Here is a 55,282-nt window from a genome sequence, read left to right on the forward strand (position 1 = left end):
GCTGATGGCAAGGGAGTTGCAAGAGCCGACCCAGGCCCTTGACCAGGTGGCCGAACGCTACATTCGCCCGCTGACCGAACAATTGCGAGGCATTGTGGCCGAGCTGCTTGGCGAGGGTGCGCGGGCCGACGACCAGCGCACCAAGCTGTGCGCCATGAGCGTGGCCGGGCAATGCCAATACGCCTTTCGCTCGCGCACGGTGATGGGCAGGCTCATGCCCAATGTGCGCTACGACGAGGCGGGCATTGCGGAACTGGCCCGGCATGTGGCGGATTTTTCCATCTCCGCCCTGAGGAACCTGGCCCAACAGGCCGAATAGTATGCAGAACAGGCCATCAGGCCCCAGTCCGGAAAAGGATCACAACGGATGAACGCCAGGCCCCGCCTCACCATGCCCCTTTTCGCCATGCTTGCGCTGGCCGCGCTGGTGTGCGCCTGCGGCCGCGCCAACGGCAAGGCCCCCAAGGCCCGCAAGGCCGTACCCGTCCTGGTGGCGGAGGCCAAGGTCATGAGCGTGCCCGTCCTGGTCCAGGCCGTGGGCAACGTGGAAGCCTTCGCCTCGGTGTCCATCAAGCCCCAGGTGAGCGGCGTCATCGCCAAGCAACTGGTGCGCGATGGCCAGGACGTGGTCAAGGACCAGACGCTTTTCGTCATCGACCCGCGCACCTACCACGCGGGTCTGCTGGAGGCGCAAGCCCGCCTGCAAAAGGACGAGGCCCAGGCACGCAAGGCCGAGGACGACCTGAAGCGCTACCAGACGCTTTTCGAGCAGGGCGCGGTAAGCCGCGACCAACTGGAGCAGATGCGCACCAACGCCATGACCCTGCGGGCCTCGCTGGACCTGGACCGCGCCCAGGTGGAGCAGGCCCGCGTGCAGCTGGGCCACGCCACCATCAAGGCCCCCATCTCCGGCCGGGCGGGGCATGTGCTGGTGCAGGAGGGCAACGTGGTGGGCAAGAGCGGCGATGACCGCGTGCTCTTGGTCATCAACCAGCTTACGCCCATCTCCGTCACCTTTTCCGTGCCGGAAAGCCATCTTCCGGAGATCCAGCGCCAGTGGGCGCAAGGCCCCCTGCGCGTGGAGGCCCGGAGCAGCGAAGGCGTCCTGCTGGAAACAGGCGAACTGGCCAGCATCGACAACGCCGTGGACAAGGCCACGGGCACCATCCGCCTGAAGGCCACATTCCCCAATGCGCAGAAGCAGCTCTGGCCGGGGCAGTTCGTGCGGGCCAGCCTGCGCCTCTCCGAGCGGGAGAACGCCGTGCTCATCCCCGCCCATGCCGTACAGAACGGCCTGCACGGCCCCTTCGTCTTCGTGGTCAAGGACGATCTGGTCGTGGAACTGCGCGAGGTGTCCACCAGTCCGGGCGGCGACGGGACGCTCGTGGCGGAAAAGGGCGTCGCCCCAGGCGAAAGGGTGGTCACGGACGGCCAGGTGATGCTGGTGCCGGGTTCGCTGGTGGAGATCCGTCCGCAACCCGACGAAGGCAGCGGACGGCGGCCCGTCAATGCGCCGACGCTTCAAGGCGGCTCTTCGGCCGCGCAGCCCGGCCAGGAAAACGCCACGCTTCCGCAATCCGACGCCACCGCCACCCAGGGTCAGAAGCAGTGAACCCCTCGCGCGTCTTCGTGGAACGGCCGGTCATGACCACGCTGGTCATGGCCGCCATCCTCATCTTCGGGATCATGGCCTACTTCAAACTCCCGGTAAGCGACCTGCCCAATGTCGACTTTCCCACGGTGCAGGTCTCGGCCTCCATGCCCGGGGCCAGCCCGGAGAACATGGCCGCCTCGGTGGCAACCCCGCTGGAAAAGGAGTTCTCCAACATCGCGGGCATCGATTCCATGACCTCCACCAACGCCCTGGGGACCACGCGCATCACCCTGCAGTTCGACCTGAGCCGCGATATCGACGCCGCCGCCCAGGACGTGCAGGCGGCCATCGCCACGGCCCAGCGCAGCCTGCCCTCGGAAATGCCCAGCCCCCCCACCCTGCGCAAGGTCAATCCCGCCGACCAGCCCATCCTTTACCTGGCTGTGTCCTCGCCCACCCTGCCCCTGCACCAGGTCAGCGAGTACGCCGAAACCCTGCTCGCCCAGCGCATCTCCATGATCAGCGGCGTGGCCCAGGTGATGATCTACGGCCAGCAGAAATACGCCGTGCGCGTGCAGCTCGACCCCGAACAGCTTGCGGCGCGCGGCATCGGCGTGGACGAAGTGGCCGAGGCCGTGCGCAAGGGCAATTCCAACATCGCCACGGGAACCCTCTCGGGCCCCATGCGCGAATACACCGTGGAGGCCAGCGGCCAGCTCAAGGACGCGCAGGCCTACCTGCCGCTCATCGTGGCCTGGCGCGATGGCGCGCCCGTGCGCCTGGCCGATGTGGGCACGGCCATCGATTCCGCCGAAAACAACAAGCGCTTCAACACCTTCAACAATGTTCCGGCCATCACCCTGGCCATTCAGCGCCAGCCCGGCACCAACACCGTGGGCGTGGTGGACGCCATCAAGGCCGCCCTGCCCGCCTACGTGAGCCAGATGCCCGCATCGGTGAAGGTGGAGACGCTCATCGACCGCTCCCAGTCCATCCGCGAAAGCGTGGACGACGTGAAGTTCACCCTGCTGCTCACTGTGGCGCTGGTGGTGCTGGTGATCTTCCTGTTCTTGCGCAACCTCTCGGCCACGCTGATCCCCAGCCTGGCCCTGCCCATGAGCGTCATCGGCACCTTCGCCGTGATGCTGCACATGGGCTTCAACCTCGACAATATCTCGCTCATGGCCCTTACCCTGGCCGTGGGCTTCGTGGTGGACGACGCCATAGTTGTGCTGGAGAACATCGTCCGCCACCGCGAATCCGGAGCCTCCGCGCGCGAGGCCGCCCTCAAGGGCGCGGGCGAGATCGGCTTCACCATCGTCTCCATGACCGTGTCGCTGGCCGCGGTGTTCATCCCGGTGCTGTTCATGGGCGGGGTGGTGGGCAGGCTCTTCAACGAGTTCGCCGTCACCATCATGGCGGCCATTCTCATTTCGGGCTTTGTGTCCCTGTCACTCACGCCCATGATGGCCAGCCTGATGCTCAAGCAGGGCGCGCACGCGGCTGACCAAGCCCGCGGCAGGCTGTTCAACGCCACGGAGCGCGCCTTTGACGCCATGCTGGCTGCCTACACCGCGAGCCTCGCCTGGACCATGCGCCACAGGCGGATCACCTTGGGCTTCTCCCTGGCGCTTCTGGCGCTTACGGCCTTTCTCTTCACCCACATCCCCAAGGGCTTCATCCCCAGCGAGGACATCGGCCAGCTCACCGGCGTCACCGAGGCCGAACAGGGCATCTCCATCGAATCCATGCGCGACCACCAGGGCCGCGTGACCGAAATCATCGCCGCCGACCCCAACGTGGAGAGCTTCATGTCCCTGGTGGGATCGGGCGGGCCCAACCCGGCGGGCAACTCCGGGCGGCTCATCATCCGCTTGAAGCCACGGCATGAGCGCGACATGAGCGCGGACGAGGTGCTGCAGTCCCTGCGCAAGAAGCTTGCGGGCGTTGTGGGGGTCACGACCTTTCTGCAGAATCCGCCGCCCATCAATCTGGGGGCGAAATACACCAAGGCCGAGTACCAGTTCAGCCTGCAAAGCCCGGACACCGAGGAGCTGTTTCAACGCTCCCAGGCCCTGGAAGCCCGCCTGCGCGAACTGCCGGAACTGCAGGACGTGAACAGCGACCTGCAGCTCAAAAATCCGCAGCTCAACCTGGCCATCGACCGCGACAAGGCCTCGGCCCTTGGGCTTACGGCCATGCAGATAGAGGACGCGCTGGGCATCGCCTATGGCCCGCGCGAGGTGTCCACCATCTTCGCGCCCAACAACTCTTACAAGGTGCTCATGGAGCTTGCGCCGCGCTTCCAGCGTTCGCCCCAGGCGGTGGAAATGCTGTACCTGCGCACCGGGGCGGGGCAACTGGCACCCCTGGCCACCCTGGTCTCGCGGGAACTCGGCGTCGGCCCCATGTCCGTAAACCATGCGGGGCAGTTGCCCTCGGTCACCCTGTCCTTCAACCTCAAGCCCGGCGTTTCCCTCAGCCAGGCCGTGGACGCCGTGCAGGCCACCGCGCGCGAGGTGCTCCCCGCCACCATCAGCACCACCTTCCAAGGCACGGCCCAGGCCTTCCAGGCCTCGTTCAAGGGCCTGTGGGTACTGCTCGCCGTGTCCATCCTGGTCATCTACATCGTGCTGGGCATCCTCTACGAAAGCTTCATCCACCCGCTGACGATCCTTTCCGGCCTGCCCTCGGCCGGGGCGGGCGCACTGCTCACTCTCATGCTCTTCGGCCTGGACCTGAATCTCTACGGCTTCGTGGGCATCATCATGCTCATCGGCATCGTCAAGAAGAACGCCATCATGATGATCGACTTCGCGCTGGAGGCCCAGCGCAAGGAGGGCAAGGACGGCCCGGCCGCCATCTTCGAGGGCGCGCTGGTGCGCTTCCGGCCCATCATGATGACCACCATGGCCGCGCTCATGGGCACGCTGCCCATCGCGCTCGGCTTCGGCGCCGGGGCCGAGGCCCGCAGGCCCCTGGGTCTGGCCGTGGTGGGTGGGCTGCTGGTGTCGCAGCTGCTCACGCTGTATTTCACGCCGGTGTACTACGTGTACCTGGACGCGGCGCGAGAAAAGTTCGCCAAGGCGTTCCGCCGGAAAAGCATACGCGACGATGCAAAAGAAGCACAATAGACGTGGCCCGGCAAAGGCCGTCCAGGGTGAACGCGCGGAGAAATGGCGGGAGGGACGGGCTTGGGAATTCAGCCGTCGATGAAGTCGGACACGAGCTTCAGAAGCCGCTCGTACTGGCCTTCGATATCGCCGGACTTGACGGCCTGCTCGCTGCAGCACAGCAGATAGCGGCGCATGATCTGCGTGGTGGCCGAGCGCAGGGCCGAGCGCACCGCGCGCACCTGCACCAGGATGTCCTCGCACTCCTTGCCTTCATCTATCATGCGCTGCACGCCACGCACTTGGCCCTCGATGCGCTTCATGCGGGCCATGATGTCCTTCTTGAGGGCTTCCTGATCCTTTTGGACTTTGACCATGTCCGCCTCCGGGCAGTGGAATTCCGCTGCTGCGCCGCGGATTGCGTTCTGCGCCCAACGCATAATATTATAATCATGGAATTGCAAGATTTACGCTCTGCCCACACGAATGTGTCGCCAGCATCCAGGGCAAAAGCGGCATGACGGGCTCCTCTGCGTACGCGATGCCATCGACGCCGCCCCCTTGACGCAATGGCCGCACGAGGCCATTGAATCCATAAAATACCCTGAATACGCTACAGGATAGGGCGTTCAGGGAGGCAGCGCGGTCCGGGCTTGCGCCGCATCGAAACGAAACGCCGCCCCCTCCCCCTGCTGCTGGGCGTCGAGTCACGCGTATTCCAAAAATCGTTGACCAGATTCCTCCCGCGAGGTAGGAGACCTCACTTATGCTTATTTCAGCATAACGAATCACTCCATCCGCAGGGGGATGCATGAACATCGGACAGTACACCTTCGAGGAATTCAAGGCAAAAGCCAGGGCCTTTCACGGATACCCGGCCCCTGGCCTGCTCATCGGCGGGTACATGGTGGAGATGGCCCGCCGCCCATTGCCCGAAGGCACGCTCTTCGACGCGGTTGTGGAAACGGCAAAATGCCTGCCCGACGCGGTGCAGATCCTCACCCCCTGCACCGTGGGCAACGGCTGGATGCGCATACTGAACCTGGGCCGCTACGCCGTGACCCTATATGACAAGTTCACGGGCGAGGGCGTGCGCGTCTGGGTGGACCTGAACAAGATGCGGGCCTACGACGAGGTGGTCTGCTGGTTCATGAAGCTCAAGACCAAGGCGGACCAGGACAGCGAGCGCCTGTTCCGGCAGATAGAAGAGGCCGGGGAAAACCTGTGCTCCATGGCCCACGTGCGCGTGGAAGAGCGCTACCGCAAGCACAAGGGCATGGGTCGGGTGGGCGTGTGCCCCATCTGCGGCGAGGCATACCCGCCACACGATGGCGCAATCTGCCGCGGCTGCCAGGGCGAGGCGCCCTATGGTGAATCCTTCCGGCCCAGGGCGGGCGTCGGCTTCGCGGACACGAACCAGGAGCCCCAGGGACAGAGCGGCCCCCGCCTGACCGCGGTGCCCGTGGCCAAGGCCGTAGGCCAGAAAACCCTGCACGACATGACGCGCATCGTGCCCGGCGAAAGCAAAGGGGCTGAATTCCGGGCCGGACAGGTCATCACCGGCGGCGACGTATGCCGCCTGCAGGCCATGGGCCGGGCCCACGTGTACCTGGAGCAGGACGCACCCGAGGGCTTCGTGCACGAGGACGACGCCGCCCGGACCTTCGCCGGGCTTATGGCCGGGGACAACGTGCTGCCGGACGAGGCCCCGCGCGAAGGCAAAATCAACTTCCGCGCAGGGGTGACCGGCGTGCTGGTGCTGGACCGCCAGCGGCTGGAGGCCTTCAACATGATGCCCGAAGTTATGTGCGCGGCGCGCCACCACGGGGTGCTGGTGGAGGGAGGCAAGCAGTTCGCGGGAACGCGCGCCATTCCGCTCTACATCTCCCAGGCCAATCTTCAGCGCGCCCTTTCCGTGCTGGAGGGCGGTCCGCTGTTCTCCATAGCGCCCATCAAGCCGGCCAAGGTCGGCGTGCTCGTCACCGGAACCGAGGTCTTCAAGGGGCTTGTCGAGGACCGCTTCGCCCCGGTCATCCGCGAAAAGGTCGAGCGCTTGGGGTCGCAAGTGGTGGCTGTGGACATGGTGCCCGACGATGCGGACATGATCGCCCGCAGCGTGGGCAAACTGCTCACCGCCGGAGCCGAACTCATCGTCACCACGGCCGGGCTTTCCGTGGACCCGGACGATGTGACCCGCAAGGGGCTTATCGCCGCCGGACTTACCGACATGCTCTACGGAGCGCCCATTCTGCCCGGCGCAATGACCCTGCTGGGCCGCCTGGCCTGTCCGGCGGGCAGCGCGCAGGTGATGGGCGTGCCCGCCTGCGCCCTGTTCCACAAGGCCACGAGCTTCGACATCCTGCTGCCGCGCGTGCTCGCCGGGCTGGAAATCAAGCGCGCCGATTTGGCCGAGATGTGCGAGGGAGGCTTCTGCCTGAACTGCCGCACCTGCGTGTATCCCAAGTGCCAGTTCGGCAAGTAGCGCCGGAAGAATAGCTCCACCACTCCGGGTCGCCTTTCCTGCGAGGATGGGCGGCCCGTTTCTTTTGCGCCACGCGCCCAACCGCTTGACCCTGCGCACAAAAATACTTACATTGGCGGTAGGCTGAACCTGGAGGCGCGTCATGCCCGATCCCGCCGCACAGCCATCCCCACCTACCGTCCGCGCCCTTGTGGAGCGCTTCAAGCCTCCTGTGGGCATCAGCACCTACGGAACCGTATTCACGGACACCACAGAGTTCATGAACATCACCTATGGGGATGTCATCAAGGTGGGAGGGCGGCACTACCTTGTGCTGGGAGACGAGCGCGAGCGGCGCTTCGGCATGGAGGACCCCAAGTTCTGGGTCAAGCGCTGCATCGAATTGGAATGCGGCGAATACCGCATCCTTAAGCTGGAATTCCAGGAGACCTTCGACCAGCACATCGGGCCGCTCACCATCACCTGCCACCGCAGCGCCGTCAAAGAGGCGCGCATCCTGCGCCTTGTGGCGGGCGATTCCCGCTTCATGCAGGGCGAGGCCCACCGCGACGAACGCGGCAACATGGTGCGCGTGCTCAGGCGCGTGGCCGGGCGCAGGCTCGACCTGAACATCGAGGATCTCCACGAGGACCACCACACTTACTTTCACAACATCTTTCCCGACATCCTCCGGCGCTTCATCGCGGCGTGCGGGGCCATAGGATTCCTGCACGATAACGGCGAGATCCACGGCGACATCCGCCGCGACCATCTTTACGTGGACCACGCAAGCGGCGACTACTGCTGGATCGACTTCGACTACGGCTACGACACGACAGAAAACCCCTTCGGACTCGACCTCTTCGGCCTGGGCAACATCCTTGCGTTCATCACCGGCAAGGGCGTGCACACCATCCAGGACCATCCCGAGCGCGCGGACATCCGCGAGGAGGACTGCGCCCTGTTCTTCCGCCACCGCATCGTGAACCTGAGAAAGCTCTTCCCCTACGTGCCCGAAGAGCTGAACCGCGTGCTCATGCACTACTCGGCCGCATCCGAGGTGTACTACGAAACCGTGTCCGAGCTGCTGCACGACTTGAAACCCTGCCTGGACAGGCTGCCCGGAGCCTGAAACCCGCGCACGGACAAGGAGGCCCCATGGACTTCAAAAACATCCTCATCGCCGTGGACGCGTCCGACAACGCCCGGCGCGCAGTGGAGCATGTGGCCGCCATCGTCGGCGCGGGCCAGGGCGCAAAGGTGACCCTGCTGCATGTGGAGCGCGCCCCCGGCCGCGACCGCTTCGACACCGAGGAGGCATGGCTTTCCCAGTGCAAGCTGGACAAGGACCGCGTGTTCGATTTCCTCAAGGACGCCCGCGCCACCCTTGTGTCCGCCGGGCTGTCCGATGCGGCGGTGGTCGAACGCACCATCCTGTGCAGCGCCGAACCCAGCATCGCCCAGACCATTCTGGACGTGCAGCAGGAAGGCGGCTACGGCACCCTGGTTGTCGGCCGCCGGGGCCTCACCAAGGGCGAGGAATTCCTGTTCGGCAGCGTGTCCAGCAAGCTCATCCGCAACGCGCGCAACTGCGCGGTATGGGTGGTGCAGTAGCAGGCATAGGCCGGGTCGGCGTTCCCCCCGCGCGACCAACGGCGAGACATTCCGGAGTTTGTTTCGGATTCTGGACTGGCCACGACAACGCAAGGAGCTGTTTTCATGCGTAGGGGGACCGCGACGCTTCTCTGCCTGCTCTTGGGGCTGCTTCTCGTGACGCTGGCGCTGCCCCAGCGGCCTCTCCCGGCACAGGCCGCCGAACCCGAAAACCGCATCGCGCTGATCATCGGCAACGGGGCCTACAAGACGGCCCCCCTGCGCAACCCCGCGAGGGACGCCCAGGACATGGCCGCCCTGCTCAAAAGTCTCGGCTTTTCCGTCACCCTCAAAACCGATGTGGACCAGAAGGACATGGAAGAGGCCGTGCGCCAGTTCGGCCTGAACCTGCGACAGGGCGGGGTGGGCCTGTTCTACTTCGCCGGGCACGGCCTGCAGGTGCAGGGGAACAACTACCTTGTGCCGGTGGACGCCAGAATCCAGACCGAGAGCGACGTGCGCTTCGAGTGCCTGGACGCGGGCCGGGTGCTCGGCAAGATGGAGGACGCGGGCAACGCGCTGAACATCGTCATCCTGGACGCCTGCCGCAACAACCCCTTCAGCCGCGGATTCCGTTCTGCCGACCGGGGCCTGGCAGAAATGCGCGCGCCCACGGGCTCCATCATCGCCTACGCCACCGCGCCGGGTTCGGTGGCCAGCGACGGCACGGGGGCCAACGGCATCTACACCAAGCACCTGCTCTCGGCCATGCGCACGCCGGGTCTGCCCATCACCGACGTATTCATGCGCGTGCGCATGGGCGTGGTGTCTGAAACAGGAAAAAAGCAGGTGCCCTGGGAGTCCAGTTCCCTCACGGGGTATTTCTATCTTTCCGGGGATGGGAAAAACGGCGCGGCGGCCACGGTTTCTCCGCCTCCCGCTGCTCCCGGCGTGGATCTGAAGGCCGAAAAGCGGCGCATTGCCGAGGAGGCCGAGCGCCTGCGGCGGGAAAAGGAGGAGCTGGCGCAATTCCAGGCCCTGCAGGCCGAAAAGCAGCGCCTGGAGGCCGAACGCCAGAAGCTCCTGCAGGCCAAGCAGCTGGCCATGGCCACGCGCCCCAAGCAGCCGCCGCCAGCGGCCGCGCCCTCGTCAGGCGCGCCATCCGCCCAGAACGCCCAGTACTTCTCCATGCTCGCCCGCCACGGCGTGGGCGAGGCCCAGCGCTACTTCGAGGGCGCGGTGCAGGCCCGGCCCGACGACGCCGATGCGCGCTCCGGGCTGGCCGTGGCCTACCTGATGACCAAGCGCGATGCCGACGCCAAGTACCATGTGCGCCGCGTGGAGGAATCGGGCCGCAACACCGCCGCAACACGCGTTGCCAAGGGCTTCATGCTTGGGGTGGAGGGTCAGCTGACCGACAGCTCCTACCAGCTGAACCGCGCTCTTGAGGAAGGGGCTGACCGCGCGCTGGTGCAATTGGCCATGGCGGCGGCGGCGGCCAAGAAGAACGAAATGGACCAGGCCAAGAAGGCCATGGAGGAATACCGCTCCCTGGTGCCGCCGGTGGAGGAGAACGAATACGCCAAGGAGCTGGCCCGCAAGGTGGACCTGCAAGGCAGGCTGGTGGGCACCTTCTTCTGGACCATGGAAAACAAGTCCATCAGCGCATACACCAGCACCCTAACCTTCATGCTGAACAACGAACAGCTCACGGCCACGGCCGGCGGCTACGGCACCGGCGCGGTAAGCAACCTCAAGCTCACCGGAAAGACGCTGACCCTACGCGTCTCGTACAGCATGGGCATCTTCGGCAGCTCCCACTACGACCTCACCTGCGACCTCTCCGGCGACCTGGACACCATCCCCACCATGGCGCGGGAATCCACCTTCGGCCAGACCTGGAACGGTTTTTTGCTGCGTCAGGGCAGCATGGCCCAAAGCATGGCCTACCACGCCAATCCGGCGGAATGCTTCATCGCCACAGCGGCCTATGGCGGGGCCTGGGACGAACATGTGGCCACCCTGCGCCGTTTTCGCGATGGCGTGCTGGTGAAATCGCGCCTGGGCCGGGAGCTGGCGGCCGCCTACTATCGCCTAAGCCCGCCCCTTGCCGACGCCATACGCGAGCGGCCCGTCGCGCGCGCCGCCGTGCGCGCCGCCCTGGCCCCGGTGGTGCTGCTGGCCGGGGCGGCCAACGGCCAGGCGGAAAGCATCGCCTGGCTGCTTTTGAGCACGGCGGCCATTTGTGCGGGAATGGCGTATCTGGCGCGGCGCAGGCGCAGGACGCGCAGCGCCGGGCAGACATGACCGCGCGGCCCGTACCGCCGCAAAAACCCAAGGCCGCCAGCGGAAGCCCATCTTCCGTCAGCGGCCTTGGCCGATAGTGATCCTGTCGCGCAATCGAGGATTCGCGGTCGCCCCCTGCTGGCGGGGGTGCGACGGAGTGATTTCCCGGCCTCTTCGCCCCTGGCGCGGGGACGGCAAGGCAAGCCGCCCCCGCTCCTGCCTCTCAGCTCAGGCGTGCGACACCACGCCTAGCCTCCCTGCTTCATCTTCTCGATGAGCGAACGCAGGCTCTGGGTCTGGACGGCCAGTTCGCCCACGGCCTGCGCAGACTGGCGCATGGCGTCGGACGTTTCCCTGGAGATGCGGTTGATGTCCTCGATGCTCCGGTTGATCTCCTCGCTGGTGGAGGACTGCTCCTCGCTTGCCGTGGCTATGGAGCGCACTTGGTCGGTGGCGGTCTCCACCATGCGCACAATCTGGGTCAGCGCTTCACCGCTTCTGTTGGCCAACTGGGTGGCCTGTTCCACAGTCTTGGCGGAACGATCGACATTTTCGAGGTTTTTGCGGGTTCCGTGCTGGATGCCGCTTATCGCCTCGCCCACCTCCTTGGTGGCGTCCATGGTCTTTTCCGCCAGCTTGCGCACCTCGTCGGCCACAACGGCGAAGCCGCGGCCGGCGTCGCCCGCGCGGGCCGCTTCGATGGCGGCGTTCAAGGCGAGCAGATTAGTCTGGTCCGCAATATCGGAGATGACGTTCATGATCTGGCCGATACCCTCGGCCTGCTTGCCCAAGGCCTCCATATCCTGCTTCATGGCCTGGGACACGCGCTGCATTTCGCCGATTCCCGACACCACCTGGCTCACGATCGCCGCGCCGTCCGTGGCCTGCTTGCGGGCACTTTCGGTGGATTCCGCGGCCTGGGAAGCGTTTCTGGCCACCTCAAGCACTGTGGAGTTCATCTCCTCCATGGCCGTGGCGGTTTCCGCAACGCGGGAGGACTGCACCTCCGTGCCGCGGCTGGACTGCTCCACCTGCGCGGAGAGCTCCTCGCTGGCGCTGCTGACGACCTCGACCACCTTCTCCAACTGGGCGGCGGCCTGCATCATGCCCTCGGCCTTGGCCCGCTCGGCCTGGGCCTTGGCCTCGTTGGCCTGGGCCATGGCCTGCCGGGCGTTCTCGGTCTCGCGGCGGGCGTCCTCACCCTTGGCCTCGGCCTCGGCGATCTTGGCCTTGAGGTTCTCCACCATGGTCCTAAGGGCCGTGGCGAGAATGCCGATCTCGTCGTTCTGCCTGATGTCGAGCTGCTGGCTGAAGTCGCCTTCCGCCACCTTGCCGGCGTATCCGGCGGCCATGCGCAGAGGCTTGGTGAGCGTTTCGGCGAAGAACCACAACACGGCTATTCCAGCCAGGGCGACGATGAGGCCGAAGCCGATCTGCCAGGCCGCGCCCTGCCGGGCGCGTGAGGTGAGATCGGCGTCCAGGGCGTGCGCATCGGCCAGCACGACAGCGGAAGGCAGGCGAATGAGCACGGACCAGGGCTTTCCTGTGCGGCCCAGCTTGATGGGCGCGTAGGTGAGCATGAGGCTCTTGTCTTCGCTCATGTCCACTGCGCTTTTCCCGTTCTGCACGTTCTCAAGAACATGCTGGCTGTCCTTGAACAGCGTGCTAATGGGCTGGCCGATGGTCTTGGAATCGCTGCTGTTGGCCACCACCATGCCATCGTAGCTGATGATGAGCACCTCTCCCTTGCCGCCGTACAGATTCTTGTTCACGTTGCCTGCAAGTTCCTGCAAAAAGCCGAGCCGCAGGTCGGTGCCGGATACGCCGAGAAACTTCCCATCCCGCTTCACCGGCACGGAAAGGGTCGTCAACCAGTCCTGCTGGCCCTGCACAATGTAGGGGAAGGGATCGAGCACGCTCTCCTTTCCGGTTTCGCGCGGGCCAAGGTACCAGCCGCCCTTGCGCACGCCGTTCGGGTGCTTGTCATTGCTCTCGTACTCCACCAGCGGCTGGCGGGCGATGTTGCCCTTCGGGTCGCGGTTCCAATATGGGATGAACCGGCCTGTGGCGTCGTGACCAGGCGTGTTGGCGTATTTGGCGTCGTTGCCGTCCAAGGCGTTCGGTTCCCAGGCCGAATACGACCCCAGGTACTCCGGATTGTTTTCCAAATTCGCCAACAGAATGGCGTTGTAGGTGTCGCGCAGGGCGGCGTTGGGCACACGCGTCCGCAGGACCTCGAACACCTTGGCCGTTGTGCGCGCGACATCAAGATTGTCCTGCAGGGCGCTTTGCACAATGGCGGCCTGGCTGGCCGCCAGAGCTTCGAGGTTGCGTGTGGCGCCCTGGTTCAGAATGGCGCCCACCCGCTCGGAGACGAAACTCTGCGTCCTGCTGGCCGCGATCACCCCGTACACAACGAGGACGCCCGCCGCGCATAAGAGGCAACACCCAGCCATAACGGCAATTTTCTGTTTAATGGAACGCAGTTGCATAGTCTCCTCCCGCTTCAGTCTGTCCGGTTCAGCACGTCAAGGCCACGTACGGCCATAACAATACGTACACGTACTCAGCTCTTCTGTCTACACGGAGGTTGCTACAGGCGGAGAGGGGATGCCTGCACGGCGCGCACGGTAAGGCGTCAAACGCAACGAAGGCTGTCGTCCGGTTTCAGAACATGCCACCACGCCCACGCAAACGACCAAGGCCGCCAGCGGAAGCCCATCTTCCGTCAGCGGCCTTGGCCAAAGGGTATGTTCGTCGCGAGAATTTCCGTCGCCAGTCTCTTCGGACGGCCGCGGCGGATGCTTTAAGGGGCGGGCGCGGCGTTCTGCGCCGGAGTGGAAGCACCCTTCGCGGGAAAGCCTTTGGCGGCCTGATCCTTGCGGAGGAAGCTCACCCGGGTCACGATGCCCGTTGTGGCCCGGTAGTGCACAATGACGTTGTACTCCTTGGCCGGGGCGTAGATCACGGCCTCGGCTATGGCGTCATAGGCCTTCACGAACAGGCCGAATATCTCCGAGATGATGCTCCGGCCCGGCTCGGGCTCGGCCTGGATGTCCACCGTGCCGCCGAACTTCTCCACCTTGGAGAACCAACGGTCCAGGCGCTCGGGGATGGAGTTCAGGGTGATGGCGGCAGGGAAGCTCACCACCACCTCGGGCTGCTTGGCGGCCAGCGCCGCGGAAAGCTTGCGGTCGAACCCGCTGGTGTCCAGGAACTGGACCTCGCTCTGCGGGGCCGCTGCCGGGCCGCTCGGCTTCGGCCCGGCGCAGGCGCACAGGGCGACACAAAGCATCACGAACGACAGCGCGAAGGCGATGGATCGGTTCATGACGTTCCCCCGCGAAACGGATTTCCCGACAGTCCCACCAGTTACGCAAAACCACGCGGGCTGTCAACGCAGCGACGCCCCGAGGGCGGGTCCATGGCCTTGCCACTTGCCTGCCGGGTGCTTATCGCGTACATCTCTCCCGTTTCAAGGCACGGCGGAAACCTCTCACCCAAGCGGCGGAAAAATGCCCAAGCGCACAGACATCAAGAAGATCATGCTCATCGGCTCCGGCCCCATCGTCATCGGCCAGGCCTGCGAATTCGACTACTCCGGCACCCAGGCCCTGAAGGCCCTCAAAGAGGAAGGCTACGAGGTCATCCTGGTCAACTCCAATCCGGCCACCATCATGACCGACCCGGAGCTTGCCGACCGCACATACATCGAGCCCATCGAGCCCGGCACAGTGGCCAAGATCATCGAAAAAGAGCGCCCGGACGCGCTGTTGCCCACGCTTGGCGGCCAGACCGCGCTCAACACCGCGCTGGCCGTGGCCAAGATGGGCGTGCTGGACACATTCGGGGTGGAGCTCATAGGCGCGTCCGTGCCGGTCATCGAAAAGGCCGAAAGCCGCGAACTTTTCCGCGCCGCCATGGACAAGATCGGCCTCAAGGTGCCCAAGAGCGGCATCGCCCGCAGCATGGACGACGTGCGCGAGATCGGCCGCACCTTGCCTTTCCCGCTCATCATCCGCCCGGCCTTCACCATGGGCGGCACCGGCGGCGGCGTGGCCTACAACATGGAGGATCTGGAGGCCATCGCCTCCCAGGGCCTGGCCGCCAGCATGAAAAGCGAGATCATGATCGAGCAGAGCGTGCTCGGTTGGAAGGAATTCGAGCTTGAGGTGATGCGCGACAAGAAGGACAACTGCGTCATCATCTGCTCCATCGAGAACCTGGACGCCATGGGCGTGCATACGGGCGACTCCATCACCGTGGCCCCCAGCCAGACCCTGACCGACGACGAATACCAGAAGATGCGCGACGCGGCGCTGGCCATCATGCGCGAAATCGGCGTGGAGACCGGCGGCTCGAACGTCCAGTTCGCCATCAACCCCAAGAACGGCGACATGATCATCGTGGAGATGAACCCGCGCGTGTCGCGGTCCTCCGCCCTGGCTTCCAAGGCTACGGGCTTTCCCATCGCGAAAATCGCCGCCAAGCTCGCCGTGGGCTACACGCTCGACGAAATCCCCAACGACATCACGCGGGAGACCATGGCCAGCTTCGAGCCGTCCATCGACTACTGCGTCATCAAGATTCCGCGCTTCACCTTCGAGAAGTTCCCCGGCAGCGAGGACTACCTCACCACCAGCATGAAAAGCGTGGGCGAGACCATGGCCATCGGCCGCACCTTCAAGGAGGCCCTGCAGAAGGGACTCAGGTCGCTTGAGGTGGGAATGCCCGGCCTGGGCAAGAAGTTCGAGACCTGCGCCCAGGACAAGGACGAGCTGCTGCGCCTCATGCGCAAGCCCAATTCCGCCCGGCTCTTCGCCGTGCGCAACGCCATGCGCTGCGGCTTCAGCCTGGAGGACATCCACGAGGCCTCCTTCATCGACCCCTGGTTCCTGCGCCAGATTCGCGACATTCTGCTCATGGAGAACGAGCTGGCCGAATTCGGCCGCACCGAGGACATCTCCGCAAAGAACCCGGGCCTGCCGCCGCTCTTAAAAAAGGCCAAGGAATACGGCTACTCGGACAAGCAGCTTTCCGTGCTGTGGCGCACCAGCGAGGACGCCCTGCGCACCCTGCGCAAAAGCCTGGACATCCTGCCCACCTATTACTTGGTGGACACCTGCGCGGCGGAGTTCGAGGCCTACACCCCCTACTACTACTCCACCTACGAGACCGGCCGCGAGATTGAGAGCAAGGACGTGCGCAAGGTGGTGATTCTGGGCGGCGGTCCCAACCGCATCGGCCAGGGCATAGAGTTCGACTACTGCTGCTGCCACTCCTCCTTCGCGCTGAGGGAAATGGGCGTGCAGTCCATCATGGTCAACTCCAACCCGGAGACCGTGAGCACCGACTACGACACCAGCGACCGCCTGTACTTCGAGCCGGTGACCTACGAGGACGTGCTGAACATCGTGGAGTTCGAGAAGCCGCTCGGGGTCATCGTGCAGTTCGGCGGGCAGACCCCGCTGAACCTCGCCGTGGCCCTCAAGAAGGCCGGGGTGCCCCTCCTGGGCACGCCGCCGGAAAGCATCGACCGCGCCGAGGACCGCGAGCTCTTCAGCGCCCTCATCCGCAAGCTGCACTTGAAGCAGCCCATGAGCGGCACGGCCATGACCCTCACCCAGGCCACGGAGATCAAGGACAGCCTGGGCTATCCCCTGGTGCTGCGCCCCTCCTACGTGCTGGGCGGCCGCGGCATGGAGATCGTCTACGACGACGAGGAGTTCAACGCCTACTTCCGCAAGGCCGTGGTCATCTCCCCCGAGCACCCCATCCTCATCGACAAATTCCTGGAAAACGCCATCGAGGTGGACGCCGACGCCCTTTCCGACGGCGAGGACACCTACATCGGCGGCATCATGGAGCACATCGAGGAGGCGGGCATCCATTCCGGCGACTCGGCCTGCGTGTTGCCCCCGCACACCATCGCCCCGGAGCTGGTGGCCGAAATCGAGCGCCAAACGCGCGAACTGGCCAAAGAGCTGGGCGTCATCGGCCTCATGAACATCCAGTTCGCCATCAAGGACGGCGAGGTGTTCATCCTTGAGGTGAACCCCCGCGCCAGCCGCACCGTGCCCTTTGTCAGCAAGGCCACTGGCGTGCCCCTGGCCAAGCTGGCCACCCGCGTCATGCTGGGCGAAAAGATCAGGGACCTCAAGCCCTGGGCCATGCGCAAAAGCGGGCACGTCTCCGTGAAGGAGAGCGTGTTCCCCTTCAACCGCTTCCCCGGCGTGGACATCCTCCTCGGACCAGAGATGCGCTCCACCGGCGAGGTCATGGGCATCGACACCTCCTTCGGCCTGGCCTTCATGAAGGGCCAGTTGGCCGCAGGCCAGCGCCTGCCCGAGGAAGGAACCGTGTTCCTCTCGGTAAACGACCGCGACAAGGCGGCCATAGTCCCCGTGGCCAAGGCCTTCGAGGAACTGGGCTTCAAGATCATCGCCACCGGCGGCACGGCCTCGCTTCTGGACAAGAAGGGCGTGGCCGTGGAGCGCGTGCTCAAGGTGAACGAGGGCCGCCCCAACGTGGTGGATCTCATCAAGAACAAGCAGATAGACCTTGTGGTGAACACCCCCTCCGGCAAGCGGACGGTGAACGACTCCAAGGAGATCCGGCAGACCACCCTTCTGTACGGCGTGCCCTACACCACCACGGTGTCCGGCGCGGCCGCCATGGCCCAGGCCATCCGCGAGGAGCGGGGACACGGGCTTGGCGTGCGCTGCCTGCAGGACTACTACGGCGTTTAAGCTCCCGGCGCGCCTGCGCCAGGGCCGGGCGGCCGGGGCGTCTGCTGAAGACGGCCCCGGTGCGCAAGGCGTTGTTCCCCGGCCCGGACCAACAATCAAGGACAGACAATGAAACGCGAGTATTGCGGCCTCTTCGGCATCTACGGACACCAGGAGGCCGCGCGCATGGCCTATTTCGGACTCTACGCCCTGCAGCACCGCGGGCAGGAGTCTGCCGGCATCGTCACCTGGGACGGCGCCGCCATCCGCGAGCACCGGGGCATGGGCCTGGTGCACGACGTGTTCAACGAACGGCACCTGGGCAAGGAGCTCAAGGGCCAGATCGCCATGGGGCACATCCGCTACTCCACCACCGGCGTCTCCCTCATCCGCAACGCCCAGCCCTTTCTGGTGCGCTTCAAGGACTGGCACATCGCCGTGGGCCACAACGGCAATCTGGTGAACACCCTGGAGCTTCGGCACGAACTGGAGAACGAAGGGTCCATCTTCCAGACCACCATGGACACGGAAGTCTTCGTGCACCTGATCGCCAAGTACCTGAACGGCGGCACCATCGAAGAGGCCATCCAGAAGGCCTGCGCCAAGGTTCGGGGCGCTTACTCGCTGCTCATTCTCGCCAACAACAAGCTCATCGCCGTGCGCGACCCCCACGGCGTTCGCCCCCTGGTCATCGGGCGGCTGAACGACAACTACGTCTTCGCCTCCGAGACCTGCGCCTTCGACCTCATCGAGGCCGAATACATCCGCCAGGTGGAGCCCGGCGAGATGATCGTGGTTGAAGGCGGACGGCTTTCCAGCCTGCGCCTGCTGGAAAAGGCCCCCAAACGCCAGTGCATCTTCGAGCTCATTTATTTCGCGCGGCCCGACTCCATGGTCTTCGACGAAGGCGTGTACGAGCGCAGAAAGACCATGGGCGCGACCCTGGCCAAGGAAGCGCCCGTCGACGCGGACTTCGTCATGCCCTTCCCGGATTCCGGCAACTACGCGGCCGTTGGCTACTCCCAGGCCTCTGGCCTGCCTCTGGAGCTGGCCATGATCCGCAACCACTATGTGGGCCGCACCTTCATCCAGCCCAGCCAGGACATGCGCAACTTCAGCGTGCGCGTGAAGCTGAACCCCGTGCGCAGCATGATCGAGGGCAAGCGCATCCTCATCGTCGAGGATTCCATCGTGCGCGGCACCACCATCCGCACGCGCGTCAAGAAGCTGCGCGAACTGGGCGCGCGCGAGATCCACATGCGCGTGTCCTGCCCGGCCATCCGCTTCCCCTGCTTCTACGGCATCGACTTCTCCAGCAAGGGCGAGCTCATCGCGGCCACGACCCCCGTGCCGGACATCGCCCGCTTCATCGGCCTGGACAGCCTGCACTACCTGTCCGTCCCCGGCCTGCTCGACTCCGTGAACGAGAAGGACGCCCACTGCCTGGCCTGTTTCGACGGCAACTATCCCATCGCCACAGGCTGCCACCAGGGCAAGATGTGTCTGGAGAACGAGAGCAAGGTCACCGGCTAGGCCGGGGCCGCAGCAGACAAGGGAGGCCGGAGATGAATCCCCGCCACACGAACGGCGCCCCCCCGCCGGGGGGCTGGCTGGCATTGGCCCGCGAGGTGCTGGACATCGAGATCGAGGGCTTGGCTGCGGTGCGCGGCCAGTTGAACGGTGGCTTCGAGGAAGCGCTGGCGCTTCTGGCTGGTTGCTCGGGCCGTGTGGTGGTCACGGGCATAGGCAAAAGCGGGCTTGTGGGCCGCAAGATCGCGGCCACCCTGTCCAGCACGGGCACCCCGGCCTTCTTCCTCCACCCTGTGGAGGGCGCGCACGGCGACCTGGGCATGATCCGCCGGGGCGACGTGGTGCTGGCGCTCTCCAACAGCGGCGAAACCGACGAGCTGAACACGCTTCTGCCCGCCCTCAAGAGCCTGGGGGCGGCCATAGTGGGCATGACCGGCGGGGCCGCTTCGACCCTGGCCCGCGTCAGCGACGTGGTCGTCGAGGTGCGCGTGCCGCGCGAGGCCTGCCCCATGGGCCTGGCTCCAACCGCAAGCACCACCGCCGCGCTGGCCGTGGGCGACGCCCTGGCCGTGTGCCTCATGCGCATCAAGGACTTCGGCAGCAAGGACTTCAAGCGCGTGCACCCCGGCGGGGCGCTGGGGGCGCGGCTTTCGCAGCACATCGCCAGCCTCATGCACACGGAACAGCTCCCCATCGCCAGCCACACGGCCCCCCTTTCCGAGGCCTTGGCCGCGCTGAACGCGGGCGGATTCGGCCTTGCGGCCCTGACCGAGGAGGACGGCCGCCTTGTGGGCGTGCTCACCGATGGCGACGTGCGCCGGATGCTCTGCAAAAGCGGCTTCGACCCCGCCCGGCCCGTGGCCGAAGTGATGACGCAAAACCCGCGCAGCGTTTCAGCCGATGCCAGCGCCGCCCAGGTGCTGGACCTCATGGAGGCCAGACAGATAACCGTGCTGCCCGTGCTCGACGAGCGCGGCGGCCTGGCCGGACTGGTGCACCTGCACGATCTGCTGGGCAAGGGGCGCGTGCGCTTCGCCGCAGAGGAGCCATGACCGACACCCAAAACCATGTGTGCGCGCGCTGCGCCGCCGAAAGCGGCACCTGCTGCACGCTGGAGCCCGGGCTGGAGGAATACTGCTTCCCGCTCTCGGCCGAGGAGCGCGCCGCAATGGAAGAAGCCGGGGCCAGGGAGCGGCACTTCTGCCGCCAGGCGAACACCTCGGCCTTTGTGGACAACCTCTGCCGCCTGTTCGGGGCCGAGGCGGGGCGCATCCGGGCGCTGTTCCCGGCCAGCGGCTTCCATGACCGGCTGGCCGTGACCAAGGCCGGGGCCTGCGCCCTGCTGGGGCGCCAGGGCTGCCGCCTGCCACGTTCCGCCCGGCCCTACTACTGCCGCCTGTACCCCTTTTGGATCCGCGACGGACGGCAGCTGTATTTCCAATTTTCCCAGTGCATGGCCCAGAAGGAAGCCGCAGGAACGGCCGCGCTGCTTTCCAGCCTGGGCCTGTCCAACGCAGACATACTCGACCTCTATCAGCGGCTGCGCAGGGCCTGGGCCTTGCCGGAGAACGCGTAAATGCCAAAAAAGACCACGAAGAAGACCGCAACGCCGAGAAAAAGGACATCATCCATGAGGTGGAGCCGCAGCTTCAAGCGAAAACTGTTCCTGGCCATATTGGCGCTGCCCGTGGCAGCGGCCCTGTGCGCGGCTTTGGCCTTCTGGTACTATTCCCACGACCTGCCCGGCTTCCGCAACATCACGGACTACAAGCCGCCTCTGGTGACCACGGTGCTCTCCCGCGAAGGTCGCGTGCTCGGCTACTTCTACAAGGAAAAGCGTTTCCTGGTGCGCCTGCAGGACATGCCCGAACACCTGCCCCTGGCCTTTCTGGCGGCGGAGGACTCCAGCTTCTACAAGCATGACGGCATCGACCCCTGGGCCATCTTCCGCGCCTCGCTCATGAACCTCAAGGCCGGCGGCATCCGCCAGGGGGGAAGCACCATCACCCAGCAGGTGGTCAAGCGCCTGCTGCTTTCCCCGGAAAAAAGCTTCGAACGCAAGATCAAGGAAGCCATCCTGGCGTATCGCCTGGAAAACTACCTCACCAAGGACGAAATCCTCACCATCTACCTGAACCAGATCTACCTTGGCTCCAAAGCCTACGGGGTGGAGGCCGCCAGCCGGGAATACTTCGGCAAGCACGTGAAGGACCTGACCCTGGCCGAGGCGGCCGTGCTGGCCGGGTTGCCCCAGGCCCCCAGCCGCTACAACCCGTACTCCGACCCCGAGGCGGCCAAGGTCCGGCAGAAGTACGTGCTTGACCAGATGCTCTCCCAGGGCTGGATCACCCGTGAACAGCACACCGACGCCCTGGCGCAGAAGCTGGCCTACAAGAGCATGGAGGACAACTCCTGGAAGCTCGGGGCCTACTACCTGGAAGAAGTCCGCCGCTTCCTCATCGAAAAGTACGGTGAGGAGGAAGTGTACACCGGCGGCCTCACGGTGGAGACCGCCTGCGTCATTGCGCACCAGCAGGCCGCGGACAACGCCATGCGCCGAGGCCTGGGCGACGTGGCCAAGCGCAAGGGCTGGGAAGGCCCGGCTGGCAGGCTCAAGCCGCAAGAGGTGCAGGGCTTCCTGGACGAGGGGCGCACGGACGAAAGCATCAAGCCCGGAACCTGGGTGCGCGCGGTGGTGACCGAGAGCGCCAAGGACAAGGCAGTGGTGCGCTTCGGCCAGAACACGGGCGAAATTCCCGCCAGCACCACCATGTGGTGCCGTAACGGCGTCAAGGGGCTCAAGGGCGAAGCCGCGCCGATTCCAGGCGATCCGTCGCGCATCGTCCACAAGGGCGACGTGGTCTGGGCCACCGTGCGCGAGGCCAAGGGCGGACGACACTACGTGCTGAATCTGGAGCGGGCTCCTGGCCCCGAGGGCGCGCTGGTGTCCATGCTGCCCGAAACCGGCGAAGTGGTGGCCCTGGTGGGCGGCTTCAGCTTCGAGAAAAGCCAGTTCAACCGCGCCACACAGGCCAAGCGCCAGCCCGGCTCGTCCTTCAAGCCCATCGTGTACTCCGCGGCGCTGGACAACGGCCTCACCCCGGCCAGCGTCATCATGGACGCGCCCATCGTCTTCGCCAACGCGGAAGCAGGCACCGTCTGGCGTCCGGAAAACTACGAGAACATCTTCTACGGCCCCACGCTGCTCTCCACCGCGCTGGCCAAGTCGCGCAACCTGGTCACCATCCGGGTGGCGCAAAAAATCGGCGTGCGCACGGTCATCGAGCGCGCCCGCGCCCTGGGCATAGAATCCGAATTGCCCGAAAACCTGTCCATCGCGCTCGGCTCCTCGGCCCTCACCCTGACGAACCTCTGCCAGGCCTACACGGCCTTCGCCCGCGACGGCTCCTACGTGAAGCCGCGGCTGGTGCTCTCCGTCACGAGCGCCTGGGGTGAAACCCTGTACAAGAGCGAGCCCGAATATGTGGAGGCGGTGAGCCCGCAAAACGCCTTCCTCATGGCCTCCATGCTCAAGGAGGTCATCAACGTGGGCACCGGCGGCGCGGCCAAGGTGCTGGGCCGACCGCTGGCAGGAAAGACCGGCACCACCAACAACGAGCAGGACGCCTGGTTCATCGGCTTCACCCCGCATCTTTTGACCGGGGTGTACGTGGGCTACGACCAGCTCCAAAGCATGGGCCGCGAGGGGTCCGGCGGCCGCACGGCCCTGCCCATCTGGCTTGAGTACCGCCGCGCCGTGGAGGACCGCTACCCGCCCGACGACTTCCTGCCGCCTGAAGGCATCGTGTGGGCGCGGGTGGAAAACAGCCAAGCCATCGGCTCCAAGGGCCAGCCTGCGCCGGAGAGCTACTTCCTGCCCTTTGTGGAGGGAACCCAGCCCGAGCAGACCGATGTCGGCGCCGCCGAAACCGGAGACTCCACAGCCAGCGATGCGGACCTTATGAAGCTTGGCTTCTAATATTGATTGGGGAGCATCACCATGGACATACGGTGTATTCTAGACTTCTTAACACAATACGCTGTCGCACTAACAGCGCTCACTGGCATTCTGGGTATTCTTAGTACGGTTGTTATCGGATTATTGTCAGGCAGGTTTGCTCTCAAATCCGTTTACAAAGCAGCGGAGCTTAACGCAAGGGCGGCAAGGCTAAAGGAAATCCAACAGGTCAAGGATACGCGTGAAGCTCTTAACATGGAGCTCACTAATCTTTTAGAAATCTACAACGGTGGTGAGGGGCTAAAAATTCTTAACTCCTCTTTCAATTCGCCGCACCACCCGCAAAGGGGTTACATCCCTGAATTTGGCCCACCGCTTATGCTTTACACTCTCGGACCAGCGATTGGGAAGCTCGACAAATCTGACTGTGGTTTCTTTCTCTTGGCCTACCGGACGGCGATGCAACTCCAAAGCATGTTCAAGAGGTACCAAGAACTATTGGAAGAACAAGAGCGCCCTCGCACCTACCTTAAAGAATGTCGCAATTTCGAGAGCGTTATCAAAACGCAGATTCATCAAAGTGCCCAAGACATCCGAGGAACGGACGAGAATATGCGACAGCTCATCCGATACGCACAGGAATTGCTCTCACGCCCACTCGATGAAGAGGGAAAACCAATTGGCTCTGTTGAAGAAACATTGGCTAATTTGAAAAAGACAAAAACTTCTTAGCCCACCTCAAAGCAGTTACACTTCGTCACTCTTCTACATACAAAGAACATACTGAAACTGCTTCATTATTCTGAAATATTTTTCCCAAATTCGCTGGGGTAAAGGAAAGCAATATGCCTAGGTACCCCCTCTACCAGGTGGACGCCTTCGCCGAAGGCCCGTTCACGGGAAACCCGGCAGCAGTGGTGCCGCTTGCGGCCTGGCTGCCGGACGAGACCCTGCTCGCCATCGCCGAGGAGAACAACCTCTCCGAGACGGCTTTTTTCGTGCCCCTGCCGCCGGAAAGCGGGGCCGACTACCACCTGCGCTGGTTCACCCCCACCTTCGAGATCGACCTGTGCGGCCACGCCACGTTGGCCTCGGCCTGGGTGGCGTTCAACGAACTCGGCTTCACTGGCCCGTGCGTGCGGTTCCGCTCGCAAAGCGGACCGCTCGCGGTCACCAACGAAAACGGCGTCCTGACCCTCGACTTCCCCTCCTGGCCGCCCAGCCCAACGCCCGTCACGGAAGAGATGGTCCGCGCCTTCGGGGCCACCCCGCTTGAGGCCCACGCAGGGCGCGACCTGCTCTGCGTCTTTGCGGACGAGGACGTGGTGCGCGGGCTCACCCCGGACCACGCGGCCTTCCACAAGCTGCCCTACGTGTGCAACATCGCCAGCGCGCCGGGCAAAACAGGCGGAGCATACGACTTCGTGTCCCGCGTGTTCTGCCCGGAGGTGGGCGTGCCCGAGGACCCGGTGACCGGCTCGGCGCACAGCCTGCTCACCCCCTTCTGGGCCGCCAGGCTGGGCAAGACGCGCCTGCGCGCGTGGCAGGCGTCCAAACGCGGGGGACGGCTGGAGTGCGAATTGGCTGGCGACAGGGTGCGCATTGCGGGTCGCGCGGCCCTCTACCTGCGTGGCGAAATCGTGGCGCTGGGGCGGTAAGGCTCGATGGACAGCTTTTTCGTCGCCGTGTGCTGCCTGACCCTGGGCGTTGTGCTGCGCCGCCTGGGCCGCCTGCCCCAGGGGGCGGACCGCTGCGTCGCCGGGGTGGTCATCCAGCTTTCAGCCCCGGCGGTGTGCTTCAGCGCCGCCCGCACCATGCCCATTTCCGCCGAAATGCTGCTCCCGGCCAGCATGGCCTGGGTGGTCTTCGCCGGTGCTGGGGTCTTCTTCGGACTCCTGCGGCGTCCTCTGGGCCTCTCGCGGGAGACCTTCGGCTGTCTCATGCTCACCGCGGGCATCAGCAACGCCATTTTCATCGGCCTGCCTATGATCGAAGCGTGCTACGGCCACGAACTCACCTATGTCGCCTTCCTGTGCGACAGCCCCGGCACCTCGCTGGTGCTGGCCCTTCCAGGCGTGCTGCTCGCCGCGCACCTTTCGCCCCTGGGGCGCAAAAACATGGGCAAGGGCGAACGTGTGCGCCAGGCCCTCATGCGGGTGGCGGCCTTTCCGCCCTTTCAGGCCCTGCTGCTGGGGCTGGCGCTGCGCGGCGTGGCGTTGCCGGACTGGCTGCTTGCCGGTGTTCGGCACATCGGCATGACGCTGGTGCCGCTGTCCCTGCTGGCCGTGGGCCTCGGCCTCTGCATCAAGCCCCCGCGCGGGACAGCCGCGCCCCTGGCCCTGGCCCTGGTCTACAAGCTCCTGCTCGCCCCGCTTCTCATGCTGGGAGTGGCCGTATTCGGCTTCGCCAACACCGGTCTGGTGGCGCAGGTCACCATATTCGAAGCCGCCATGCCGCCCATGGTCCTGGGGGGCATATTGGCCACCGAGAACGGCCTGGACCCGGAGTTGGCGGCGATTGTCGTCAGCCTGGGCACGGCCCTGTCCTTCGTCACCCTGCCCCTGTGGCGGCTGGCCCTTTCTGCCTTGTAAAGCCGAACGAACACAGTGTTACGAATTTAATTTTCTTGCTACGGCAAGAAAGCTATGGCATGGAAGAGGGAGCAGCAGCGAGACCCCCTCGCCAGTTTGCAGGAAGCCAGCGGCCAACGCTCCGACACTCCCCCGGCAACAGGGAGTGCCCCCGGAGCTTGGCCGCTGGCCCAGTCCCCCACCGCGCCCCGGCTACCCAAGGGCCGCAAGCACGAAGAACCAGCCCACGCCGCAGGCCAGCAACAGCGCGCAAGGAGCCAAAAGCCGCCTCCAGGCCTGGCCCAGATCCGTGCCGAAAAACTGGCAGGAGAGCACGAAGCACACGTGCAGTGGCGAAACCATGACCCCGGTGAAGCCCGAAAACAGCGCCAGGGTCAAATGCGGCATGAGCTGGGCGCCAGCCGGATCGACGGTGTGCAACACACCCAGAATGATGGGCACTGTGGCCCCTACGAAGGCCACGGTGATGCCGGAAATGAACCCGACAAGAAACGGCAGCGCGAGCGTGAGCGCGAAGAGCGCTCCCGGCCCTGCGCCCTGGCGGGCCAATTGGCCCACCGCGCCGGAGGCTTGCAACACATCCTTGAACACCAGCACGGACACCACCAGCGCCACAAGGCGGTACAGCTCGCGATCGGCCAGCACCCCGGCCACAAAGCCCGGCCCGACCTTGTTCTGGAACAAGGAGCAGACAATGGCCAGCACCAGCGCGGCCATGATGCCCAATTCAAAGGGGAGATCAGGCGCAAAAAGCGTCATGCCCACCTCGAAGCCCAGGCCGCAGCCGATGGCGATGAGCATGGGCAAGCCCTCGCGCAGAGCGGCGCGCCAGTCTCGCGGGGGGCGCTGGCCTTGCGGCGCTCCGGCCAGGTGCGCCACGGCAGGGCGCATGATGAACGCCCAGCCCAATAGCGCACAGAGCAGGATGCACGGGCTTGTGGCGGCGATGACCCGCGCCAGCGGGACTCCGGCCAGGGACGACGCCAGGATGATGCCCGGGTACAGGGGCCAGCACAGCTCCCACAGGTGACGGAACCAGTAGTTCACCAGCGCGGTGTCGCGCCGCGCAAGGCCGAGTTCGTCGGCCATGTCGCGCACCAGCGGCGCGGAGAACACCGCCCCGCCCGGCATGGGCAAAAAGCCCACCAAAGCCGGAAAGAAGGCCAGCCGAAACCGGGGGTCGCCCAAAAATCCCGTGGCCGCCTGCATCAGCCGCCGCGTCTGGCCGCTCTTCTCCAGCACTTCGGAAAAGAACAGGATGAGCGCCATGATGAGGATGAGGAACACGGTTTCGGGCTCCACCAGCGACACCGCCGCCACGCCCGCCCACTGCAGGGGCGACATGCCGAAGCTCATGGCGAGGACAAAGCCGCCCGCCAGCACCGAAAGCCACAGGGGGCGGCGCAGGCGAAGGCCCGCCAGCATCACGCCGAAGGCGAACAGCACCTTGCCCAATGGCAGCACAGGCTCCAGAGAATGCGCGAGTTCCGTCACGATACAGGCTCCTTGCGCCGGGCGCATTGCCAGCGGCGAGAGGCGGTGATACTCCCTTTGCGCATCGGCCGAAAGCCCCCCGGACAGGGGCGCGCCCGGCCGCCGGATACCTTCAAGGAGACGCCCATGTCCACCGCCATAGCCCCGCACATTCCTCCTGCCGCTCCGCAAACCCTGGTGCGGGATCCGGCCCTCAGACAGGCCATGCGCGCGCACATCCAGGCCGTGATCCAGGCGCGCGTAGCGCAGGACGAGGACCGCCGCGCCGAGGCCCTGCGCGACTACCTCGCCGTGACCCAGGCCGCAGCCGACCTGGACGCGGCCAGCACCCTCTCCACCATGATCCCCCCGCTGCTGCCGTCGCTCTATCGGCGCTGGGCGGGCATGTTCGCGGACCGCCTCTTCGAGACGGCCAGCGAGGAGCAGCTGCGCGTGCTCTGCGACGGAAGCGAAGAGAACGGCGCGGCGCTTGCCCTGGCCTATGTCATGTTTCTGGAGTCGGAGCGCATGGAACGGCGCATGAGCGAGGATCTTTGCGCCCTGGGTCGCGGCGCAGAGGGGGGACAGGAGGTCCAGGAAAAGATGGCGGACATGGCCGCCGGCTACATCCGCGCGCGCGTGGCCAAGCTGGCGGAAAAGCAAGCGATCAAAAAGAAGTAGGCTAGACCGTCCTGGGCGTGTCCAGCACCCGCTCAACCGCCAAAGCAGCGGCCGGACCGTCCAGGGGATCATCGTCCCCGGCCAGTTCCACCAGGCCCACTTGCAGGTTCAACTCTCGCGACAGCGCCACCCGCTCCGGGTCGAAAAAGAGCTTCCAGACCACGGCGGCCTTGCGCAGGCGGTCCAGCCGGGCCAGCACCAGCCCCAAAAACAGGATGGCCCGGTTGTCCTTGCGGTTCTTCTGCAACAGCCGCTCGAACTCCACCTTGGCCTGGATGAACTGCCCCTGGCGGTACAGGCACTCGCCATAGCGCTGCCGCGCCTCGCCATTGGCCGATTCCTCGGCCAGGAATTCCTTGTACAGGGTGGCGGCGGCGGCGAAATCCCTCACGCCAAAGGCCGCGTTGGCCTGGGCGAGCAGGGGCGCGGTATTCGACGCCACGGCCACCGGGGCGGGCTCGGCCCCGCGCGCCCGGTCCAGAAAACCGAACAGCAGCCTGCGCCGCGAAACGTCGATCTCTTCCTTTGCGTCCTTTGCCACGCTTTCCCTCCAAAACAGCTCCCGATACGCGCGAACTGCACGCGGGGCCTTGCGATTCCTGGGCGCAGAGCATACTTCTTTCGGCTACGGGGTCAAGCCGCAATCGCCTTGGGAGGGACTGAAAGCCGATGCGCCACACGCTGCATGGATGGACGGGACGTGTGCTTCACGTGGACCTGTCCGGCGGGACGTTTCAGACCCAGCCCCTGCCGGAGGAGACCCGCCGCGACTTCCTGGGGGGCAGGGGGCTGGCCATGCGTCTGCTGCGGAACGGCTTTGGCCTGGCCTGGGACGCGCCGGACATGCCGCTCATCTTCGCGGCCGGGCCCCTTACCGGCACAGAGGCCCCGGCCTCCAGCCGCTGCCACGCGGCCAGCCGCTCGCCCCTCACCGGGGCTGTCGGCGACGAAAGCCTGGGCGGCGAGTTGGGCATGGAGCTCAAGCGCGCAGGCTTCGACGCACTGATCGTCACCGGGCGCGCGACCGGCCCGCGCGGCATCGAGATCGACGGCGGCGAGGCGCGGTTGACGGACGCCTCGGCCCTCGTCGGCCTGCCAACGCCGGATCTGTTTTTGAAACTGCGGGAGCAACGCCCTTCCGGGGCCCTGCTGGCCACAGGCCCGGCTGCGGATAACGGCTGCCCGCTGGCCGCGCTCATGACCGACGCCCGCACCGCGTCCGGGCGCTGCGGGCTTGGCCTCGCGGCGGGAGCCAAGGGCCTCAAGTACATCGCGGTGCGTGGCTCCGGCGTGGTGCGCGTCGCCGATCCGGCCGGACTTTCGGGCGCTGTGGAGGACATTCTGCGCCTGGTCCACGCCTCCCCGGCACTCATGGGGCAGTACGGCTTCCATCGCCACGGAACCATGAGCCTCTTCGACCTCATGGACGCCCGGCGGATGATGCCCACGGACAATTTCGCGCGCACGCGCCTTGCCCACGCCGGGGGGCTCAACGCCCACGCCTTCGAGTCCAGATACCACCCCCTGCGCAGGGGCTGCCCTGGCTGCCCGGTGCAGTGCATGGCCCTTTCCGGAGACGGCCGCCCCATGCCGGAATACGAGGCCCAATGCGGTTTCTCGGCCCTCATCGGCAACAGCGCCCCGGAACTGGTCATGCGGGCCAACGACTTCTGCGCCTGCCTGGGGCTCGATCCCGTGGGCGCGGCCTCGGCCCTGGCCTGCCACCGCGAGCTTACGGGCTGCCAGTACGGCCCGGATCAGGTGCTGGCGCTGCTGCTCGGCATGGCCGCGGGCCAGGGGCCGGAGGCGGCCCTTGGGCGCGAGCTGGGCCTGGGCGTCGCCGCCTACGCCGCCAAGCAGGGTCGCCCGGAACTGGCCATGGCCGTGAAAGGCCTGGCCCTGCCGCCCTTTGACCCGCGCGGAGGCTATGGCCTGGCCCTGGCTTACGCCGTAAGCACCCAGGGCGGCAGCCACCTGCGCGCCAATCCGCTGAGCCACGAGGTGCTGCGCAAGCCCGTGGCCACGGACCGTTTCAGCTTCTCCGGCAAGGCGCGCAGCATCAAGCTCGCCGAGGACGCCTTTGCGGCCGCGGAATCCCTTACCCTGTGCCGTCACCTGCTGCTGGCCGCCGGGCTTGAGGAATACGCCCGCGCCCTGGCCGCCGTCACGGGCGAACCGACAACCGGGGCCGAACTCATGGCCGTGGGCGAACGCATCTGCGTGCTGGAGCGCCAGCTCAACGCGGCCTGGGGCTTTGGCTCGGTCCACGACGACCTGCCGGAGCGGTTCTTCACAGAGCCCGGCAGCGGCGCCGCGGACCTGCCCGTGCCGCCCATCCCGCGCCAGGACTTCCTGCGCGCCCGCGAGGCCTATTGCACCATCCGGGGGCTGGACGCCCAGGGGCGGCCCCTGCCGGAGACCGCCGCGCGCCTGGGCCTGCAAGTGGAACCCGCGCACCATGCGGAGGAGCGCGCATGAGGGAGCAGCTGCTCAAATATTCGACCAAACTGGCCCAGGCGGGCCTGTGCGCGCCGGGCGAGCCCCTGCTGGCCGCCCTGGATGCGGACGTCAGCTTCAGCCGGGCGGACGACCCGCGCCAGCCAGTGGCCCAACAGGTGCTGCACGAGCTTGGGGCCAGCGCCCTGCTTCTTGCGGAACCGGTCGGTCCCTGCCAGGAAGCCATGCGCATCCTGGCGCAGGCGGCCTTGGACACAGGCCAGGACGCCGTGACCCCCGGCGACTGCGAGACGCGCACCTTCCTGCACGACCTGCCCGTGGTGGACGGCCTTGACCCCACGGCGCTTGCCCGCGCCCTGGCCCGGCGAAAGGGCTGCATCGTGCTGCATCACGGCCGCGCCCTCATGGCCGCCGCTGGGGCCGTCAGCCCGGAACAGACCTTCGTCACGGCCAGCTCCGTGGCTTTCGCCTGCTTCGTCGCCTACTTCTCCCGGCGGCTGCGCCAGGCCAGGCAGGGCGACCTTACCCCGTACCTGCACCGGGAACTGGCCCACATGCGCGACTTGGTGGAAGCCGACCAGAAGCGTCTGCCGCACGCGCCGCCGGAACTCATGGCCGGTCCCTTCTCCCACGCGGACCAGGCCCGCGCCGCAATGGCCCAGGCAGGGCGGGCAGTGGTGGACTACGGGCTCGTGGACTCGTCCTTCGGCAACGTGTCCTGCAGGCAGGCGTCTCCGGAAGGCGAGCTGTTGCTCATCAGCCAGACCGGGAGCGCCCTGGACGAATTGGAAGGCCTCATCGACCCCTGCCGCATGGACGGGACCTCCTGCGTGGGGCTCACCGCATCCAGCGAATACAGTGCGCACAAGGCCGTGTACGATGTCTGCGGCGCGCGGGTCATTCTGCACGGGCACCCGCGCTTCGCCGTGATCCTGTCCATGGATTGCGAGCATCTGGACTGCCCGGGCCAGGGCGGCTGCCACCGCGCCTGTTCGCGACCCCGCGCCGTGGAAGACGCCGCGTCCGGGCTTGTCGCGCCCATCGTTCCGGGCGAGGTGGGCGCCGGGCCGTACGGGCTGTGCAACACCCTGCCTCCGGCCCTGGCCTCGGCCCCTGCGGGCGCTGGCGGCGGTCGGGCGGCCATCGTGTACGGCCACGGGCTGTTCGCCGCGGCGGACGACGATTTTCGACCCGCCTTCGCCATGCTTCTGGAAACCGAGCGTTTCTGCCGCCGGGAGTACTTCCGGCGGGTGGACGCCCTGTGCGGCGCGGGCACATAAGCCGGCACGCCGGGAATCCCCGCAACATTTGATTTCCCTTGGCGCGGCAAGGGTGGTACGCCAGCCTTCCCGATGCAAGGCCCCATGGCCGCGCGGCGGAACAACAGCAAAGAGACGGACCATGACCGACGAACGGCGCGCCGCGCTGCTGCCCATGCTGGCGCTCACTGCGGCGAGCATCCTCTGGGCCAGCGCCTTCATCGCCTTCAAGCTGGCCTTCCAGGCCTACGACACCATGTTCGTGGTCTTTGCGCGCATGGTGGTGGCGGTGCTGTGCTTCATGCCGCTGTACCCGCGCTTCCGCTCCCAGCCCTACCGCAAGGGCGACTGGAAGCCCATCGCGCTCATGGGCCTGTGCGAGCCGGGCCTCTACTTCCTCTTTGAGACCGCGGCCATCAAGAACACCGAGGCCGCCCAGGCGGGCATGATCACCGCCATGCTGCCCCTGCTGGTGGCTGTGGGCGCGCACTTCATCCTGAAGGAGCGCGTCAGCGCCCGCACCTGGGCCGGGTTCGGTCTGGCCGTTTGCGGCGCGGTGCTGCTCTCGCTCTTGTCCTCGGCCACGGAAAACGCGCCCAACCCAACCATGGGCAACTTCCTGGAATTCCTCGCCATGTGCTGCGCCATGGGCTACACCATCCTGCTCAAGAAGCTCTCGGCGCGCTATTCGCCCATGTTCCTCACCTTCACCCAGGCCGCCTTCGGCTGCCTGTTCTTCCTGCCCCTCATGTTCCTGCCGGGGCAAAGCCTGCCGCGCGAATTCGTGCTGGTTCCGGCCCTGTCCATCGCGTATCTGGGCGCGGCCAGCACCATGGGGGCCTACGGTCTGTACAGCTACGGGGTGAGCAAAATCCCCGCCAGCCAGGCTTCGGCCTTCATCAACCTCATCCCCGTGGCCACAGTGCTCATGGCCTGGGCCGTGCTGGGCGAGACCTTCGGCCTGGGGCAGTACCTGGCCTCGGCTTTGGTGCTGGGCGGCGTGTTCCTGAGCCAGGACCGCTCAAGCCGGGCCGCGCCAGGGCAGAACCCGGCAAGCCGCAACGGGAAAGCCAGGGGCTAGGCCATGTTCGGCCGCACGCGCAAACCCGCCCGGCCCGAGCCTCCCGCGCGCTTCGAGCTGCTTCTGGACGGCGAACCCGCGCCCGTGGAGCTCTCCTTCGACGGCTTCCGCAGTCTGCGCATCTCCATCCGGCCCGAGGGGCTGCTGCGGGTGCGCGCGCCCAAGGGCACTTCCAAGGCCTTCATCCTGGAGCGGCTGGAGGCCAAGGCGGCCTGGATACACAGACATCTCGAATCCTTCCGCCAGCGCAAACAGGCCGCGCCCCCGCCGCTGTTCGAGGACGGCGCCAGACTGTTGCACCTGGGCGCCCAGCTGACCTTGAGCCTTGCGCGGGAACCGCGCAACAGCGTGCGTCTGGAGGGTGAACGCCTTATCGTGGCCACCCGCCGGGAGCCCACGCCCGAGGCCGTGCGCAGGCTGGTGGAAGGCTGGCGGACCGTGCAGGCGCGCGAACTGTTCGCCCACGTCATCCGCGAACTGCTGCCGCGCCTGGACGCACTGGGCGCGCCCAGGCCCAAGGCCCTCACCATTCGCGCCATGAAAAGCCGCTGGGGCAGTTGCTCCCGCCAGCGGCGCATCACTCTGAACCTGCACCTCGTCAAGGCCCCGCTCGTCTGCATCGAGTACGTGGCCGCCCACGAACTCTGCCATCTGCTGCGCCACGCCCACGACGCCCGCTTTTACGCCCTGCTCGCGGCCGTCATGCCGGACTGGAAACAGCGCCGCGCCCTGCTGGCCGCACAGCCCATGGACTAACCCAGAGAGTGGAACTCGCAGCCGATGATGGGCTTGACCGTTTCTGCGCTTTCGGTATTGTGCTGACAATACCGGCTCTGCCGCACGCGGGCCCGGGTGGAACGCATACGGCGCGGCCCCGCACAATCCAAGGGAGGAAGCATGGGCGGAAGCAGTGGGACAGTCAGGGGAAAATTTGCGGCCTGGCTCTGTGCGGCCGGGCTGTGCCTGGGCCTCGCGGGGGCGGCCCTGGCGGCCGGAGGCGCAAGCCATGCTCCAGTCTGGCCGGGCGGCAAGGCCCTCAAGCAGCGGCTGGCCCTTGGCAAGAAGCTCTATGCCGAGCAATGCCTGCCCTGTCACAGCATCGGCGGGGACGAGAACGACATCAAGCCCCTGACGCGCCATGTGGCCACCGTGGGCATGGAGGCGTACATCACCGGCCAAGGTCGGCTCTTCGACCACATGCCGCTCTTCGAGGGCACGGCCAAGGACAAGCGCGCCCTGGCGGAATACATCACCATCGTCATCAACAAGCGCAAGCCCGATGATGTGCAAATGGTTCCGGTGAAGCCCCTCAGGCACGAGGTCCCGCCCTTTGATCCTGCCAAGGACGCGTACGTACTGCTGGCCTGGAACACGCTGGGCATGAAGTGCATCACCGACGCCGACGCCTTTTTCTCCTTCCTGCCGCCGGGCAACGCTTTCAACGCCGTGCTCGTCAAGCGCGGGCCGAAGCCGGTGCTGGTAAGCCAGGGGGTGGAGCTCTCCTACGAGGTCCAGGACGGCTTCAAGAATCCCTCGGCCCACGTGGATTTGTGGAAATTCGCGCCGTCCCTCCTGGGCAAGGAGCTGCCGCTCAACGTCTCGGCCTCGGGCAAAGGCATGGCCGGAACCCTGGCCTACAACGAAAAGACGAAGCTCTTCGAGGCCGCAGGCATTCCGGTGACGCCATTCTCGGACGACGGGAGCATCAACCCCTACCCGCTGTTCACCATGCGGGCCAAGGACTCGTCCGGCGCGCTGCTGGCGCAGACCAGATTCGTGGCCCCGGTGGGCTCGGAGATGGGCTGCCGCAGCTGCCATGGCGGTCCCTGGCGCAAGAACGGAGTGTCCGGCGTCTCCGCCGAGACGGCCAAGAACATCCTGGCCGTGCATGACAAGCGCTCCGGCACGCAGCTGCTGGCTCAGGCCGAAAAGGGCAAGCCCGTGCTCTGCCAAAGCTGCCACCCGGACCCGCTGCTGAACGCGCCCGGCGACCCCAAGCGCCTGAACCTTCCTGCGGCCATCCACGGCTTTCACGCCAACTACCTCACCGGCCAAGGCGAGGTGACCTGCTCGCGCTGCCACCCGGACAGCCCCACCGGGGTCACCCGCTGTCTGCGCGACAACCATCAAGCCTACACGATCGGATGCTCGCGCTGCCATGGCCTGCTTGAGGACCACACCATCTCGCTGCTCAAGGGCGAGCTGAACCAGGGCAAGGCCCGGGCCGCCAGCTTCATGGAGCACCTCAAGCCGCAGATGGTCAAAAACGCGGACGCGGTGAAGGCGCGCTCTCCCTGGCTGCAGGAGCCGGACTGCTCCACGTGCCACACGGACGGCAAGCGGCCCGACCGCAAGACCTCCATGGCCTTCAACGTCTGGGTGGAAGGTCCGGGCAAGCTCTTCCGCGCCCAGAAGGACGCCATGGGCTCCATGCCCTGCATCGGCTGCCACGGCGCGCCGCACGCCACCTACGTGGCCCAAAGCGACTACGGCAAGGACCGGGACAACATCCAGCCCGTGCAGTACATGGGCTTCGCCGGAGTGCTGGGCGCGCGCGGGCAGTGCGTGGTGTGCCACACCCAGGGCATGAAGGCCGATCGGCACCATCCGGTCCCGGTCATGAAGATCCCCGCCAGATAGCCGACAAAAGCGGAACCATCGCCAAAAGGCCTGGGTCGCGGATGCGCCCAGGCCTTTTCATCTTTGTGCGCGCCTCGGCGTTGGTTTCGTTTGCGTTCCAAAATATATTTCGTTATTTTTTTCACATGGCGCAATCCCGCGCTGTTCCCCCCAACCCAGGAGGCCAGGAATGACCCCTCGCGCCCTGCTTCAGGCCCTCTGTTCACTCGTGCTTTGCCTCGGATTCACAGCCATGGCTTTGGCCGCCGATCCGCCGCAGGACCAGCGCAAACACACGCCGCTCGGCAAGTACCTCACCTCTCCCGAAGCGCATGAGCTTTGGAAAGCGGGAGGGGTGGCCATCGTGGATGTACGCACGCCGGAAGAGTACGATTTCGTCGGGCACCCGACAATGGCCCCCAATGTCCCCGTGCAGTTGTGGGTGGGCAAATTCGACGCCGGGAAGAAGGCCATGCCCCTGGCGGACAATCCGGCCTTTGTGGACCAGATGAAGCTGCGCTTCAAGCCCGGCGACGCCATCGCGATGCTCTGCCGCTCCGGTCACCGCAGCGCCCTTGCGGCCAAGAAGCTCATTGCGGCGGGCTTCACCAACGTCTTCAACATCATTGACGGCTTCGAGGGCGACAAGAACACAGACAAGGCCAGCCCCGGATTCGGGAAGCGGACGGTCAACGGCTGGCGCAACGCGAACCTGCCCTGGACCAACGATCTGGACGAAAAACTGGTGTTCCAGGCCGACAAGTAGTCTTCGGCTTCCCCGGCTCAAGCATTCCAAGGGCCTCGGGCGACAACGCCCGCGGCCCTTTTCCATGCAAAACGCTCGCTACCGTGTCTGCGCACCTGCGCCCAAGCGCAGACGCCGCAAGTGTTCCGTGAGCAAGCGTTCGGACACCCCAGAACGGTCAAGCTCGCGCAGCCTGCGGCTGATGTAGCGGGACAGAGCCGCGCAGGGCGAACGCCGGGAAAACCCGAAATGGATATCCTGTTCGGAAATCGGCGCGCCCAAGGGCACGATGTCGGCCATTTCCGGGTGCCGCGCCGCATATGCCTCGCCCACGTAGCGGCTGGTCACAAAGTAGTCGATCCTGCCCGCGTGGAGCTTCTTGAAGTTGCCCTCCATGTCCTTGGCCTCCTCCAGGGACAACTCGGCCCGCCAGTACTCGTCGAACCCCGCGCCAAAGGTGTCGCCCATGCTGAGCCCCCCGCGCCGCCCCTTGAGGTCCGCCCAGGACGTGAACGGGAAGGCCCGGTTCTTTCGGACAAACACCACTATGGGATTGGGGAAGGCGCGCGCCGGGACGAAGGTCAAATACCGGGAACGCTCCGGGGTGATGCGCAGACTCAGAATCAGGTCGATCTCGCCGCGCTCGGCCAAAAGCAGCGCCCGTTTCCACGGAAGCGCCACGGGCTTGAGCCTCACGCCCGGCGGCGCGGCAAGCTTGAGCAGATCGACGCTTGCGCCCACAAGTCGCCCCTTGCTGTCAACCCAATGGTATGGCGGATAGTTGGGATTGGCGGTGTAGACAAGCTCCGGGCATTGCGCCGCCAATTCCGAAGCCTCGCGTTCCTGCGACGCCGCCGCGGCAGGGGCATCCGCGCTGGCGGGCGAAGCCAGACAAAGACATGACAGCAGAAGCAGGAGCACGATTGCGCGCATGGCGATTCACCCCACTCTCTGCTTCCTGACGCATTTATGGGGTTGGGGCAAGAGGAGGACCGTCAACAAGGCCAATCAAACAGCTTCGACGGGCAAAAAAAGGCCACGGGGGAACGCGCCAAGGCCCAACCCACGGCGTGCCTCGCCCATGAGGGCCACGGCGGCCGCTTCGCCCTCCGGGCCAAGGTCCAGGCTGGCCTCGGTGACAAAGGTCTCGATATGCCTTGCGATAACCTCCGGGTCCATCTCCTGCGCGTGTTCCCGAATGTACAGCGCGCTGGCTTCGGGATGCGCGCGGGCGTGGCGCAAGCTTTGGCGGATCCCCTCGTCCACCGCCCGGCACAGATCCAGGCCAAGACTGCGGCGCATGACGATGCAGCCCAGCGGAATGGGCAGACCGCGCGCGTCCTCCCACCAGGCCCCAAGGTCGAGCAGGCGCGAAAGCCCTCGCTCGGCATAGGTGAACCGTCCTTCGTGGATCACGACCCCGGCGGCGCACGCGCCGGATTCCACCGCGGGCATGACCTCGTCGTAGACCAGCTCCACCAACCTGGGCGCGATGCCCCGCTCCCTGCACAGCAGGCCAAAGATGAGCGCCGCCGTTGTGCGGCTGCCGGGAATGGCCACGGGGCGACCATCCAGGTCCTCCAGCCGAACGCCCGCCCTGGCCACCAGAATCGGCCCCACGCCGCGGCCAAGGGCACCGCCCGCGCGCAGCACCAGATATTCGTCCAGCACCGCCGCTGCCGCAGCCACGGAAACCTTGCACACGTCCGGCTCGTGCCCGGCCGCAGCCTGGTTCAGGCGCTCCACATCGGCCAGGCGCACGGCGAACTCCACGCCCGGCACGCGCACCAGCCCGGCCGAAAGGGCGTGGAAGATGAAGGTGTCGTTGGGGCAAGGCGAATAGTGCAGGCTCAGTCGCACGGCATGTCTCCGAATTGTATTGACTTGTGCTTGAAACGCGGCGGAGCGGTTGACAGGGATGCCCGCCCGGCATACCAATGACCACCCGGTCATTTCTCCGGGCACTGTACCCCGCAGCCCAGCCGGAGGCAAGCCCAAGCCCATGGACGCCCCACGCCCAGCGCCGCTTCCCGTCTTTGACAAGCTGGCCCCGCTCAAACAGGGCCGCGTGTTGGAGGAATCCCTGGCCGAATTCGCGGAACACGGCTACCATCAGGCCAGCGTCAACCGCATCGTGGCCCGGCTGGGCATCGCCAAGGGTTCGCTGTTCCAATACTTCGGCAACAAGGAGGGGCTGTTCCGGCACCTGTTCGCCAGGGCGCTGGAGGAAATCAAGGCCCCGCTGAAAGCCATACGCGATGCGGACGCCGGAGAGCCTTTCCCGCTGCGACTGCGGCGGGTGTTCGTGGAAGGCGCGGCCTTTGCCCGGGCGCATCCGCGCATCTGGCGCATCTACCGGCGCATGGCGGCGCAGGAGGACTTCCCCCTGCGCGAGGCCCTGCTGTCCCAACTGCGCGGCGAAGCGCTGACCTATTTCCGCGAACTGGTGGAGGGCGGCCAGGCGCGCGGGGAAATCCGCGCGGATCTGGACCCGCGTACCGCCGCCTTCCTTATCGAGGCCGCGCTGGACCGGGCGCTCAGCGCCCAGGATTCGCCCCTGCTCGACGCGGGGCATGGCCTCTCAAGCGCCGACCAGCCCCTGCGGGCCGCGCGTCTGGCCGCCCTGGCCGACACCCTGAGCCGGGGCTTTTGCCCGCCCGCACTCCAGAATGCAGACACAACACAGGCAGGAGATTCCCATGCGTGACGAACACCGCTTCGCCGACCTCGGCATCCTGGACATCGCCCACAAGGTCCATGCCGGAGAACGCCTGAGCATTGATGATGGCCACAGGCTGTACGCCTGCCCTGACGTGACCGCCGTGGGCGCCCTGGCGCATATGGTGCGCACACGGATGCACGGGAACGCCGCCTATTACGTGGTGAACCGCCACATCAACTACACCAACGTCTGCGTCAACGGCTGCGCTTTTTGCGCCTACCAGCGCGAGAAAGGCCATGAAGGCGGCTTCGAGCTCACCGTGGACCAGGCCCTGGAGCGCCTGCGCAACGCCCCACTGCCCCCGCGCGAGGTCCACATCGTGGGCGGCTGCCACCCAGACCTGACCCTTGCGTATTTCGAGGAACTCCTCACAAGCGTCAAACGCGAGTTCCCGGACGCGGCCCTCAAGTGCTTCACGGCCGTGGAGATCGCGCACTTCGCCGCCCTTGAGGGGCTGTCCACGCGCGGGGTGCTGGAGCGTCTCAAGGCTGCCGGGCTGGAAATGCTTCCCGGCGGCGGGGCGGAGATATTCGAGCCTTCCGTGCGCACGCGCATCTGCCCAAAGAAGTCCACTGCCGAAGAATGGCTGCGCATCCACGGCGAGGCGCACGAGTTGGGGCTCGCCACCAATTGCACCATGCTCTTCGGCCACCTGGAAGGCATCGGCGACCGGCTGGACCACCTGGACAGGCTGCGCCGCCTGCAAGACCAGTCCCTGGCCAAGGGCGAAGAAGGCTTCACCTGCTTCATCCCCCTGCCCTTCCAGACAGAGAACAGCGCCATCAAGGTGCGGCAGCCCCTTACGGGAACCGACGAGCTGCGCACCATCGCCATTTGTCGGCTTATGCTGGACAACATCCCGCACATCAAGGCCTACTGGGTCATGCTTACCGTAAAACAGGCGCAAGCCGCGCTCTTCTTCGGAGCCGACGACCTGGACGGCACGGTGGTGGAGGAGAAGATCGGGCACATGGCGGGCGCGCAAAGCCAGCAAGGCCTGTCCAAGAGCGCATTGGAGGCCATGATTCGGGGCATGGGCCTGGAGCCAGTGGAACGCGATGCGCGCTTCCGCCCCATCAGCCAGCCTCATGCCGCCAAATGCTGGACCGACGCGCCTTCCCCCGCCACCCTGGACGGCCTGCTGGACGCAGCGGCAAAAGGCGCGCGCCTGGACTTCGACACCGCGCAGGCGCTCTACCGGCACGCGGACCTGCACGGCCTGGCCCATGCGGCGCACCGCGTGCGGCTGCGCAAGCACCCGGAACCCATCGTAACCTACGTGGTGGACCGGAACATCAACTACAGCAACGTGTGCGTCTGCGCCTGCCGCTTCTGCGCCTACTTCCGCCCGCCGGGAAATCCGGACTGCTTCGTGCTCTCCCATGAGCAAATCGGCAAAAAGATCGAGGAGACCCTGGAACTCGGCGGCACGCAGATCCTCATGCAGGGCGGCCACCATCCTGATCTGCCGCTTTCCTGGTACGAGGACATGCTGGCCTTCATCAAGGGCACCTACCCCATCCACATACACGCCTTCTCTCCGCCGGAGGTGGCGCATTTCGCCAAGATTTCCGGGCTGTCCACCGCGCAGGTCATCGCCCGGCTCAAGGCGGCGGGACTCGACTCCATCCCCGGCGGCGGAGCGGAGATACTGGTGGACGCCGTGCGCTCCAAGGTTTCGCCCAACAAGTGTTCGGCCAGGCAATGGCTCCGCATCATGGAGGAGGCGCACGCCCAGGGGCTGCGCACCACCGCCACCATGATGTTCGGGCATGAGGAGGAGCCGGACGATCGCCTGCGGCACCTGTTCGCCGTGCGGGAGAGCCAGGACCGCTCCCTGCGGGGCGCCCGGGGGGGCTACACAGCCTTCATCCCCTGGACCTTCCAGCCGGAAAACACCAACATCGCCGCACGCAAACTGACCAGCGTGGAGTATCTGCGCGTTCTGGCCCTCTCGCGCCTGGTGCTGGACAACATCGACAACGTGCAGGTGTCCTGGGTCACCATGGGACCAAAAATCGCGCAGTTGGCGCTCTTCTTCGGCGGCAACGATTTCGGCTCCACTATGATCGAGGAGAACGTGGTTCGCGCCGCCGGGGTGAGCTTCCGCCTTTCGCGCCAGGAGATCGACCGGCTTGTGCTCACCGCGGGGTTCACGCCCAGGCAGCGCCGCATGGACTACTCGCAGGTTCCCCAAGCGCAAACGGCCGCCGCGCAGGAGGCGCTGGCCTGATGCTGCCCTTGTCCCCCGCCCCCATACGCCTGGGCCGCATCGGCTACCTCAACGTGCTGCCCCTGCACTACCCCCTGGAGCAAGGCATCCTCAAGCCGGATACGCCCTTCGAGCTGGTCTCCGGCCCGCCAGCCGAACTGAACGTCCTCATGGACCAGGGGCGGCTGGACCTTTCGGGATGCTCCTGCATCGAGTACGCGCGGCATCCGGAGAAGTACCTCATCGTTCCAGACCTGGCCATCGGCAGCCGGGGGCCGGTGCAGAGCGTGCTGCTCATCAGCCGCACCAGACCAGAAGAACTGGATGGGGCCAGCGTTCTGGTAAGCGCCCAGTCGCACACCTCGGCCGCGCTGGTGGACCTGCTGCTCCGGCAGCATGTCGGCGTGTCTCCGCGCTACCGCACCGGCGACGCCACCGCCCTGCTCGCGACCGGGGAACGGCCCCAGGCCATTCTCTGCATAGGGGACGAGGCGCTGAACCTGCGCCGACACCCGGACTACCCGCACCGCATGGATCTGGGCGAAGCTTGGCGCCAGTGGACAGGGCTGCCCTTCATCTTCGGACTGTGGATTGCGCGGCGAGAGCCGGCCTGCGCCCGACGCGAGGAAATCAAGGCCGGGGCGCGGCTGCTCATTCACGCCAAGAAATGGGGCCAGGCGAACCTGGACCGCATCTCCGCCGTGGCCGCCAGGGGCAGCATCCTCAGCGAGACGGAGATGCGTTCCTACTTCGACGGGCTGGTGTACGATCTGGGATTGGAGGAACTGGACGGGCTGCGGCTCTTCTATGAACGCCTGGCCGAGGCCGGGGTGATCCCGGCCCCGCCTGAGCTGGCGTTTCTGCCGTTGTAACGGCGCTTACGCCTTGGTGGCGTTGCGCACGTGCTCGATGAACAGGCTGGCAGCGGGCAAAAGCTCGCGTCCCTGCCGCTGGATGAGGTAGAAGGAGCGCTCCAGCTTCTGGGCAAGGACATCCAGGCAGACCAGCTCTCCCCTGTCCAGATGCGGCTGGGCGGCCAGGCGTGACACGACGCTGACGCCAAGGCCCGCCAAGGCGCACTGGATGGCGGCCTCCGTGCTCTCCACCCAGAGGCTGACTTTCAGGTCGCCAATGGTGATGGCCGCAGCCTTGAGCATGGTTTCCAGATACCGCCGCGTCCCAGAGCCCCGCTGTCGAAAAATCCAAGGCCAGGAGCGCAGATCGCGCAGGGTCTTCGGTTTATCGCGCCCTTCCAAAAGCGAGGGAGCCGCAACCATGACAAGTTCGTCGTGGTGCAGCGGCGTGGCGGAAATGCCCTGCTGCTCGGGCTGCGAGCCGACAATGCCGAGTTCAAGGCGCCCCTGCCCCACCTGGCGGATGATCGAATCCGTGTCCCCGATGGTCATGTGCACCCGCAAAGAGGGGTACATGGCCAGAAACTGCTTGAGCAGCGGGGGAAGGATGTAGTTGGCCGGAATGGTGCTGCCCCCAAGGAGCAGATCTCCCACCACCATGTCGCGCAAAAGCCCGATCTCGGAATTGATTCGCCCCACCTGCTGGAACACCTGCTTGGCGCCACGGTACAAGACCTCGCCAGCCTGTGTTGCCATGACCGTCCGTCCGAGGCGGTCGAAAAGCGGGACGCCCAGTTCCTCTTCCAGGTTGGCCACATGGGCGCTGATAGTGGGCTGTGAGAGCTGCAGTTCAAGGCCGGCCTTGGAAAAGCTCTTGAGCTCAAAAACCTTGCAAAAGGCTTCCAGTTTGCGGAAATCCATTTACCACCTCCGGTGTGCGGGCCTTTTAGCATTCGACATATCTATACGGCAAGACAAAAAAAAGGACGGCAAAGAGCCGTCCTTTTCAATGCACGCTTAAACTGGCGATCCGCCCTATTCGGCGGGCGCAGCTTCAGTCTTGGGCTCGGCCTTGGGGGCCGTGACTTCTGCACCCTGCTCGGCAAGCTTGGTCAGCTCGAAGATGACCATGGGGGCGCTGTCGCCCACGCGGGGCTGGGAGAGCTTGACGATACGGGTATATCCGCCGTTTCCGCCGGTGTAGCGGGGGCCAACCTCGTCGAAGAGGCGCTTCACCAACTGGTGGTTTCCAAGAACCTTGTAGGCCTGGCGACGGGCGCTCAGGTCGTTCTTGAGGGCCAGGGTGATGAGGCCATCCACCACGCCGCGCAGCTCTTTGGCCTTGGCCTCAGTGGTGCGGATGGTCTCGTGGATGAGCACGGCACGCGCCATGTTCTTGAACATGGCGCTGCGATGGGAGCTGTTGCGGTTGAGCTTGCGCCCGGACTTGTTATGCCTCATTTCTTTCTTTCCTCTTGAGCAGTTCCTGGAATTTTTTCTCCACGACCTCGTCGGTCATGCCAAAGCGCAGGTCCATGCTCTCCAGAACGCGGCGGATCTCATCCAGGGACTTGCGGCCAAAGTTCTTGGTCTTGAGCATGGCGTTTTCGGTGCGCTGGACCAGTTCGCCCACATACGCGATGTTGGCGGCCTTGAGGCAATTGGTGGCGCGCACGGAAAGCTCAAGCTCGTCGATGCTCTTGAGCAGGTTCGGATTGAGGTCCATGTCCATGTCCGCGCTCTTCTTCTTGTCCGAGGACTGCTCGTCGAAGTTGATGAACACGGAGAGCTGGTCCTTGAGGATCTTGGCGCTGTAAGCCACCGCATCCTCAGGGGACAGGGAGCCATCGGTCCAGACCTCAAGCAGAAGCTTGTCGTAGTTGGTCATCTGCCCAACGCGGGCCTGTTCCACCATGTAGGCGACCTTACGCACAGGGGAGAAGCTGGCGTCCATGGTGATGAGTCCAATCTCGTCTTCCAGGCCCTCGTGCATTTCGGAGGGCACGTAGCCCTTGCCCATGCGGACCTCGATCTCCATGCGCAGCTCGCGATCCTCGGAGAGAGTGGCGATGGGCTGTTCCGGATTCAAAACGCGAACGTTCTGATTTTCCTTGATGTTGGCAGCGGTGACAGGGCCCTTCTTGGTTGCCTCCAGGACGAGCTTCTGGGGCTCGACGCTGGTCATGGCCAAACGCACCTGCTTCAGATTGAGCACAATTTCGGTGACATCCTCAAGCACGCCCTTGACCGTGGTGAACTCGTGCTGCACGCCTTCGATGCGCACGGCAACGATGGCGGCACCCTGAAGGGAGGACAGCAGCACGCGGCGCAGCGAGTTGCCTATGGTGGTGGCAAACCCACGCTCCAGAGGCTCGCAAACGAACTTCCCGTACATGTCCGTGGACTTCGGGTCGCGCGCGAGTTGCTCCGGCCGCACCAGCTCGGACCAATTGCGTGTATTGATAAGCTTGTCGCCGTTTTGAATAAGCATGCCTACACCTGCTTATTTGGAGTACAGTTCGACGATGAGCTGCTCATTGATCGGGAACTGGATGTCTTCCCGGGTCGGCAGAGCCTTCACAACGCCCTTGAACGCGGCGCCGTCGCTCTCCAGCCAGGCGGGACAGCCACGGCGGGCAATGACTTCCTGCGCCTCGGTGATGACCGGGACCTTGCGGCTCGTCTCGCGCACCTCAACGATGTCATTGGGGCGAACAAGCAGAGACGGGATGTTGGCCTTGCGCCCGTTCAGGGTGAACAGGCCATGGCGCACAAGCTGGCGCGCCTGATCGCGGGAATTGGCGAAGCCGAGGCGGTAAATCACGTTGTCCAGGCGGCGCTCCAGCAAGATGAGAAGGTTGGCACCAGTGACGCCCTTCTGAGCCTCGGCGCGCTTGAAGTAGCTGCGGAACTGCGCCTCAAGAATGCCATACATGCGGCGCACGCGCTGCTTTTCACGCAGCTGAACGGCATAGTCGGTCAACTTCTTGCGGAGCTTGCCGGCAAAACCGGGAGCGTACGGACGGCGCTCATAGGAGCACTTGTCGGTGAAGCAGCGGTCGCCTTTGAGGAACAGCTTCTGCCCTTCGCGGCGGCAGAGCCTGCATTTCGCTTCAGTGTAACGAGCCAAGATTCTTCCTCCTTGGTCTTAGACGCGACGGCGCTTGGGAGGCCGGCAGCCGTTGTGCGGGATGGGGGTCACGTCGCGGATGAAGCTGACCTTGAAGCCCACGTTATTGATGGCGCGCATGGCGGCCTCGCGCCCGGAACCAGGTCCCTTCACGAAGATGCCCACCAGACGCATTCCGCAATCCTGAGCCTTGCGTGCGGCGTTCTCGGCGGCAATCTGCGCAGCGAACGGAGTGCTCTTGCGGGAGCCCTTGAAGGAGGCGCCGGCGCTGGCCCAGCTCACAACATTCCCCTTCAAGTCCGTGAAGGTGATGATGGTGTTGTTGAAGCTGGCATGGACGTGGGCCAGGCCCACGGGAATGCTCTTCTTCTCTTTCTTCTTCCCTGTGCGACGGGGTTTAGCCATTTCAGTCCTCGCTTCGCCCGCAGGCGATGATGTCATTCGGAAAAGCGCGAACACCATGATTCCTCATGGCGTCCGGCTCATATATCCTTGTGGGGAAGATCCGCCGCCTACTTGGACGGGGCCTTCTTCTTGCCCATCACGGTGCGACGCGGTCCCTTGCGGGTGCGCGCATTGGTGTGGCTGCGCTGTCCACGCACAGGGAGACCCTTGCGGTGCCGCAGACCGCGGTAGCAGCCAATGTCCATAAGGCGCTTGATGTTCTGCGTCACGTCTCGACGCAGGTCACCTTCCACCTTGTGGTTGGTTTCGATCTCCACACGAATGAGGTTCACTTCCTCATTGGAGAGGACATCGGAATTCTTGGTCCAATCGATCCCGACGGAGTCAAGGATCGAAAGCGCTGTCGTCCGGCCAATGCCGTAAATGTACGTCAGCGCAATATCCAGCCGCTTGTTTCTGGGCAGATCAACGCCAGCAATGCGAGCCACTCTTGCACCCCTCTCTGATTAACCCTGGCGCTGCTTGTGCCGGGGATCCTCGCAGATAACCCGCAAAACGCCGCGCCGACGGATGATTTTGCACTTGGGACACATTTTCTTCACGGAAGGCCGTACTTTCATGCCCTACTCCACTTTCTCCGGCGTCTTGCGTAAAGCCGCCGATCTACACAGTATGCTTGACCATAGGCCGAGCGTTAACAACCATTGTTGAGACGGAGGAAAATATATGCCTTATCAAAAGAAGGCAAGCATTTTCTAATCGCTCACAGTCATCAAGACCGGGCCGTCATGCGTCACCGCCACTGTATGCTCAAAGTGGGCGGCCAGCTTTCGGTCCTTGGTCACCGCTGTCCAGCGATCCTCCAGAATGTCAACATCATAGCTCCCCTCAGTGATCATGGGCTCAATGGCCAGGCACATGCCCGGCTTGAGCGTCACCCCCGAGAGGCCCGACGGGACGAAGTTCGGGATTTCCGGTTTTTCATGGAGCTTCACGCCAATGCCGTGCCCCACAAATCTCCGCACCACCCCGAATCCGGCCTTCTCGCAGTGCTGCTGGATGGCGGCGGAAACGTCGTAGAGGTTCGCCCCGCTGCGCACCTGGGCAATGCCCAGTTCCAGAGACTCCCGGGTAACGTCCATGAGCCGCTGCGCAACAGGGCTTACAACTCCCACCGGAAAGGTCCTTGCGGAATCCCCGTGGAAGCCCTGAAACACAACGCCCATGTCGATGCTCACGATATCTCCCTCCTTGAGGATGCGATCCTTGGAGGGGAAACCATGCACGATCTCTTCGTTCACCGAGCAGCAGATGGCGAACGGGAATCCAAGATAGCCCAAAAATGCAGGCTTGACCTTGAACTCGTCGCACATCCTGCGAGCAATATCTTCAAAGAGCATTGTTGGCACGCCTGGTTTCACGGCCTTGCCAATTTCATCCAAAATCACGGAAACGATGCGACCGGCCTCTCGCATGAGGCCAAGCTCCTTCTCGTTTTTGAGAAAGATGCCACGCGCTTTCTTCACCTACTGCCTGCCCTTGATGCGGGCCTTGCCACCCCCCATCAGGCCTTCGTACTGGCGGGAGATGAGGTAAGACTCGATTTTGCCCATGAAGTCCATTGCCACACCGACCACGATGAGCAAACTTGTGCCGCCAAAGTAGAAGGGGATGTTGAACTGGCTGATGAGCAACATGGGCAAGACGCAGATCAGCGACATGTACAACCCACCCCAAAGGGTGATGCGGGCCAGTACCCGGTCGATGTATTCGCGCGTCTTCGCGCCCGGACGGATGCCCGGAATGAACCCTCCCTGCTTCTGTATGTTCTCAGCGATGCTTTTGGGATCGAAAAGAATTGCCGTATAGAAGTAGGCGAAGAAGAGGATCAACGCGATGAACGCGACATTGTAGACTACTGATGTCGGCGTCATATGCTCCGAGACCTTCTGCAGCCACTCAACGCTGGAGAAGTTCGCCAAAGTCGCGGGAAAGAGCAAAATGCTCGATGCGAAAATGGGAGGTATGACACCTGCAACATTGATGCGCAGCGGGAGATGCGTCGTCTGCCCGCCGACCATCTTTCGGCCAAGCATCCGCTTGGCGTAATGGATGGGGACGCGGCGCTGACCACGCTCCACAAACACGATGAAGGCGAGGATCGCCGCCATGAGCACCAGGACCACAAGCAACATGATGAGCGAGAGTTCGCCCGCGCTCACAAGCCGGAAGGTGTTCACCAGCGCCGAAGGCAATCCTGCCACGATACCTGCGAAGATGATCATGGAGATGCCGTTGCCGATGCCCTTCTGGGTCATCTGCTCACCCAGCCACATGAGGAAAACCGTGCCCGCGGTCAACGTGACCATGGTTACGAAGCGGAATCCCCAGCCCCCGAAGAGCACGAGGGATTGCCCCGAAGGGCTGGCCATGCTCTCCAGGCCCACGGCGACGCCGAACCCCTGGATGCAGGTGATGAGCACCGTGCCGTAACGCGTGTACTGAGTGATCTTCTTGCGGCCCTCCGCGCCATCCTCCTTGCTCAGCCGCTTGAGCTCGGGGCTCACAACGGTCAAGAGCTGGAGGATGATGGACGCGGAGATGTAGGGCATGATGCCCAGTGCGAAAATGGACAGCTTTTTCAAGCCGCCGCCGGAGAACATGTCGAACAGGCCGAACAGGGTGTTCGATGCGCTGTCAAAGAACTCCGTCAGGGCATGGCTGTCCACGCCCGGCACCGGGATATGGATCCCGAGGCGGTACACGGCCAGAAGAAGGAAGGTCCAAAGGAGCTTTTTCTTCAGCTCGGGCAGGCGGGCGAGATTTTCAACACCGGAGAGCGCCACGTTTTGTTACCCTTCCAGTGCCTTTGCGGTTCCGCCCGCCTTGGTGATCTTCTCCACAGCCGCTGCACTGAAGCGGTGCGCCTCGATGCTGATCTTTCCGGGCACCTCGCCGCGAGAAAGCACCTTGAGAGGAGCGCCGGACTTGCACAGCCCGCGCTCGTAAATGGCCTCAAGGGTGATCTCCGTGGCGCCAGGGAAAGCGGCCAACAGATGGTCCAGGTTGATGGCCTCATACACCACGCGGTGCGGATTCTTAAACCCGCGCTTGGGCAAACGGCGCGCCAGAGGCATCTGGCCGCCTTCGAACCAGGCCGGGCGTCCGCCGCCGGAACGGGAATTCTGGCCTTTGTTGCCGCGACCGGAGGTGCAGCCGGAGCCGGAGCCGGGGCCGCGGCCAACGCGCTTGCGCTGGGCGTACTCTTCCGGGAAGGGATACAGTTCGTGCAGTCTCATGACTTGGTCACCTCAACAAGGTGCTTCACTTTCTCAATCATGCCCACCACAGAGGGGGCTTCCTCAAACGTATTCTCCTGCCGGATGCGCTTGAGGCCCAGGGCGTCCAGCGTCTTGCGCTGCGCGGGCGAACAACCGATGCGGCTGCGGAGGAGTTTAATCGTAACCACGGCGAACCTCGTATATGATCCCGACGAAGCGGGGTCTACTTCCTTGGGGTGGACAGCGTCTTGCCGCGCACGTCGGAAACGCTCTCGGCGCTGCGCAGTTCGGCCAGGCCGCTCATGGTGGCGCGCAACACGTTGTGCGGGTTGCTGGTGCCAATGGCCTTGGTCAGGATGTCGTGGACACCCACGGCCTCCATGACCGCGCGCACCGGTCCGCCGGCGATGATGCCGGTACCACGGCTGGCGGGCTTGAGCATGACGCGCCCGGCGCCGAAACGGCCAAGGACTTCATAGGGGAGCGTGCCGTCAAGGACGGGAACGCTGATCATGTCCTTGCGGGCGCGGTCCGTGGCCTTGCGGATGGCCTCGGGGACCTCATTGGCCTTGCCCAGTCCGTAGCCCACCTTGCCCTGGCCGTCACCAACGACCACCAGGCAGCTGAAGCTGAACCGACGGCCGCCCTTGACGACCTTGGCCACGCGGTTCAGGTACACGATCTTCTCGATGAATCCGGAATCGTTCTGTTCCATGTCAACCCACCCTAGAATTTGAGGCCGCCCTCGCGGGCGCCATCGGCAAGGGCCTTGATTCGGCCGTGATAGATGTAGCCGTTGCGGTCAAAAACCACGGCCTCGATGTTCTTGGCCTTGGCTTTTTCGGCAATGTCCTTGCCGACGCTGGCAGCGCCCTCCCGGTTGGCGTGCACAGCCTGGCCCGCACGGGTCAACACGAGGGTGGAAGAACTGGCCAGAGTGACTCCGCTCTCGTCGTCGACGAGCTGAGCGTATATGTGCACATTGGAGCGGAAAACCACGAGCCGGGGCTTCAGCCCGGTGCCGGTCACCTTCTTGCGGATGCGCAGCTTTCTGCGAGCCCGCGCTTGTTCTTTGGTCATCTTCATTGCCGCACTCCGCTATTTTTTGGAACCGGACTTGCCGGCCTTGCGCCTGATGTGTTCTTCCGCGTACTTGATGCCCTTGCCCTTGTACGGTTCGGGCGGACGCACGCGGCGGATCTGCGCGGCCACTTCGCCCAGAAGCTGCTTGTCAATGCCGGACAAGTTGAGCTTCACGCCGTCAACGGCGGCATCGATGCCCTGCGGCAACGGAAACTCCACCGGGTGCGAGAAGCCGACGGTGAGCACCACCTTCTTCCCCTGGACGGCGACTTTGTAGCCAACGCCGATGACCTCGAGGGTCTTTTGGAACCCCTTGGTGACGCCTTCGATGCAGTTGGCGAGAAGGGTGCGGCGCAGACCATGCTGGCTGCAGGCCACGCGGGAGTCGTCTACACGGCTCACCACGACCTCGGCGCCCTCGACGGTATAGGTGACGCTCGGGTGCACGGGGGTGGACAAGGCGCCCTTGGGGCCCTTGATCTGCACGGCTTCAGCGCCGACTTTCACCTCCACCCCGGCAGGGATGGGAACAGGTTTTTTCCCGATTCGAGACATGACGGACCTCTTTTACCAGATTTCACACAGAAGTTCGCCGCCGATCTTCTCGGCAGCCGCCTGCCCGCCCGCGAGCAGGCCGCGGGAGGTGGACAGAATGCAGATTCCCAGGCCGTTCTGGACCTGGGGAATATCCTCGACGCCAACGTACACGCGGCGTCCCGGGGTGCTGATTTTCTTCAGTCCGCAGATGGCGGATTTGCCAGCGGCGTACTTGAGGGTCAGCTTAAGCGAGCCATCAGCGCTCGCGCAATCGGTGATGTAGCCTTCGGTCTTCAGAATCTCGGCAATGGCGGCCTTCATCTTGGACCCGGGCATCTCCACGGTGGAGTGGAAGGCCCCGTGGGCGTTCCGAATGCGCGCGAGCATGTCGGCAATGGGATCAACGACAGACATAGTCAGCTCTCCTTGAGACTTACCAGCTGGCTTTGCGCACGCCGGGGAGTTCGCCAGCCAGGGACTTGTTGCGGAAACAGATGCGGCAACAGCCGTACTTGCGCAAATACGCCCTGGAGCGGCCGCAGATGGGGCAACGATTGTACGCCCGGACCTTGAACTTCGGCTTGCGTTGGGCTTTCACCCTGAGACTCGTCCTGGCCAAACCGGTTTCCTCCTATTTTTTGAAAGGCATGCCAAGGAGGTCGAGCAGAAGCTTGCCTTCCTTGTCCGTCTTCGCGGTGGTGGAGATAGTGATGTTCATGCCCTTGGTCATCTCCACCTTGTCGATCTCCAGTTCAAAGAAGATCGTGTGCTCCTTGATGCCCATGGTGAAGTTGCCGCGACCGTCAAAGCCACGGTCAGGCACGCCGCGGAAGTCGCGGACGCGAGGCAGGGCGAAGGACACCAGCTTGTCGTAGAAGTCCCACATGCTGTCGCCGCGCAGGGTCACGCGGCAGCCAACAGGCTGTCCCTCACGAAGCTTGAAGGCGGCGATGGACTTTTTGGCCCGTGTGACCACAGCCTTCTGACCGGAGAGTTTCGTCAACTCAACGACGGCTTCGTCGATCAGCTTGGAATTCTGGCTGGCTTCGCCAAGGCCGATGTTCAGGGAGATCTTCTCAACGCGAGGGATCTCCATGCTGCTCTTGTAGCCGAACTGTTTCTTCAGTTCGGGCGCAACGCGCTCGTTGTACACTTTTTCAAGCCGTCTCATGGCGCACACCTACTGGATGGTTTCGTTGCACTTCTTGCAGAAGCGAACCTTCTTGCCGTCCTCGTTCACCCTGTAACCGACACGGGTGGGCTTGGCGCAGGCGTTGCAGACCACGGCGACGTTTGACACATGCACCGGGGCTTCCTTCTCGATGATTCCGCCAGGCTGGTTGGCGTAGGGGTTGGCCTTGGTGTGGCGGCTGACCTTGTTGGCGCCTTCGACAAGGACCTTGTCCTTCTTGCGAAGGATCTTCAGCACCTTGCCGATCTTCCCCTTGTCCTTGCCGGCAAGGATCATCACCTTGTCGTCTTTGCGAATCTTGCAGTTCATGATGCTATCCTTTCGTCCCAATACCGGAAGCTACAGCACTTCCGGGGCCAGGGAGACGATCTTCATGAAGTTCTTCAGACGCAGCTCGCGCGCCACGGGGCCGAAAATGCGGGTCCCCAGAGGCTCGTTGGCGTTGTTCAAAAGAACGGCGGAGTTGTTGTCGAACTTGATGAAGGAGCCATCGGGACGGCCCACTTCCTTCTTGGTGCGCACCACAACGGCCTTCATCACGGCGCCCTTCTTCACCTTGGAATGGGGCATGGCGTCCTTCACGGACACGACGATGATGTCGCCCACCGAAGCGTAGCGACGCTTGCTTCCGCCCAGCACCTTGATGCAGGACACAAGCTTGGCGCCGGAGTTGTCGGCGACATCAAGATTGGTTTCACTCTGGATCATGGCTGCACCTACACCGCTTTTTCAACGATTTTCGACAGATGCCAACGCTTGCGCGCGCTCATGGGGCGATGCTCGACAATGGTCACGGTATCGCCAATGCCGCAGTCGTTGTTCGGGTCATGGGCCATAAACTTCTTGCGGCGGCGAATGTACTTCTTGAACAGGGGGTGCTTCACAAGGGTGGCAACTGAGACCACGATGGTCTTGTCGCCCTTGTCGCTCACCACAACCCCGGTCAGGGTGCGCCGGTTGCTTTCGTGAGTGGTTTCGGCCATTGGCTTATGCTCCCAGTTCGCGCTGACGCTGAACGGTCAGGATGCGCGCGATGACTTTCTTCACAGCGGGTATGCGCTGCGTGTTCTCCAGCTGCGCGGTGGCGTGCTGAAAGCGCAGGTTGAAGAGCTCCTTGCGGAACTCGACCAGCTTGGCGGACAGCTCGGCGGCGTCCAGGGCGCGGATGTCTTTGGTGTTCATTATTCCGCAACCTCCTTGACCACGATGACGGTCTTCACGGGCAGCTTGTGCATGGCGCGAGTGAGAGCCGTCTTGGCCACTTCCAGATCCACGCCCTTCACTTCATACAGAATGCGCCCGGCGCGGACCGGAGCGGCCCAACCTTCGGGAGCGCCCTTGCCGGAGCCCATGCGGGTTTCAGCGGGCTTCTTGGTCACCGGATAATCCGGGAACATGCGGATCCAGACCTTACCGCCGCGCTTGATGTGGCGCATGATGGCGATACGGGCGGCCTCGATCTGCTGGCTCGAGATCTTACCGGGCTCCAAGGTCTTCAAGGCGACGTCGCCAAAGGCGATGGTGCTGCCCTTGACGGCAGGCCCCTTGATCCGGCCCTTCTGCTTCTTCCGGAATTTCAGTTTCTTTGGCGCGAGCATTACTTACCTACCTCGTCGAGTATCTCACCCTTGAAGATCCACACCCGCACGCCAATGACACCATAGGTGGTCTTGGCCATGGCGTAGCCGAAGTCGATGTCGGCGCGGAGCGTATGCAGGGGCACGCGGCCATCGCGGTACCATTCGGAGCGGGCGATTTCAGCGCCAGCCAGTCGGCCTGCGCACGCGACCTTGATGCCCTCGGCCCCGAACTTGCGGGACAGGGCGACGGTGCGCTTCATGGCGCGACGGAAGGCGACGCGACGCTCAAGCTGGGTGGCGATGCTCTCGGCGACCAGCTGGGCCTCGACCTCGGGACGGCGGATCTCATTCACCTCAATGGTGATGTCACAGCCGAATTCCTTCTTCAGGTCTTCACGCAGCTTTTCAATCTCAGCGCCCTTGCGGCCAATGACAATGCCCGGGCGGGCAGTGTGCAGCACCAGGCGCACTTTTCCGCCGGCGCGCTCGATCTCGATCTTGGCGAGACCGGCGTGGTACAGCTTCTTCTTGACGTATTTCCGCAGCTGGTCGTCCTGAAGCATGAAGGCGGGATAGTCCTTCTTGCTGAACCAGCGGGAGAGCCAGTTCTTATTGTAGCCCAGGCGGAATCCGACCGGATGTACTTTCTGACCCATGGCGCCCCCCTACTTTTCCTTAACGATGACGGTTATGTGGCTGGTGCGCTTGTGGATCCGGTAGGCGCGGCCCATTGCACGGGGCATGATGCGCTTCCAGGACGGACCCTCGTTCACCATCACATTGCCGACCACGAGGGCGTCAACGTCGCAGCCGGGAATCTGTCCGGCGTTGGCGATGGCCGAATACAGCACCTTGCTGATGAGCTGAGCCGATTTCTTGGGCGTGAACTTCAGGATGTTCAGCGCATCCTCAACGGGCTTGCCCTTAATGTTCTCCGCCACGAGGCGCACCTTGCGCGGGGAAACGCGCAGGTACTTGGCGATAGCTTTGGCTTCCATTGGTTACGCTCCCTACTTGCCCTTGGCTTTCTTGTCCGCGGCGTGGCCGAAGAAGGTGCGGGTTGGGGCGAATTCGCCCAGCTTGTGCCCGACCATGTTCTCGGTAACGAACACGGGAATGAATTTCCGGCCGTTGTGGACGGCAAAGGTGAGCCCGACCATTTCCGGAAGTATGGTGGACCTGCGGGACCAGGTTTTGATGACGCGGCGGTCCTTGTTCTCGTTGGCGGTATCGACCTTCGTCTGAAGGTGGCCGTCCACGAAGGGGCCTTTTTTGATAGATCTGGCCATGTGCTACTCCTACTTCTGCCCGCGGCGCTTGACGATGAGCTTCGAGGACGACTTCTTCGGCTTGCGGGTCTTGTAGCCCTTGCTCGGCATACCCCACGGAGAAACCGGGTGGCGACCGCCGGAGCTTCTGCCCTCACCACCGCCCAACGGGTGGTCGACAGGGTTCATGGCAACGCCGCGAACCTCGGGACGACGCCCCTTCCAACGGTTGCGGCCGGCCTTGCCCAAGGCGACCTTCTCATGGTGGATGTTGCCCACCTGGCCGATGGTGGCCATGCAGTGGGAGAGCACCTTGCGGACTTCGCCGGAGGGCAGGCGCAGCAGTGCGTACGCGCCTTCCTTGGCCACAAGCTGGGCATAGGCACCTGCGGCGCGGCAGAACTGACCGCCACGTCCGGGGTGCAACTCAACGTTGTGGATGACGGTGCCGACCGGAATCTTGGACAGCATCAGCGCGTTGCCGGGCTTGATGTCGGCGGTGTCGCCGGCAAGAATCTGGTCGCCCACGTTAAGGCCGAGGGGGGCCAGGATGTAGCGCTTCTCGCCGTCAGCGTAATGCAGCAAGGCGATGCGGGCGCTGCGGTTCGGATCATACTCCACATGCGCGACCTTGGCCGGAATGCCGGACTTGTCACGACGGAAGTCGATGATGCGATACAGGCGCTTGTGCCCGCCGCCGCGACGACGGGAGGTGATGCGGCCAAAGTGGTTGCGACCGGACTTCTTCGAAAGACCAACGGTGAGCGAGGGCTCGGAGGTGCTCCGGGTGATCTCCTCGAACGTCGAAATGGTCTGGAAGCGGCGTCCAGCCGAAGTGGGTTTAACCTT

58 protein-coding genes and 1 pseudogene (2 of these 59 cut by a window edge) are annotated in these 55,282 nt (G+C 64.6%); 26 read left to right on the top strand and 33 right to left on the bottom strand.

Going from position 1 to position 55,282, the window contains the following annotated elements:
• The 3 genes in view from CHB73_RS02010 to CHB73_RS02020 are tightly spaced (at most 48 nt apart) and all read left to right on the top strand, a layout consistent with a single transcriptional unit that may run on beyond the window.
• A protein-coding gene (locus tag CHB73_RS02010) for a CerR family C-terminal domain-containing protein (protein ID WP_089271546.1) crosses the window boundary here: on the top strand, positions 1 to 319 show its final stretch. The gene continues 326 nt to the left of window position 1, outside the view; 319 of the gene's 645 nt are visible here — the last part of the coding sequence; its start codon lies off the left edge, out of view; its stop codon occupies positions 317 to 319.
• 48 nt (positions 320 to 367) lie between these two features.
• The gene (locus CHB73_RS02015) at positions 368 to 1,612 is read left to right on the top strand and encodes an efflux RND transporter periplasmic adaptor subunit (RefSeq protein WP_089271548.1); all 1,245 of its coding nucleotides are present in this window, start codon (positions 368 to 370) and stop codon (positions 1,610 to 1,612) included.
• Positions 1,609 to 4,728, top strand: coding sequence for an efflux RND transporter permease subunit (locus tag CHB73_RS02020; RefSeq protein ID WP_089271550.1), 3,120 nt, complete (start codon positions 1,609 to 1,611; stop codon positions 4,726 to 4,728). The genes CHB73_RS02015 and CHB73_RS02020 overlap by 4 nt, the downstream gene beginning before the upstream one ends.
• 68 nt (positions 4,729 to 4,796) lie before the next feature.
• Here the strand turns inward: CHB73_RS02020 and CHB73_RS02025 are convergent, their stop codons facing one another.
• Positions 4,797 to 5,084: a metal-sensitive transcriptional regulator gene (locus CHB73_RS02025; protein WP_089271552.1), complete on the bottom strand. Its 288-nt coding sequence runs from the start codon at positions 5,082 to 5,084 to the stop codon at positions 4,797 to 4,799.
• A gap of 434 nt (positions 5,085 to 5,518) precedes the next feature.
• On the opposite strand from CHB73_RS02025, the gene CHB73_RS02030 reads away from it, so the two are divergent.
• The 4 genes from CHB73_RS02030 (at position 5,519) to CHB73_RS02045 (ending at position 11,068) form a co-directional block, all read left to right on the top strand.
• Positions 5,519 to 7,189, top strand: a complete 1,671-nt coding sequence (locus tag CHB73_RS02030; RefSeq protein ID WP_089271554.1) for an FmdE family protein — start codon at positions 5,519 to 5,521, stop codon at positions 7,187 to 7,189.
• Between the two features lie 142 nt (positions 7,190 to 7,331).
• Positions 7,332 to 8,300, top strand: coding sequence for a serine/threonine-protein kinase (locus CHB73_RS02035; protein ID WP_089271556.1), 969 nt, complete (start codon positions 7,332 to 7,334; stop codon positions 8,298 to 8,300).
• Between the two features lie 26 nt (positions 8,301 to 8,326).
• Positions 8,327 to 8,782, top strand: a complete 456-nt coding sequence (locus CHB73_RS02040) for a universal stress protein (RefSeq protein WP_089271558.1) — start codon at positions 8,327 to 8,329, stop codon at positions 8,780 to 8,782.
• A 105-nt stretch (positions 8,783 to 8,887) separates the two neighbouring features.
• On the top strand, positions 8,888 to 11,068 hold the full coding sequence (locus tag CHB73_RS02045) for a caspase family protein (protein WP_089271560.1): 2,181 nt from the start codon (positions 8,888 to 8,890) through the stop codon (positions 11,066 to 11,068).
• A 227-nt stretch (positions 11,069 to 11,295) separates the two neighbouring features.
• On the opposite strand, the gene CHB73_RS02050 is transcribed toward CHB73_RS02045, so the two are convergent.
• Both CHB73_RS02050 and CHB73_RS02055 read right to left on the bottom strand, forming a co-directional pair.
• The gene (locus tag CHB73_RS02050; protein WP_327438356.1) at positions 11,296 to 13,452 is read right to left on the bottom strand and encodes a methyl-accepting chemotaxis protein; all 2,157 of its coding nucleotides are present in this window, start codon (positions 13,450 to 13,452) and stop codon (positions 11,296 to 11,298) included.
• 401 nt (positions 13,453 to 13,853) lie between these two features.
• Complete coding sequence (locus CHB73_RS02055; RefSeq protein WP_089271564.1) at positions 13,854 to 14,378, bottom strand: hypothetical protein; 525 nt, start codon at positions 14,376 to 14,378, stop codon at positions 13,854 to 13,856.
• 184 nt (positions 14,379 to 14,562) lie between these two features.
• On the opposite strand from CHB73_RS02055, the gene carB reads away from it, so the two are divergent.
• The 8 genes from carB to CHB73_RS02090 all read left to right on the top strand — a co-directional run bounded on the left by carB (position 14,563) and on the right by CHB73_RS02090 (position 25,854).
• Positions 14,563 to 17,796 (top strand): carbamoyl-phosphate synthase large subunit, encoded by a 3,234-nt coding sequence (carB, locus tag CHB73_RS02060; RefSeq protein ID WP_089271566.1) that lies wholly within the window; start codon positions 14,563 to 14,565, stop codon positions 17,794 to 17,796.
• 108 nt (positions 17,797 to 17,904) lie between these two features.
• Positions 17,905 to 19,308: an amidophosphoribosyltransferase gene (gene purF, locus CHB73_RS02065; RefSeq protein ID WP_089271568.1), complete on the top strand. Its 1,404-nt coding sequence runs from the start codon at positions 17,905 to 17,907 to the stop codon at positions 19,306 to 19,308.
• 32 nt (positions 19,309 to 19,340) lie between these two features.
• Positions 19,341 to 20,357: a KpsF/GutQ family sugar-phosphate isomerase gene (locus CHB73_RS02070; protein ID WP_089271570.1), complete on the top strand. Its 1,017-nt coding sequence runs from the start codon at positions 19,341 to 19,343 to the stop codon at positions 20,355 to 20,357.
• Entirely contained in the window at positions 20,354 to 20,881 is a 528-nt protein-coding gene (locus tag CHB73_RS02075; RefSeq protein WP_089271572.1) for a hypothetical protein, read from the top strand. Before CHB73_RS02070 ends, CHB73_RS02075 begins: the two co-directional genes overlap by 4 nt.
• 54 nt (positions 20,882 to 20,935) lie before the next feature.
• Positions 20,936 to 23,284 carry a penicillin-binding protein 1A gene (locus tag CHB73_RS02080; protein WP_089271574.1) on the top strand — a complete coding sequence of 783 codons (2,349 nt, stop codon included), beginning with the start codon at positions 20,936 to 20,938 and terminating at the stop codon, positions 23,282 to 23,284.
• 21 nt (positions 23,285 to 23,305) lie between these two features.
• Positions 23,306 to 23,995, top strand: coding sequence for a hypothetical protein (locus CHB73_RS16365; RefSeq protein WP_143337290.1), 690 nt, complete (start codon positions 23,306 to 23,308; stop codon positions 23,993 to 23,995).
• Between the two features lie 113 nt (positions 23,996 to 24,108).
• Positions 24,109 to 24,921 (top strand): PhzF family phenazine biosynthesis protein, encoded by an 813-nt coding sequence (locus CHB73_RS02085; RefSeq protein ID WP_089271576.1) that lies wholly within the window; start codon positions 24,109 to 24,111, stop codon positions 24,919 to 24,921.
• Positions 24,922 to 24,927: 6 nt separating this feature from the next.
• Positions 24,928 to 25,854: an AEC family transporter gene (locus tag CHB73_RS02090; protein ID WP_089271578.1), complete on the top strand. Its 927-nt coding sequence runs from the start codon at positions 24,928 to 24,930 to the stop codon at positions 25,852 to 25,854.
• A gap of 192 nt (positions 25,855 to 26,046) precedes the next feature.
• On the opposite strand, the gene CHB73_RS02095 is transcribed toward CHB73_RS02090, so the two are convergent.
• Entirely contained in the window at positions 26,047 to 27,348 is a 1,302-nt protein-coding gene (locus tag CHB73_RS02095; protein WP_235641473.1) for a DUF401 family protein, read from the bottom strand.
• Positions 27,349 to 27,474: 126 nt separating this feature from the next.
• On the opposite strand from CHB73_RS02095, the gene CHB73_RS02100 reads away from it, so the two are divergent.
• Positions 27,475 to 28,008, top strand: a complete 534-nt coding sequence (locus CHB73_RS02100; RefSeq protein WP_235641474.1) for a hypothetical protein — start codon at positions 27,475 to 27,477, stop codon at positions 28,006 to 28,008.
• Position 28,009: 1 nt separating this feature from the next.
• Here CHB73_RS02100 and CHB73_RS02105 read toward each other — a convergent pair whose 3' ends face one another.
• On the bottom strand, positions 28,010 to 28,549 hold the full coding sequence (locus CHB73_RS02105) for a tetratricopeptide repeat protein (RefSeq protein WP_179216853.1): 540 nt from the start codon (positions 28,547 to 28,549) through the stop codon (positions 28,010 to 28,012).
• Between the two features lie 161 nt (positions 28,550 to 28,710).
• Between CHB73_RS02105 and CHB73_RS02110 the strand changes: the two genes are divergently transcribed.
• The 6 genes from CHB73_RS02110 (at position 28,711) to CHB73_RS02135 (ending at position 36,190) form a co-directional block, all read left to right on the top strand.
• Complete coding sequence (locus CHB73_RS02110) at positions 28,711 to 30,486, top strand: aldehyde ferredoxin oxidoreductase family protein (protein WP_235641475.1); 1,776 nt, start codon at positions 28,711 to 28,713, stop codon at positions 30,484 to 30,486.
• Positions 30,483 to 31,745, top strand: a complete 1,263-nt coding sequence (locus tag CHB73_RS02115; protein WP_089271587.1) for a class II aldolase/adducin family protein — start codon at positions 30,483 to 30,485, stop codon at positions 31,743 to 31,745. Before CHB73_RS02110 ends, CHB73_RS02115 begins: the two co-directional genes overlap by 4 nt.
• Positions 31,746 to 31,866: 121 nt before the next feature.
• The gene (locus tag CHB73_RS02120) at positions 31,867 to 32,805 is read left to right on the top strand and encodes a DMT family transporter (RefSeq protein WP_089271588.1); all 939 of its coding nucleotides are present in this window, start codon (positions 31,867 to 31,869) and stop codon (positions 32,803 to 32,805) included.
• A gap of 3 nt (positions 32,806 to 32,808) precedes the next feature.
• Complete coding sequence (locus CHB73_RS02125; RefSeq protein ID WP_089271590.1) at positions 32,809 to 33,561, top strand: M48 family metallopeptidase; 753 nt, start codon at positions 32,809 to 32,811, stop codon at positions 33,559 to 33,561.
• Positions 33,562 to 33,702: 141 nt separating this feature from the next.
• Entirely contained in the window at positions 33,703 to 35,445 is a 1,743-nt protein-coding gene (locus tag CHB73_RS02130; RefSeq protein WP_089271592.1) for a c-type cytochrome, read from the top strand.
• A 169-nt stretch (positions 35,446 to 35,614) separates the two neighbouring features.
• Positions 35,615 to 36,190, top strand: coding sequence for a rhodanese-like domain-containing protein (locus tag CHB73_RS02135; protein ID WP_089271594.1), 576 nt, complete (start codon positions 35,615 to 35,617; stop codon positions 36,188 to 36,190).
• A gap of 78 nt (positions 36,191 to 36,268) precedes the next feature.
• Here the strand turns inward: CHB73_RS02135 and CHB73_RS02140 are convergent, their stop codons facing one another.
• Positions 36,269 to 37,102: a substrate-binding periplasmic protein gene (locus CHB73_RS02140; protein ID WP_089271596.1), complete on the bottom strand. Its 834-nt coding sequence runs from the start codon at positions 37,100 to 37,102 to the stop codon at positions 36,269 to 36,271.
• 75 nt (positions 37,103 to 37,177) lie between these two features.
• The gene (locus tag CHB73_RS02145; protein WP_235641476.1) at positions 37,178 to 38,029 is read right to left on the bottom strand and encodes a 1,4-dihydroxy-6-naphthoate synthase; all 852 of its coding nucleotides are present in this window, start codon (positions 38,027 to 38,029) and stop codon (positions 37,178 to 37,180) included.
• 142 nt (positions 38,030 to 38,171) lie between these two features.
• Here CHB73_RS02145 and CHB73_RS16675 point away from each other — a divergent pair, with 142 nt between their 5' ends.
• From CHB73_RS16675 to CHB73_RS02160, 4 genes and pseudogenes are all read left to right on the top strand, one after another.
• The gene (locus CHB73_RS16675) at positions 38,172 to 38,876 is read left to right on the top strand and encodes a TetR/AcrR family transcriptional regulator (RefSeq protein WP_179216854.1); all 705 of its coding nucleotides are present in this window, start codon (positions 38,172 to 38,174) and stop codon (positions 38,874 to 38,876) included.
• Positions 38,869 to 39,966: pseudogene (mqnE, locus tag CHB73_RS17035) on the top strand (aminofutalosine synthase MqnE); the annotation flags it as partial. The gene CHB73_RS16675 and the pseudogene mqnE, both read left to right, overlap by 8 nt.
• A gap of 54 nt (positions 39,967 to 40,020) precedes the next feature.
• On the top strand, positions 40,021 to 41,124 hold the full coding sequence (mqnC, locus tag CHB73_RS16970) for a cyclic dehypoxanthinyl futalosine synthase (RefSeq protein WP_407656596.1): 1,104 nt from the start codon (positions 40,021 to 40,023) through the stop codon (positions 41,122 to 41,124).
• On the top strand, positions 41,124 to 41,975 hold the full coding sequence (locus tag CHB73_RS02160; RefSeq protein ID WP_089271600.1) for a menaquinone biosynthetic enzyme MqnA/MqnD family protein: 852 nt from the start codon (positions 41,124 to 41,126) through the stop codon (positions 41,973 to 41,975). Before mqnC ends, CHB73_RS02160 begins: the two co-directional genes overlap by 1 nt.
• 6 nt (positions 41,976 to 41,981) lie before the next feature.
• On the opposite strand, the gene CHB73_RS02165 is transcribed toward CHB73_RS02160, so the two are convergent.
• From CHB73_RS02165 to rplB, 26 genes are all read right to left on the bottom strand, one after another.
• Positions 41,982 to 42,878: a selenium metabolism-associated LysR family transcriptional regulator gene (locus CHB73_RS02165; protein ID WP_089271602.1), complete on the bottom strand. Its 897-nt coding sequence runs from the start codon at positions 42,876 to 42,878 to the stop codon at positions 41,982 to 41,984.
• Between the two features lie 114 nt (positions 42,879 to 42,992).
• Positions 42,993 to 43,418, bottom strand: a complete 426-nt coding sequence (rplQ, locus tag CHB73_RS02170) for a 50S ribosomal protein L17 (RefSeq protein WP_089271604.1) — start codon at positions 43,416 to 43,418, stop codon at positions 42,993 to 42,995.
• Entirely contained in the window at positions 43,408 to 44,448 is a 1,041-nt protein-coding gene (locus CHB73_RS02175) for a DNA-directed RNA polymerase subunit alpha (protein ID WP_089271606.1), read from the bottom strand. The genes rplQ and CHB73_RS02175 overlap by 11 nt, the downstream gene beginning before the upstream one ends.
• 12 nt (positions 44,449 to 44,460) lie before the next feature.
• A complete protein-coding gene (gene rpsD / locus CHB73_RS02180; RefSeq protein WP_089271608.1) occupies positions 44,461 to 45,087 on the bottom strand; it encodes a 30S ribosomal protein S4 in 627 nt (208 codons plus the stop codon).
• Positions 45,088 to 45,105: 18 nt separating this feature from the next.
• A complete protein-coding gene (rpsK, locus tag CHB73_RS02185) occupies positions 45,106 to 45,492 on the bottom strand; it encodes a 30S ribosomal protein S11 (protein ID WP_089271610.1) in 387 nt (128 codons plus the stop codon).
• Between the two features lie 107 nt (positions 45,493 to 45,599).
• The gene (rpsM, locus tag CHB73_RS02190) at positions 45,600 to 45,980 is read right to left on the bottom strand and encodes a 30S ribosomal protein S13 (RefSeq protein ID WP_089271612.1); all 381 of its coding nucleotides are present in this window, start codon (positions 45,978 to 45,980) and stop codon (positions 45,600 to 45,602) included.
• 18 nt (positions 45,981 to 45,998) lie between these two features.
• Complete coding sequence (gene rpmJ / locus CHB73_RS02195) at positions 45,999 to 46,112, bottom strand: 50S ribosomal protein L36 (protein WP_089271614.1); 114 nt, start codon at positions 46,110 to 46,112, stop codon at positions 45,999 to 46,001.
• A 135-nt stretch (positions 46,113 to 46,247) separates the two neighbouring features.
• Entirely contained in the window at positions 46,248 to 47,018 is a 771-nt protein-coding gene (gene map, locus CHB73_RS02200; protein ID WP_089271616.1) for a type I methionyl aminopeptidase, read from the bottom strand.
• Positions 47,019 to 48,338, bottom strand: a complete 1,320-nt coding sequence (gene secY, locus CHB73_RS02205; RefSeq protein ID WP_089271618.1) for a preprotein translocase subunit SecY — start codon at positions 48,336 to 48,338, stop codon at positions 47,019 to 47,021.
• Positions 48,339 to 48,344: 6 nt separating this feature from the next.
• A complete protein-coding gene (gene rplO / locus CHB73_RS02210) occupies positions 48,345 to 48,791 on the bottom strand; it encodes a 50S ribosomal protein L15 (protein WP_089271620.1) in 447 nt (148 codons plus the stop codon).
• Complete coding sequence (rpmD, locus tag CHB73_RS02215) at positions 48,788 to 48,961, bottom strand: 50S ribosomal protein L30 (RefSeq protein WP_089271622.1); 174 nt, start codon at positions 48,959 to 48,961, stop codon at positions 48,788 to 48,790. Before rpmD ends, rplO begins: the two co-directional genes overlap by 4 nt.
• A 35-nt stretch (positions 48,962 to 48,996) precedes the next feature.
• Positions 48,997 to 49,488 carry a 30S ribosomal protein S5 gene (gene rpsE, locus CHB73_RS02220; RefSeq protein WP_089271624.1) on the bottom strand — a complete coding sequence of 164 codons (492 nt, stop codon included), beginning with the start codon at positions 49,486 to 49,488 and terminating at the stop codon, positions 48,997 to 48,999.
• Positions 49,489 to 49,499: 11 nt separating this feature from the next.
• Positions 49,500 to 49,859 (bottom strand): 50S ribosomal protein L18, encoded by a 360-nt coding sequence (rplR, locus tag CHB73_RS02225; RefSeq protein ID WP_089271626.1) that lies wholly within the window; start codon positions 49,857 to 49,859, stop codon positions 49,500 to 49,502.
• 12 nt (positions 49,860 to 49,871) lie between these two features.
• Positions 49,872 to 50,411 (bottom strand): 50S ribosomal protein L6, encoded by a 540-nt coding sequence (gene rplF / locus CHB73_RS02230; RefSeq protein ID WP_089271628.1) that lies wholly within the window; start codon positions 50,409 to 50,411, stop codon positions 49,872 to 49,874.
• A gap of 12 nt (positions 50,412 to 50,423) precedes the next feature.
• Complete coding sequence (gene rpsH, locus CHB73_RS02235; protein WP_089271630.1) at positions 50,424 to 50,807, bottom strand: 30S ribosomal protein S8; 384 nt, start codon at positions 50,805 to 50,807, stop codon at positions 50,424 to 50,426.
• Between the two features lie 19 nt (positions 50,808 to 50,826).
• On the bottom strand, positions 50,827 to 51,012 hold the full coding sequence (locus tag CHB73_RS02240; RefSeq protein ID WP_089271632.1) for a type Z 30S ribosomal protein S14: 186 nt from the start codon (positions 51,010 to 51,012) through the stop codon (positions 50,827 to 50,829).
• 12 nt (positions 51,013 to 51,024) lie between these two features.
• A complete protein-coding gene (rplE, locus tag CHB73_RS02245; protein WP_089271634.1) occupies positions 51,025 to 51,564 on the bottom strand; it encodes a 50S ribosomal protein L5 in 540 nt (179 codons plus the stop codon).
• Between the two features lie 9 nt (positions 51,565 to 51,573).
• Positions 51,574 to 51,894: a 50S ribosomal protein L24 gene (gene rplX, locus CHB73_RS02250; protein WP_089271636.1), complete on the bottom strand. Its 321-nt coding sequence runs from the start codon at positions 51,892 to 51,894 to the stop codon at positions 51,574 to 51,576.
• A gap of 30 nt (positions 51,895 to 51,924) precedes the next feature.
• Complete coding sequence (gene rplN / locus CHB73_RS02255; protein ID WP_089271638.1) at positions 51,925 to 52,293, bottom strand: 50S ribosomal protein L14; 369 nt, start codon at positions 52,291 to 52,293, stop codon at positions 51,925 to 51,927.
• 8 nt (positions 52,294 to 52,301) lie between these two features.
• Complete coding sequence (gene rpsQ, locus CHB73_RS02260) at positions 52,302 to 52,568, bottom strand: 30S ribosomal protein S17 (RefSeq protein WP_089271640.1); 267 nt, start codon at positions 52,566 to 52,568, stop codon at positions 52,302 to 52,304.
• Between the two features lie 4 nt (positions 52,569 to 52,572).
• Positions 52,573 to 52,767: a 50S ribosomal protein L29 gene (gene rpmC / locus CHB73_RS02265; protein WP_089271642.1), complete on the bottom strand. Its 195-nt coding sequence runs from the start codon at positions 52,765 to 52,767 to the stop codon at positions 52,573 to 52,575.
• A complete protein-coding gene (rplP, locus tag CHB73_RS02270) occupies positions 52,767 to 53,183 on the bottom strand; it encodes a 50S ribosomal protein L16 (protein ID WP_089271644.1) in 417 nt (138 codons plus the stop codon). Before rplP ends, rpmC begins: the two co-directional genes overlap by 1 nt.
• Positions 53,183 to 53,821, bottom strand: coding sequence for a 30S ribosomal protein S3 (rpsC, locus tag CHB73_RS02275; RefSeq protein WP_089271646.1), 639 nt, complete (start codon positions 53,819 to 53,821; stop codon positions 53,183 to 53,185). The genes rplP and rpsC overlap by 1 nt, the downstream gene beginning before the upstream one ends.
• Before the next feature lie 9 nt (positions 53,822 to 53,830).
• Positions 53,831 to 54,163, bottom strand: a complete 333-nt coding sequence (rplV, locus tag CHB73_RS02280) for a 50S ribosomal protein L22 (RefSeq protein ID WP_089271648.1) — start codon at positions 54,161 to 54,163, stop codon at positions 53,831 to 53,833.
• A gap of 12 nt (positions 54,164 to 54,175) precedes the next feature.
• Positions 54,176 to 54,454 carry a 30S ribosomal protein S19 gene (gene rpsS, locus CHB73_RS02285; protein ID WP_089271650.1) on the bottom strand — a complete coding sequence of 93 codons (279 nt, stop codon included), beginning with the start codon at positions 54,452 to 54,454 and terminating at the stop codon, positions 54,176 to 54,178.
• A gap of 9 nt (positions 54,455 to 54,463) precedes the next feature.
• Positions 54,464 to 55,282, bottom strand: the 3' portion of a protein-coding gene (gene rplB, locus CHB73_RS02290; RefSeq protein WP_089271652.1) for a 50S ribosomal protein L2. It continues 12 nt past the right edge of the window; the window shows 819 of its 831 coding nt (coding positions 13-831); its start codon lies beyond the right edge, outside the window; it ends in the stop codon at positions 54,464 to 54,466.

The sequence above is a fragment of the Humidesulfovibrio mexicanus genome, assembly GCF_900188225.1.
GTDB classification, from domain to species: domain Bacteria; phylum Desulfobacterota; class Desulfovibrionia; order Desulfovibrionales; family Desulfovibrionaceae; genus Humidesulfovibrio; species Humidesulfovibrio mexicanus.

Excerpts from the sequence above, each read along its gene's own strand:
- CHB73_RS02015 (WP_089271548.1), top strand. The coding sequence starts at position 368 with ATGAACGCCAGGCCCCGCCTCACCATGCCCCTTTTCGCCATGCTTGCG.
- CHB73_RS02025 (WP_089271552.1), bottom strand. The coding sequence starts at position 5,084 with ATGGTCAAAGTCCAAAAGGATCAGGAAGCCCTCAAGAAGGACATCATG.
- CHB73_RS02030 (WP_089271554.1), top strand. The coding sequence starts at position 5,519 with ATGAACATCGGACAGTACACCTTCGAGGAATTCAAGGCAAAAGCCAGG.
- CHB73_RS02035 (WP_089271556.1), top strand. The coding sequence starts at position 7,332 with ATGCCCGATCCCGCCGCACAGCCATCCCCACCTACCGTCCGCGCCCTT.
- CHB73_RS02040 (WP_089271558.1), top strand. The coding sequence starts at position 8,327 with ATGGACTTCAAAAACATCCTCATCGCCGTGGACGCGTCCGACAACGCC.
- CHB73_RS02045 (WP_089271560.1), top strand. The coding sequence starts at position 8,888 with ATGCGTAGGGGGACCGCGACGCTTCTCTGCCTGCTCTTGGGGCTGCTT.
- CHB73_RS02055 (WP_089271564.1), bottom strand. The coding sequence starts at position 14,378 with ATGAACCGATCCATCGCCTTCGCGCTGTCGTTCGTGATGCTTTGTGTC.
- carB (WP_089271566.1), top strand. The coding sequence starts at position 14,563 with ATGCCCAAGCGCACAGACATCAAGAAGATCATGCTCATCGGCTCCGGC.
- purF (WP_089271568.1), top strand. The coding sequence starts at position 17,905 with ATGAAACGCGAGTATTGCGGCCTCTTCGGCATCTACGGACACCAGGAG.
- CHB73_RS02070 (WP_089271570.1), top strand. The coding sequence starts at position 19,341 with ATGAATCCCCGCCACACGAACGGCGCCCCCCCGCCGGGGGGCTGGCTG.
- CHB73_RS02075 (WP_089271572.1), top strand. The coding sequence starts at position 20,354 with ATGACCGACACCCAAAACCATGTGTGCGCGCGCTGCGCCGCCGAAAGC.
- CHB73_RS02080 (WP_089271574.1), top strand. The coding sequence starts at position 20,936 with ATGAGGTGGAGCCGCAGCTTCAAGCGAAAACTGTTCCTGGCCATATTG.
- CHB73_RS16365 (WP_143337290.1), top strand. The coding sequence starts at position 23,306 with ATGGACATACGGTGTATTCTAGACTTCTTAACACAATACGCTGTCGCA.
- CHB73_RS02085 (WP_089271576.1), top strand. The coding sequence starts at position 24,109 with ATGCCTAGGTACCCCCTCTACCAGGTGGACGCCTTCGCCGAAGGCCCG.
- CHB73_RS02090 (WP_089271578.1), top strand. The coding sequence starts at position 24,928 with ATGGACAGCTTTTTCGTCGCCGTGTGCTGCCTGACCCTGGGCGTTGTG.
- CHB73_RS02100 (WP_235641474.1), top strand. The coding sequence starts at position 27,475 with ATGTCCACCGCCATAGCCCCGCACATTCCTCCTGCCGCTCCGCAAACC.
- CHB73_RS02115 (WP_089271587.1), top strand. The coding sequence starts at position 30,483 with ATGAGGGAGCAGCTGCTCAAATATTCGACCAAACTGGCCCAGGCGGGC.
- CHB73_RS02120 (WP_089271588.1), top strand. The coding sequence starts at position 31,867 with ATGACCGACGAACGGCGCGCCGCGCTGCTGCCCATGCTGGCGCTCACT.
- CHB73_RS02125 (WP_089271590.1), top strand. The coding sequence starts at position 32,809 with ATGTTCGGCCGCACGCGCAAACCCGCCCGGCCCGAGCCTCCCGCGCGC.
- CHB73_RS02130 (WP_089271592.1), top strand. The coding sequence starts at position 33,703 with ATGGGCGGAAGCAGTGGGACAGTCAGGGGAAAATTTGCGGCCTGGCTC.
- CHB73_RS02135 (WP_089271594.1), top strand. The coding sequence starts at position 35,615 with ATGACCCCTCGCGCCCTGCTTCAGGCCCTCTGTTCACTCGTGCTTTGC.
- CHB73_RS02140 (WP_089271596.1), bottom strand. The coding sequence starts at position 37,102 with ATGCGCGCAATCGTGCTCCTGCTTCTGCTGTCATGTCTTTGTCTGGCT.
- CHB73_RS16675 (WP_179216854.1), top strand. The coding sequence starts at position 38,172 with ATGGACGCCCCACGCCCAGCGCCGCTTCCCGTCTTTGACAAGCTGGCC.
- CHB73_RS02160 (WP_089271600.1), top strand. The coding sequence starts at position 41,124 with ATGCTGCCCTTGTCCCCCGCCCCCATACGCCTGGGCCGCATCGGCTAC.
- CHB73_RS02165 (WP_089271602.1), bottom strand. The coding sequence starts at position 42,878 with ATGGATTTCCGCAAACTGGAAGCCTTTTGCAAGGTTTTTGAGCTCAAG.
- rplQ (WP_089271604.1), bottom strand. The coding sequence starts at position 43,418 with ATGAGGCATAACAAGTCCGGGCGCAAGCTCAACCGCAACAGCTCCCAT.
- CHB73_RS02175 (WP_089271606.1), bottom strand. The coding sequence starts at position 44,448 with ATGCTTATTCAAAACGGCGACAAGCTTATCAATACACGCAATTGGTCC.
- rpsK (WP_089271610.1), bottom strand. The coding sequence starts at position 45,492 with ATGGCTAAACCCCGTCGCACAGGGAAGAAGAAAGAGAAGAAGAGCATT.
- rpmJ (WP_089271614.1), bottom strand. The coding sequence starts at position 46,112 with ATGAAAGTACGGCCTTCCGTGAAGAAAATGTGTCCCAAGTGCAAAATC.
- rplO (WP_089271620.1), bottom strand. The coding sequence starts at position 48,791 with ATGAGACTGCACGAACTGTATCCCTTCCCGGAAGAGTACGCCCAGCGC.
- rpsE (WP_089271624.1), bottom strand. The coding sequence starts at position 49,488 with ATGGAACAGAACGATTCCGGATTCATCGAGAAGATCGTGTACCTGAAC.
- rplR (WP_089271626.1), bottom strand. The coding sequence starts at position 49,859 with ATGAAGATGACCAAAGAACAAGCGCGGGCTCGCAGAAAGCTGCGCATC.
- rplF (WP_089271628.1), bottom strand. The coding sequence starts at position 50,411 with ATGTCTCGAATCGGGAAAAAACCTGTTCCCATCCCTGCCGGGGTGGAG.
- rpsH (WP_089271630.1), bottom strand. The coding sequence starts at position 50,807 with ATGTCTGTCGTTGATCCCATTGCCGACATGCTCGCGCGCATTCGGAAC.
- rplE (WP_089271634.1), bottom strand. The coding sequence starts at position 51,564 with ATGAGACGGCTTGAAAAAGTGTACAACGAGCGCGTTGCGCCCGAACTG.
- rplX (WP_089271636.1), bottom strand. The coding sequence starts at position 51,894 with ATGAACTGCAAGATTCGCAAAGACGACAAGGTGATGATCCTTGCCGGC.
- rplN (WP_089271638.1), bottom strand. The coding sequence starts at position 52,293 with ATGATCCAGAGTGAAACCAATCTTGATGTCGCCGACAACTCCGGCGCC.
- rpsQ (WP_089271640.1), bottom strand. The coding sequence starts at position 52,568 with ATGGCCGAAACCACTCACGAAAGCAACCGGCGCACCCTGACCGGGGTT.
- rpmC (WP_089271642.1), bottom strand. The coding sequence starts at position 52,767 with ATGAACACCAAAGACATCCGCGCCCTGGACGCCGCCGAGCTGTCCGCC.
- rplP (WP_089271644.1), bottom strand. The coding sequence starts at position 53,183 with ATGCTCGCGCCAAAGAAACTGAAATTCCGGAAGAAGCAGAAGGGCCGG.
- rpsC (WP_089271646.1), bottom strand. The coding sequence starts at position 53,821 with ATGGGTCAGAAAGTACATCCGGTCGGATTCCGCCTGGGCTACAATAAG.
- rplV (WP_089271648.1), bottom strand. The coding sequence starts at position 54,163 with ATGGAAGCCAAAGCTATCGCCAAGTACCTGCGCGTTTCCCCGCGCAAG.
- rpsS (WP_089271650.1), bottom strand. The coding sequence starts at position 54,454 with ATGGCCAGATCTATCAAAAAAGGCCCCTTCGTGGACGGCCACCTTCAG.